We start from the raw sequence: 45,446 nt of genomic DNA, 5'->3' as shown, positions 1-45,446 counted from the left end.
GTTGGAATGATGATGGAGGTCGCCTCAATATCTTGGTCCAAAACCCCACAGGTCCCAAAGAGCACTAGTTTTTCCATCCCAAATTGAATCAAATCCTCTATAATCCCTACACAGGAAGCAGCCCCAACTGGTGCATTAAAGACAGCAATCTGTTGGTCTTCAATCGTAATCCCATAGACTAAGACTTCAAAGTTGGAAATGGAAGTTCTTGTAATGACCTCATGTTCATAATTTTCAAGGAGACGCGCAAAAGTTACTCTTGAAAAGCAAGAGATGACTACTTTGGGAAATCCTTCAATTGGTTCGTGTCGGTCTTGTGGGTTGATAATCGCCTGTCGATTGGCATCAAATTCTTCTAACAGCATCTCTGACTTCTCTTTCATTCATTCTACTTCTAGTCCTCTATTATACCACAAAATCGGCCTCTTTCCTTCTAACAAAGGGGAAAGCAAGCTCACTTGTTCGCCTTTTGTAGTAGAAAATGATACCGAATCTCTCCAAAAGTAAAAGAAAATGGGCCGCTCAACCACTGCGTCTACCGTTGACCTCTTTTATGATGAAAATAGATAACTCTTACTAACTCCTACCTCGCTTTTTTATTTCTTGGCTCGGGAAAAGGGAGAGGGACAGAAATCGATTACCATTTAAAACGACGGTTTCGTCGTCCCTCCCCCGCAAAGTTGAGTAGGCCCGTCCAAGCGAGAATTAGAGCGTGGGAGGGGCCACTCAACCACTGCGTCGATCGTTAACCTCTTTCCTGATACAAAAATGAGAACTTCAATGATTCCCTCCTCGCTCTCTCGTTTCTTGGCTCGGGAAAAATTCGTTTACAAAACGAATTTTTTCTGCTATACTTCTTAGAAGCAAAGGTTTTTAATGTCATCCTGTGAGGTGACAAAGACACAGAATATGAATAATCTGAGGGCCCTTGCTATGCAAAAAATTCATGGGCTCTTTTTTGGTGCCCAAAAGTGAGGTTATTATGAAAGAAGAATCAACTGTTGATTTGCTCCTGGATGTCGATCAAAGTCCGGCACCCCTAAAAGGAATCTTATTAAGTTTCCAACACGTTTTCGCCATGTTTGGGGCAACCATCCTGGTACCACTCATCTTGGGCATGCCCGTATCCGTTGCCCTCTTTGCATCAGGGGTTGGGACACTGATCTATATGACTTGTACCGGCTTTAAAGTCCCTGTCTACCTCGGCTCTTCCTTCGCCTTCATCACAGCCATGGCTTTGGCAATGAAGGAAATGGGAGGAAAAGTCGATGCAGCCCAAACAGGGGTTATCCTGACCGGTCTGATCTACGTGCTAGTCGCTGCAGGGGTTAAAGTAGCAGGCACTCGCTGGATTGACAAATTGCTTCCTGCCGTTGTCATTGGACCTATGATTATCGTTATTGGTCTTGGACTTGCAGGATCAGCCGTTAAAAACGCTGGTTTTGTCGAAGGGGGAGATTGGAAAAATGCCCTTGTTGCTGTCGTGACCTTCCTGATTGCCGCCTTCATCAACACCAAAGGAAAAGGTTTCTTCAAAATCATTCCTTTCCTTTTCGCCATTATCGGTGGTTATGTCTTCGCAGTTTGCTTGGGCTTGGTGAACTTTGATCCGGTCCTCAAGGCTAACTGGTTTGAGATTCCTGGTTTCTATCTTCCTTTCAATACGGGTGGGGCCTTCAAACAATACAACTTGTATTTCGGTCCTGAAACCATCGCTATCTTGCCAATCGCTATCGTAACTATTTCAGAACACATCGGTGACCATACGGTGCTTAGTCAAATCTGTGGCCGTCAATTCTTGAAACAACCGGGACTTCATCGTACCCTTCTTGGTGACGGGATTGCTACATCTGTTTCGGCCTTTCTTGGTGGTCCAGCCAATACCACTTACGGTGAAAATACAGGCGTTATTGGGATGACTCGCATCGCTTCTGTTTCCGTTATCCGAAATGCAGCCTTGATTGCTATTTCCTTGAGCTTCCTTGGTAAATTTACTGCTCTCATCTCTACCATTCCAAACTCTGTTCTCGGTGGGATGTCCATCTTGCTCTATGGGGTTATCGCAAGTAATGGTTTGAAAGTCTTGATCAAAGAACGCGTTGACTTCAGCTTGATGCGCAACTTGATTATTGCAAGTGCCATGTTGGTTCTTGGACTTGGTGGAGCAATTCTGAAACTTGGTCCAGTGACCCTATCAGGAACAGCCCTCTCCGCTATGACAGGAATCATCCTTAACTTGATCTTGCCACATGAATCAAACTAAAAGAAAAAGTTCTCAACACTGAGAACTTTTTTTATTAGAGTTGGGCTAATTGCAACAAGCGTTCTTTGGACAATTTTTTAATTTCAATTTGATTAGCATCCAACAATTCAAATTCACTCGAGTCCAAAGCATCCAGTAGGGCTTCTAAATTCACAGCAGCCACCGGCTTATAACTCTCTGGCATATCAGGATTTCCAGTGATTTCCACTAGGTTCACTTTCCAGTCGATGACCTCATCCATATTGACCTTCTCTACAAACTCAGCAGGTACAAAAGGCACACGTGGCAAGACAGTATCCGTATCTTCTGTTAGACTGTAACTGCCAATAATGCCTCCCGTTTCGTTCTGACGGTAGAAACGAACTTGACTAAAGAAGGCGGAGCTGTATTGAACCTTTTTAACCACTTGACTGAACTCCTCTAAAGGTTGAGCGGAGTCTAAAATTTTACGAAGGAGCTCACGATCCAAGATCACAGAATGAGCAAATCCCTGAAGTTGATATTGATGAAGGTCTGGATCTTTTTCTAGATTCTGTAGATTCTTCAGCAAATAGTTCTCATAGTCAAAAGAGAAAATAGAATCTGCGTCATAGCTGGTTCCTAAATTATCGTGAATCTCATTTCCCAACTGGCGAGCTAGGGCACTGAGCCATTCCAAGATGAGTCGCCAATCTTCAAGGGTGGCAAAATCTGCAAGGATGAACTGATAAGCATGCTCTTGATCCAGATAACGAAGGATGATCGGCAAGCAACTCTTGCCATAGCGGATACACATCATGGCTGGAAAATCTTTGAGAGAGCGACCAAGCATGGCTTCCTCAAAACTGTAGGTAAGAACTCCCTCCACCAAATTCAATACATCTTTAGCTGGCATCACTTTTTGATAGCCAAACATACTCTTTTTATTTCGAATTGAAAACACAACTGACATTTGTTTTCTCCTTTTTGTAATCGCTTACCAAATTATAGCACAAATTTTCATGACTTTCCATAGAAAAAAACAGCCAAAAGGCTGCTTTTGAATGTAGACAAATTATTGTGCTACATTAAACAGCTAGATGACTTTCAAAACATGACTTTTATTTTTTAGTCATTAAAGAAGATGAAAAACTTTCCGCTGTGAGAAAAAGTGCTTGAACCAGTGTAGTTCAAGCACTCGGGAGTTTTGAAACCTTAGGTTCAAAACTAAGTCATGGAACTTCGTAGAAGTTCGCTGACGTCCGTACTCACCTAAGGGAAGTTTTTCAAAAGACTTTATCTTCAATCTGAAATAGCCAAAAGGCTGTTTTTAACTTATGCAAGAGTTCCATCAAGCGTCTCACCGATAACGGCCAAACGTTCAGCAACCTCTGCTTGTGACAAGTTGTATTCTTCGACATAACGATTGCGTGGATGAACACGACACTCATGGGAGCAGCCACGGAGGTACTTGTCTTCGTTCTCTTCTGAAGTCAAGATGCGACGGTTACAGAAAGGATTTCCACAGTTGACATAGCGTTCACATGGTGTTCCATCAAACCAGTCTTTTCCAACAACGCTTGGATCGACATGGTTGACATCGACAGCAATCCGCTCGTCAAAGACGTACATCTTCCCATCCCATAGTTCTCCTTGAACTTCTGGGTCTTTTCCGTAGGTTGCAATTCCGCCGTGCAATTGACCGACATCTTTGTAGCCTTCACGCACCATCCAACCTGAGAACTTCTCACAACGGACGCCACCTGTACAGTAAACTACGACACGCTTGTCCATGAATTTTTCCTTGTTATCACGGACCCATTGTGGCAACTCACGGAAATTGCGGATATCTGGACGAATAGCGCCGCGGAAGTGTCCAAGATCGTACTCATAGTCGTTACGAGTATCAAGGACAACTGTATCCTCGTCTAGAAGAGCTTCTTTAAATTCTTTTGGAGACAAGTAAGCACCTGTCGTTTCAAGGGGATTGATATCGTTATCGAAGTTATCATCCTCTAATCCAAGGTGGACAATCTCTTTCTTATATCGTACAAACATCTTCTTGAAAGCTTGCTCTTCTTCCTCATCAATCTTGAACCAGAGGTCTTCCATACCAGGAAGGCTGTGAACATAGTCCATGTATTTTTGCGTCGTTTCGTAATCACCAGAAACGGTTCCGTTGATTCCTTCATCAGCAACTAGGATACGTCCCTTGAGCCCGATTGATTTACAGAAAGCCAAATGATCAGCCGCAAATTGTTCTGCGTTTTCGATGGGAACATATTTATAGTAAAGTAAAACACGAATAGGTTTTGCCATAAGATTCTCTTTTCTAAGATTAAATTATCAGAATTTTTCATTCAACTATACCAGTATACTCTCCCGAGAAAACGAATGCAATTTATTTGACTGAAAAATAAAAGCCTGGGGTTCCAGACTTTTACACGACGAAAATAAGACTCCGACTACCTACTCTTCCTTTTCCAACTGGTCTAGATAGGCTTCATAGCGTTTTTTCTCTACTTTTGCAAGGAGCATCACAAGGGAATTCATCCCCCATACAATCGGAAGATTCAGGAGAAATGTGATAGGAAGCACCAGCAAAAATTTTGAATGAAAGGGATTATTGTGATAGATTGCTTGGTTTAATTGAAAATTTTGAGCCCAGATGAATAAGGAGAGAACACAAGTTACAGTAATAATCCCCATTAGATTGAGGTAACTATAGCTGATAAACCGTACACCCAATCGTTGACAACGAACCGAATAATACAATCCTGAAACAATGAGTAAGGTTACGACCATGATTGGACTCAGTCCAGGATTGGTCGTAAACATAGATCCCACACTAAAAACTGCTAAGGCGAGGAATAGAAAACTAGCCGTTTCAGCACCAGCCTTATTGGCCAGTCCTTCTTCTCGTTCATCTATAATTTGTTTGTTCAACAATTGTAATCTCATTTATTCCTCCTCTAACTCTGCCTCGATCTTCTTTTGTTTTTTCCGATTGATAAGAGCAAGTGGTTTCTCTAACAGATAAGTCAAAAGGGCAAAGACTAAAATAGCAAGGACGATTTTGAGCAGATACTTGGGACTGAACATAAAGCTCATCGTTTCGCGCTTCCCAATCACATCCGTTGCGATCACAAATAAGGAAAATAAGACGCCTGCCCCGATGCGGCTGAACCAGCTATCTTTTTCTAACATATCTCGAATGTCGATCCCTGAGCTGATCCTTCTCACAAAGGCATAAACTCCCATGACAATCAAGAGAATAAGTTCGGGAATATAGGCTACTAGCTCTAAGTCCAGAATACTAGCTTTCACAAAGGCTGATAAGGCGATAAAGCAGGTCATTCCTAGAACAAGTTCCCCCGCAATTTTTCCATCAAGCAGCATGGTCCGTTCATCTTTTACAATTGGTTCTTTCTTTTGTTTCATATGTTTCCTCTTTCTATTGTTAAAACTGTTACTCCCAGAACAGTTGATCCAGCGTCTTATCCAAGGTCTTACAAATGGCTAGGCAGAGGCTGAGGGTTGGATTGTACTTCCCTGCCTCGATCAGGCCAATGGTCTGACGTGTCACCCCGATGGCATCTGCAAGATCCCCCTGGGTCATATCATGCTCGACCCGGGCCATTTTTAATTTGAGATTTTTCGTCACATGCTTTTCCTTTCTTGTTTTTATAACTCTATTATACACTATATTTTCTATTTTGCAACATATATTTTACATTTTGTAAAAAATATTTTTGGTAAACAAAAAAAGCCTGGTTTCCCAGACTTTATCTTCTTATTTATGATTAGTCTTTAGACAAACTTCCATCTTTTGTTTGAGTCCGTGCATAAGCAATCAAGAGAAGAGAACCTGCAATAGCTACAACTAAAGCATTGACAGAACCTGCTACAACACCTTGTAGGAAGACCTTGTTTGCACTTTCTTTGTAGATCATCACATCCCCAATCGGAGCAATCAATCCCCAAATAAGCAAGTTGGCAATGACTTGTACGACGTTAAAGACGATCAATTCTTTCTTGGTCACTTCTCCTTTTAGGTTACCGATTTGCTTGCGGAAGATACCAACAAAGAGTCCAAACAAGCCACTAGAAATGATCCAAGTCCACCAGAGGCCATAAGTCATCGCATCTTTAATGGCATGTCCGATAAAGTCCATTAAGAAACCAACAATCGGACCAAAGATCACACTAAAGAGGGCTTGAAGAGCGTATTGCAATTGAATGTTGGTATTTGGAGCTGGCGCTGGAATTGGGATCATCGCAATGACCACAAAGAGGGCCGCTCCAACCCCGATGGCTACAACATCCTTAATTGTAAAAGCTTGTTTTTGTTTCATATTTTATCTCCTATTAATTTTCCATTTTTCTAATTTCGATATGCCAAGAAGCCCCAACTCCTACATTATAGGCCTTGGCAAAGGATCCCTGGTTGATAGCAAGACCAACACGGTAGAGGGAATTGATATAAAGGATTGGCTGTCCAATCCGCACGTCAGCGAAAGACTTGCCGTAGGTTACTTGGTTTTGGTAAACCAGCATGTCATTGTTATAGATGGTCACTTCAAAGCGTTCCCCAAATTCAGGTTCCAAATGATTGAACTCTTCTCGAGTAATCGAAGTCCAGAGAGAACCAAAGCGTACATCCAAGATGTCAACTGCTCCTTTGACAAGATTGTCCTCCATAACAGTTTCCACCACAGGGATTTCTACAATGTGTTCGACACTGAGTTCTGGTCCCACTTCCTCAAAGCTGATATGGCCACTGGCTAACTTAGCTCCTGTATAGGCATAGACATCACGCCCATGGAAGGTATAAGAAAACTCTGTATTGGCCCGGCGGTTCTTCACCTCTGAAATCTCACGGATAGCAACAATCCCTACATGTTTTTTGATGAAAGAGAGGGTTCCATTATCTGGAGTAACAATGTATTGATTCTTCGCCGTTTTAGCTACCACACTCTTTCGTTTGGATCCAACACCTGGATCGACGACCGAAACAAAAGTTGTCCCTTCTGGCCAGTAGTCTATCGTCTGAAAGAGGCGGTAACTTCCTTCAAAGATATTGTAAGGGGTAATGTCATGGGTCAAGTGATGAATCTTAAGGGTGGGTGATTCCTCTAAAGCAACCCCGATCATAGCAGAGACAGCCCCATCCACCAGACCGAAGTCTGACTGAAGAACTAGTAAATTATTGTGCATATTTTTTCTCCATCATGTCATTTTCTATCTAGCTTTTGATAGACCAACTGTCCCAGAAGATAACCTAGTAGAGCTCCAAGAAGAAGGGTCAATAAAAACCAGCTCACCGTCTCCATATTTGACGGTACCATAACGCGTTCAATATAATCCATCGACTTCCCACGGGCTAGTAAAGAAGCACGGTAACTAGCTGGTTGGATCCACATCATGAGAATGGGGCCTGTCGTCGTAAAGGAAAAGAAGAGGAAGGAAAGCGCATTGCCTAACTTCGACTGGTAGTGGCCACGAGCTGCGACCAATTCAGCCAAAAGCCCCCCAACAAGAGCAGGAAGAAAGGCTCCAGCTCCATGACGAGTGAAAAGGAAAAAAGCACCAATCACAAGAGCAACTACTTGAATAGCTCCTGTCCGTTGAATTTTCTCAACATAGACGCGATAGATTCCTCCACCAACTAGGGCAGAGAAGGCTGGAGCATAAAACATATTCCCTCGATGGTCAACCAGACTTCCAAGCAGGACGCCTAAACCAATGGCAAGAAAATACAAGCCTGCAAAGGCTGCAACCTGCTTAAATTGATGTTTCTGTATCATGTTCATATACCTAACCCATCCTTACCGGTGACTAATTTTCTTGGTCAAGAAATCACCGATAAACTGAATAAAGAAGATCAAAAGCAGAATCAAGAAGGTTGCTAGCAAGGTGACATCATTATTAAAGCGTTGGTAACCATAGGAAATAGCCACGTTTCCGAGACCACCGGCTCCAATCGCACCCGCCATGGCTGTTTCACCAACCAAGGAAATAAGAGTAACAGTTGTGACACGAATCAAATCTGGAAGACCTTCACGAAGATAGACACCTACAATATCCCAGAAGGTCGCTCCACTTGCCTGTGCTGCTTCAATCACACCTCGGTCAAGCTCAGATAAAACGACTTGAACTTGGCGGGCAAAGAAAGGAAAGACGGCTAAGGATAGGGGAACTAAGGCTGCTGTAGGACCGATCCCAGTTCCGACAATCATACGAGTGAAGGGATTGATCAAGGCTAGCAAGATGATAAATGGAATGGCACGGAAGATGGAAGTGATTTTATCCAAGATATGGAAAACCAATTTATTCTCGATAATCCCGCCTGGTGCTGTCAAGACTAATAATAAGCCTGCAATGAGTCCCAACAAACCACCAATCACAAAAGAGATAAAGGTCATGTAAAGGGTCAGATAAATCGCTGTTCCCCATCCAGCTTGGCCACTCCAGCCCATACGGTAAACATTTGGTAGATAGGTTTGAATAAAGTCAATCATGCATTACTCCCTTCTTTTAAGACACGAACAGAAACACCTGCCGCTTGTAAATCCCGTTGGGCAGCAGATAGATTCGCTGCTTCTCCAGTCAGGATAACAACCAACTCTCCAACAGGGGTATGATCCAAAATTTCAATATTCCCGTGTAGAATATTTGCAGACACTTGGTACTGTTTATAAATATCGTTGATAATCGCCGTGTCTGTCACCGAACCAGAATATTTCAAATGGGCCAAAACAGAATCCGCTGGCAATTGCTTAACAATTTGTTGCTGGTTGATTTTCACCATAGCTTCATCGATTCCTGTTGCTGTTGTGATGAAGTCTTGCGTTAATTCATTCTTAGGATTTGAGAAGATATCTAAAACAGAACCTTCTTCAATCAATTCACCATTTTGCATAACAGCAACCCGATTGGCAATGTCTTTGACAATTTGCATTTCGTGGGTAATCAAGACCACTGTCAAGCCCAACTTCTGATTCAGCTCTTGCAGAAGAGCAAGGATTTGTTTGGTCGTTTTTGGATCTAGGGCAGATGTTGATTCGTCAGAAATCAAAATCTTTGGATCGTTGGCGAGCGCACGCGCAATCGCCACCCGTTGTTTTTGACCACCTGACAACTGAGCAGGATAGTTGTCCGCCCGATCTGACAGTCCTACTAGTTCCAACAACTTAGCTACTTTTTCAGCCTTTTGCTCTTTAGACAAATTTGAATGCTTAAGGGCAAAGGCCACATTTTCAGCAGCGGTCATTTGGGCCATTAGATTGAAGTGTTGGAAAATCATACCAATGTCTCGGCGTTTTTGGCGTAAAGCCGCAGCATTCAAGGTCACCTGATCTTGATAGATGACATCACCATCTACGGTGATAGTACCTGCTGACGGTACTTGCAAGAGATTGATGACCCGTACAAGCGTTGATTTCCCTGCACCAGAATATCCAACAATCCCGTAAATATCCCCTTCATTGATATGAATGGTCACATCCTTCACGGCTGCAATTTCACGTTTTTTCTGATGAAAGGTAACATCGATATGGTCCAGTTTGATAATTTCTTTACTCATAACTTGTGATTAACTCCTTAATTAATTCAATATGGGTATAGTAGTCTGCAATTTTCACATTTTCATCCCCACCATGATCTCGACTATTGGCATTTCCGATACCAAAGGCAGCCATTGGAACTTGCAAGGCCTCAAAGACCGTATGCATGGGACCAGTGCCTGCAGTTGTCGGAAGAACACAGACCCCTTCTGGATAAAAGCGTTTGGCCAGATCAATCACATTGAGAATGGACGGCGCACTCATATCACTCCGATAGCTCATTTCCCCTAGTGTGAAAACAAGTTCAATCTTCTCAAAGCCATTCTGATCCAATTGTTTACGAATCAACTCCAAGACTTGTTTAGGCTCCAAGCCTGGCACCAACCGAACTTCCATCTTGGCTCGAGCTTCTGCAGGGAGAATCGTCTTGACTCCTTGTCCCTGATACCCTGTTCCCAAGCCTTCAATGTTCATAGCTGGCTCAAAATAAAAACGTTTTAAAAACTCAATTCGTTCTTCTTTCAAGATAGGCAATTGGAGATTGTAGATTTCTGTCACATCGTCCGCCGTTTTATTAGCATAACGATCAATCAGGGCCAGTTCCCGCTCGTTAGGCTCCTCAATCAAGTCGTAGAGTCCATCCACCAAGATGCGACCGTCTTTATCTCGAAGACTGGACAAACCATTGAGCAGATACCAAGATGCTGATTCCACCACTCCACCATAGCTGGAATGGATATCCACATCTGCACTTTTGACCACCATGTCAAAGGTAACAATCCCCTTGTTGCCACCGGAGATTTCCAGTTCCCCTTGTTGGTTACGAGTCCCTTGTTCCCAGACTAAGAGATCTGCCCCACGCAAGTGTTTTTTGTGTTTGGCTAGATACTTATCCAGGTCGGTCGAAGCAGATTCTTCTGCTCCTTCGATGATAAAGGTAATGTTGACTGGCAGGTCGCCATTCTCACGGATATATTTGCGAATAGCCGTTAACCGTGCTGTAATATGCCCCTTGTCATCATCTACCCCTCGACCATACATGGTCCCGTAATGGACCGACAGCGTAAAGGGATCACTTGTCCAAGGTTGGTCGCCATCTGCTGGAACAGTATCGTAATGGTTGTAGAAAATGATGGTCTTGGCATCCGGATTGGGTGAAACAAATTTAGCAATGACAAATGGCGCTGTGTAACTGTCATCCACAGTTACCTTAGCTCCTGCAGCTGTGAAAATTTCTCCCAAATAGGTCGCTACTTCCTTTAAGCCAATCTGCTGGGCAAAAATGGAGCGTTTGGAAATGAGGGTCCTCAGGACTTCAAAATAATGTTGAGCCACCTCATCATTTTCAAATTTGCGTATTTGTTCTGTCTCTCTTGGATTGGACATCATTTCCTCCTACTATACACGATAAGAGGTAGAGAAAACCTTCTCCACCTCTCTATTCATCCTATCAATTACCAAATTGGTTGGTCCATACCGTCTGAAGATTCTTCGATGACTTTCTTCACGTTGTCAGTATGGTAGGCTTTAATAATGGCTTCGATTGCTTTTGCTTTATCAGATGATTTCCAATCTTTCTTAGCTGCAATCAAGTTGTACCATTGTTTAGAGTTGCTGTTTGCTTTTTCTACAAAGAGAGCTTTCTTGTAATCAATACCTGCTTCACGAACAAAGGTGTTATTGATGATTGCTGCATCAACTGATGGAAGTGAAGAAGCTGTTTGAGAAGCGTCCAACTCAGAAATTGTCAAGTTCTTTGGATTGTCTTTGATGTTGCTGATGGTAGCCAATTCCCCATCTTTTGTATCCAACTTGATCAAACCAGCTGATTCCAATACATACAAAGCACGGCTTTCGTTTGTTGGGTCATTTGGTACTGCAATGGTTCCTTTTTCAGGAATGTCTTTCACATCAGTGTATTTGTTCTTCCCATCTTTAGTACCAGAGTAAAGACGGATTGGCGCAATGTAAGTATCTGCTACAGAAACTAGGTCTGCGCTGTTTTCTTTGTTCCAGTTTTCAAGGTAGTTGTAATGTTGGAAAGCGTTGATATCCACATCTCCATCACGAACAGCTTGGTTTGGTTGTGAGTAGTCTGTAAACTGAGTGAATTCCAATTTGATGTTTGCTTTTGCATCATCTAAGTTCTTTTGCACTTCTTCCCAACGTGCTTCTTCTGTATCACTTAAGTTCATCACCCCAACTTTAACAGTTGTCACACCATCTTTATCAGATGATTTTGAAGAGTTTGATGAGTTTGAAGAACCGCATGCTGCTAAGGCAAAGGTTGCAACGGTAGCAAGAGCTGCTACACCAAAAAGTTTTGTTAATTTCATTTTCTTTCTCCTTATGATGTTTTTAAATAACCTTATTTAATATCAGAAGCTTCTGGAAGGAAGGTTCCACCAAAGTACTTCTTAGACAATTTTTCCAGTGTCCCATCTTCGTACAACTCTTTGATCCGTTTGTTGACGAAGGTTTCCAATTCTTTTTCACCTTTGGCAAGGATTGGGTATACGTATGGTTGTTGATCGCTTGGAAGTTCAATCACTTCCAAATTATCCAACCCTTGGTCCTTGATTAAGGCTTCAACTGTCAAACGTTCAAAAATCTTATAATCTGAACGGCCATCGCTCAAATTAGCAAGAATAGATTGAATCGTTCCATCTGTATATTTGAGCTCAGTTGGATTATCCTTGTGCTCTTCATTGTATGCTTCCAATTGTTTCGCTGTAGAAGTTCCTTGGATGACCTCTGTAGACTTGCCACCGATATCATCCAGTGACTTGATCCCTGAATCTTTGCGAACCACTAAGACCACTGGGTTCTTTGCGTATGGATTTGGGTACAAGTATTTTTCCGCACGTTTTTTATCGTAGCTAAGGTTGCTGACACCGATTTGGTAACGATCACCATCTAAGCCAGCAAAGATAGAAGACCACTCTGTCTTATTAAAGTTGACTTCATACTTATCTGAACCTTTGAAGATTTCACGCATGACTTCGATTTCATAACCAGTCAATTCCCCGTCCTTATCATAGGTGAAGGGTTTGGTTGTTCCAACTGTTGCAACTTCAATGGTCCGTTTTCCACTTGATTTACTTGACGACTTGGATGAGCAGGCTACCAAAGTCCCAACTGCTGCTAAGCCCACAAGGCTCAAACCAACATATTTGATGAATTTATTCAATTTCATTTGTTCTCCTTTTTCACTAAAATTGTTTATTCCTCTTTAAAAAAACAGCTTTTTCCATCATATCAAAATTCCTGACTCTTGGGTATTATATTTTCTTTATGGCGGTGATAGGTTTTATCTATCACGTCTCATTTGGTTGAAAATTTTTCCAGTAAAGCGAGGGCATTTTCAACATAATATGGAACTGATACTGCAAAAGCAGCATCATCTATGACCATGCTATCATGGTGGAGATCCGGTGCATCCGCTGCACCATTCGATCCGATAAAAGCAAAGACTCCTGGGATTTTCTCTTGATAGAAGGCAAAATCTTCACCCGCTGTCGATGGCTGGGCCTCGACAACTTCTGCAAAAGACTTGGACCAGCGAATGACTTTTTTAGCCAGGGCCTTATCATTATGGGTAACTGGTGGTGTCTTGCCCCAATCAAACTGGACCATGACTCCCGTGCTGTTAGAGATCTGTTCGATAACACGAATGAAATCCGCCTTGAGGCGTCTCTGGAGATCCGGATTAAAGGTTCGAATGGTTCCTTCAAAGTAACCAGACTTGGGAAGAACATTCCAGGTTGAACCAGCTTCGATATGGGTCACCGATAGGACAGCTGTCTCAAATGGCGAAACCGTACGCGAGACCAAGGTCTGCAATTGCTGGACCATACTAGTGATTGCTACAACCGTATCCAAACCGAGATCCGGTCGAGCCGCATGACTGCTCACCCCAGTGACAGTCACCTTGAACTTTTCAACTCCCGCCATCATGGCGCCTGGACGCAGGGCCAACTGACCCGCAGGCAATGACGGCATGTTGTGAAATCCAAGGATAGCCTGTACATCCTCTAGGAGCCCGGTCGCTAATACCGCAGATGCTCCTTCAGAAGTCTCCTCAGCCGGCTGAAAAATCAACCGAACCGTTCCATTTAAGTCTGTTTCCATACCTTTTAGGACTTCTGCAGCCCCTAATAGGCTGACCTGATGGAAATCATGGCCACAGGCATGCATGATACCAGGGTTTTGACTTTGGTAGTCGAGACCTGTGTTCTCCTGAATTGGAAGGGCATCAATATCTGCGCGAAGGGCAATAACTGGTTTACCGCTTCCGATTTCAGCAATCAGACCGGTCTTTAATCCACTGTTTAAAATGCGTACACCTAGCTTTTCCAAATAGGCTTTGAGATAAGCTGTAGTTTGGTATTCTTGTCCAGATAACTCTGGATGCTGATGCACATAATGCCGAATGGGCACTAGATGTTCATAGGAAAATGATACCATTTCTCGTCCCCTTTCTAGCATAGTTCTATTCTATCACTGCCTCCCCTATTCGTCTAATTCCTATTTTTTTCTCTCAGTTATAGCCAGGGACTATATCATTATTTTTGTGTCCTCTGCTTTCCTTCCTAAAAATGCCAAACCTCAAGAAAAAAACCTTTGAAGAAATTATCTTCAAAGGTCTATTTCTATTAGAATCCATCTACGTTAGTGTAGATCTTTTGCACGTCCTCATCATCTTCAAGAACGCTGTAAAGTTTTTCAAATGTTTCCAAATCTTCACCTGATAACTCAACTTCTGATTGAGGAATCATTTCCAATTCGGTTACTTGGAATTCTTCGATACCAGATTCACGCAAAGCAACGATCGCTTTGTGAAGGTCAGTTGGAGCAGTGTAAACAGTAATTGTTCCTTCTTCTGCTTCAACATCATCTACATCCACATCTGCTTCCAATAAAAGCTCAAAGATGGCATCCGCATCATCACCCGCAAAGACGATGACCCCCTTGTTGTCAAAGAGGTAAGATACAGAACCAGAAGCTCCCATGTTTCCACCGTTTTTACCGAAGGCAGCCCGGACATTCGCAGCTGTACGGTTAACATTTGATGTCAAGGTATCAACGATCAACATGGAACCATTTGGTCCAAATCCTTCGTAACGTCCTTCTGTAAAGGTTTCGTCTGTATTCCCTTTTGCCTTATCGATCGCTTTATCAATTACGTGTTTTGGCACTTGCGCTTGTTTAGCACGGTCGATAACGAATTTCAAAGCAGTATTCAATTCTGGATCTGGCTCACCTTTTTTAGCGGCTACATAGATTTCTACTCCGAATTTCGCATATACTTTTGAGTTAGCGCCATCTTTGGCAGTTTTCTTTGCCACAATATTGGCCCATTTACGTCCCATTGGAGGTTCTCCTTTTAATAGTTTACATTTTAATCTTCATTATTATAACACAGTAACCATGAAAAATCACTAAGAAAAATAGTAGAATTCGTTCTCTTCTATATCTTTTCTTTAACAGAAAAGAAGATGTTTACTTGTAGATCCTAATCTTACATTTCCTATTGACTGGTATCTTATGAACTTTGCCTTTGGAAATAGCGAAGCTCAACATAGCAACTTATTGTTCATTCTTCTCGTCAGTGATAGTTGGAATGTCTTCCTTTTCAACCAAGTTCCAGTCTGAGTATGTCGTTTCACTCTTGATCGTCAGTAATCCTTTATTACTTAAAGTAGATACTGTCATCTTGAATTCTTTAAGGAATTTAGTTTTTTTGTCAATCTTTACGATCAAATCATTCTTGTATTTTGAATCAGGGAATTGTGATAAGTTAAACTGGAACTCGTCTTCATAAATGCTTATTAAGTCAGCATCCTTATTTTTCAACTTGAAGACATAAGCGTCATCCGTTTCTTCTAGAGCTAAATCTTCTGTTAGTTCATTCAAACCCTTTAAGAGCTGGAAATAATCCGGGTTAACAATATATTTACCGTCTTTTCCATAAATCTCCTTATCCCATTCCCCACTTTTATTATAACGGGTATACATTGGAGTCATTTCACCACCCGGCATCAAGAGTTCTTTAAAATTTTCTTCTCCATTCTCCAAAGTCTTAACACTAATGTATGCCATCTCTACTTCTTGCTTTTCAGTCTTATAGATAACTTGTGAAGTCATTTTTTGTTTTTTTTGAATAGTTTCTTCTTTTGTATTTAATGAACCACTTATATCCGTTTTCTGACGAACACTAGTCATTTTTTTATTAGTGGTCTCGATTTCTTCTAAAAGACTTGTTATATCCTCGGTTTTACGTGAACTTTGACTTGTTTTTTTCTGAGCACTATTTCCTTGATGGTTAATGCTCGAGCAAGCACCTAGGCCGAGGGCAATTATAGCCAAGAGGGAAAGTAAGATTGATTTTTTCGTTCTCATAAAAGAAGATTCCTTTTTCTGTTTTTATATGCTTCTACTTCTATCTTTTTAGTTTAGATAAAAGTTTTCTTTACAAAACAATCACTGGGACGCGTCCAAAATTTTGTTCCTTAAGTGCAGGATGGCCTAGTTGATACACCTGATCAGCTTGTTGGGTCAAAGCATCCCAAGGTTCCTTACCGATTCGGGTCACGATTTCTACTGATTTTTTCAAGCCTTTGAGATGAGCTTGTCCCTTTGCGGAAAAACCTAAGACACGAATGGCGTCGGGAAGAGCCTGATCCATCGCCCCTACCAAGATGTAGGTAAAGATGCGGCGCACGCGCGCTTTGGTATAGCGCTTGGTTGCGACTTTCTCAACTAAGTCCTCCACAGAGCTAGCACTTCGAACGGCCTCCTTTATCCGGTTGGCCAGTTCCTCATTGACCTGAAAGATCTGTGTCAGATCTGGATGGGTTAGGATTTGATAACGGAGCAGTTGGTCATAATCCTCCCAAGATACCTGTGGAGCCGACTGAAAGAGTTGACTATTGGGCATGAATTTAGCGACAAAGTCCTGATCTTCCTTGTGTAGGCGTAGACTAGTCGCAGAAGCATAGGCCACTTCTTTTTCTTCTGAATGGTAGCCTGCTCCCTGGCGCTGGACGGACTTGAGCGCAATTCCCTTCCCAGCACAAGCCTTGGCATAGGCCAAACCCAGGATATGATTGGGAGTCTCTCCTGTGAACTCCACTCCAGCAAAGGTTTCCCACATTTTTTGGGTCTTTTGTGGATAGGATAAATCGTCAGGAAGGCTTCGCAAGAAAGCTTCCATTTCCGCCTCATTCTCCGAGTAGACTGTCGCAATCGCTTGGTAATCTATGACTTCTTCTGTCCCAAAGGCCAATTGGTCGATTCCTAGACGGGATAAGATTTCTACCGCTCCCTTGGCAAAATGATCCGCCGATTGAACAGCCACGAGAAAGGGGAGCTCGACCACCAGGTCTGCTCCATTTTCCAAAGCCATCTGAGCCCGTGTCCACTTGTCTACAATGGCAGGCTCGCCACGTTGAACAAAATTTCCAGACATGGCGACGATTTTCACCCCTTCTGCCTGTTCCAGCAGGTACTTGTGTCCATTGTGAAAGGGATTAAATTCAGCAATAATACCTGTAACTATCATGCCGTCCTACTTCTGCGCTACGAAGAACCAACGTTTGCTGGTCTTTGTTGGCTCCTTATCTTCAAAGTCTGCGTACAATTTGAAAGATTTAAAGCCAGCCTGCTCCAATAAGATGTCATAGGTTAAAACTTCATAGGTGCGTTCCTCATGAACTTCATCGTGCCGACTAAAGGAGCCATCTTCTTCTTGGACAAAAAAGGTCAGCTCATGGACGATGGAGTGGGGGGCTTCATCCTCATAGGTATCCCAGAGCATTGCAAAATCTTCCGCATTTTCGTGGTAAGAATAGCCTGGGAAGACCTCATCTGTCTGGTAGGTCGAATGGACATCAAAGATAAAGACTCCGTCCTCATTGAGGGCATTATAGACTTCTCTGAAGACATCCCCTACTTCTACCTCGTCCTGCATATAGCAGATAGAATCCGAGTAGCAGGTCACGAAATCATAAGTGCCTGCTTGCGACAGGTCCAGCATATTGCCCTCGATAAAATCAATCTTCTGCTTAGCTGAAACAGCTCTTTTTTCAGCAATTTTCAGCATGTCAGCACTCAGGTCTAACCCTGTCACATCAAATCCAGCTTGAGAAAAGCGAACAGACTGAATCCCTGTCCCACAAGCTAATTCCAGTAATTTTTTCTTATCTTTTGTCTTTGGGAGATGGCGGAGTGAAAAATCCGTCCACAAATCATACAGACTGTCATCCATGACCGTATCATAGACCGCCGCAAAGGTTTCATAAGTCGCCATAAATCGAGATACAAAGAGCGTTAAAAGCAAAGAGAAAATAGGAAACTTTCTGCGTATCGTCAGATACAAAGGAAGTTACTCTTTTTCTCACAGCTTTTAGCTCGTGTTCAGTTAGAAACCTAACCAAGCACAAGGCTCCATCCTTTCTTTCCATAGAATTTTCAATTTAACCAACAAAACTCAGTTGCTACCAACTGAGTTTACCTGCTTATGCTAGGGCTGCTGAAAGATCGACAGCACTTGCTTCGTGCCATAGCTTTTCTAGGTTATAGTGGGCACGCATTTCTTCTGAGAAGACATGAACCACTACACCACCTAAGTCAAGGAGGACCCAACCTCCAGCTGAGTCACCCTCGACGTGGCTGGCATTGCCACCAGCTTCAACGACTTTCTCACGAATATTCTCTGCGATCGCTTCCAACTGACGGCTATTCATAGAGCTTGCGATGACAAAGTAATCTGTCACACTGGTTAAGCTTTGAACATCCAAAGCCACAATGTCTTCTGCACGTTTTTCATCGGCAGCTTTAACAACAAGTTCAAGTAATTCTTTTTCTTTCATTTAGTCCTCTTTCCTTAAAAAATTGATTTGTAATCTAAGACATCCGCAAAACGTTCTGCCCAAATATTTTCATAAAATTCATTAAGCGTTTCTGCCGGAATATCCTCTCCATCAAAGGTTGTGACAGCTCCTTCTGGAATGACCAGCTTGTAGCCGTATTCAAACCCCACTTTGACGGATGTATCGACACAATATTCTGTCTGCATGCCACACAGGACCAGTTGTTGAATTCCTTGTTGATCCAAGTATTCTTTTAATCCTGTCTCCTTAAACATGCTATTGTATCGCTTCTGAAATACCTTTTCATTCTCCTGTCTTTTCAACAGAGGAGATAATTGCCAATCTTCCGAGGTTAAAGCCTCTGGCGTTTCAATATGCTGCATGTAGATGATTTCAATCTGCTGTTTTCTAGCCTGATCTTGCAAATAAGCGATCTTCTCTAGGAGCTTTTCTGTCTCAAAACTTGTTTCCACTAAGATATTTTGTACATCAATAATGATAAAAGCTGTTTTCAATCACTGCTCCTCTTTCAAATACTTCACAAATGCGTTATAGGTTTCAAGGGTTTGGGGATAAATGGGCAATCCTTGGTGGGCCAGGTGTTCGACTGTGCGAGCCGTCTCATAGGCCACGGCACGATCCAAGGAGACTTGGGCGATGTCACGTGCTTGCTCTACCCCCGGAAAGGCCCGGTTGTGTTCAATATAATCTGCCACATAGACAATCTTATCTAAGGTTGACATCTGTCCACTCCCCACGGTGTGAATCTCAATACTACGAAGAATGGCTGGATCTGTCAGTCCGAGATCTTCCTGAATCTTATAAATGCCGACCATTCCATGCCAGACGTTATTGCCCCAGTTTTTTAATTCTGGATCAAGACTATAGCGATCAATCAAGTCTAGAAATTCCTGATCCGATAATTTCTTGGCATAGTCATGCAAGAGACCTGCTAGTCCAGCCTGTTCTTCATCTGCTTCATAGCGTTTGGCCAAGTCACGCGCAGCTTTCTCAACCCCTAAACAGTGGGTTAGGCGTTTTTCTGGCAAGATTTGACCCATTTTTTCAAGCAAGACTTCACGAGAAAAGCCGAGATAGTTTTCATAGGTCATTGATACAAACCTTCTTTCTTGATGTAGTCCAAGACTGGCTTTGGCAACATAAAATTCGGCGTCCGACCTTGGGCGATAAACTCTCGCACCATGCTAGAAGAGATGTCCATAAGAGGAACATCGACCCAAATCACAGGATAGGAGGTTCCTGCCTTGTAACGGGGACGTTGAACACCGACAAACTGCACCATCTCCACTAATTCGTCAATCCGATACCATTTTAGCAGGTAGTCCACCATATCCGCTCCAATGATGAAGTAATAGTCTGTATCTGGGTCTCGCTCATTGAGCAACTTCATCGTATCGTAGGTATAAGAGATCCCTTTACGCTCTAGTTCAATCGTCTCGATTCCTAGCCCTTCAATACCCTCAATGGCTAGTTCCAGCATTTTCAAGCGATGGCCTTCATCAATGGTTTCTTTTTTATCCACATGCGGAGGCTCATATTCTGGCATGAGAAGGACCTTGTCCAAACCTAATTGCTGGCGGACTTGGTCAGCAACTACAAGATGGGCATTATGGACGGGATTGAAATTCCCTCCGAGGATTCCCACTTGTTTGCGTTTCTTATCTTTAATCTCTGGCTCTAACTCCACCTTGGTAAAGGGGGTTAATAGTTCAATGGCCATATACTTGCTCTCCTGTGTCTCTTAGATTTCTTTTACTTTGACTGAAATCTTCCGGTTTTCTTTTTTGCTTGATTGCTTGTATAAGATAAGGATGCGTCCAATTTTTTGAACCGTATCCACACCAATTTCTTCTTCCAAGATTTCCGCTACTTCATGGATATTCTCATCCGTATTTTGAAGGAGGGTCACCTTGATCAGTTCGCGCGCATCTAGCGCTTGGCGCACACTGGTTTTGATTTGGTCATTGAGCCCGTTTTTCCCGATTTGGATAATGGGTTTGAGGCTGTGGGCTTGGCTGTTGAGGAAAGCCCGTTGTTTAGATGTTAATGTCATGCTTTTTCAATATTTCTTTTTTGATACTTTTCTGATGTGGTGGCGGTCGTCAGCGACCTCCTAGCGGAGTTCCATGACTTAAATTTGAGCCTAAAGTCTTAAATTTTCCGCGCCTAAGTAGTAAAATATCTACTTAGGCTTTCACCACAACGAAAAGTATCCTTTCTAGGCTCGTTGCACTCGCCCAGTCTATAAAGAAACTATTTCCTTTCAAATTTTTAAATAATAGCTTTGCGGGTGACGACGGCAACGCCTTCTGGTGCCCAGACGGCTACTTTGGCTTCCCCATTGACGCGGATCCAGCCGAGTCCAGAGATGACGAGGTCTGTCTTGTCCTTGATGGTAAACTCATGAGAAACCAAGGGTGGGAACTCTTCTTTTTCTTTGCTATTAGGTGGAGTTAGCAAGCCACCAACATGCTTGTCATAAAAAGCGGTCGCTCCTTCTAGCTTGGTTCGATGAAGCTTGAGTTCGTTATCAAAGAAGGCAGTAAAACCTTGCTTTTCCCCCTTGATAAAGTCAAAGCGTCCCAAGCCACCCAAGAAGAGAGTCTGCTCTGGATTGAGCTGATAAGTCTTGGGTTTGATTTCCTTTTTAGGGCTGACATACTTGAGGTTTTTCGCAGTCAAGTAGTGAGCCATCTGGTGGCGATGAATAATCCCCGGTGTATCGTAGATGTAGGATCCATCGTCCAATGGGATTTCAATCTTGTCCAGTGTCGTTCCTGGGAAGCGAGAGGTCGTGATGATATCCTTGTCACCAGTGATTTCCTGGATAATCGCATTGATGAGGGTCGATTTCCCTACATTGGTTACCCCCACCACATAGACATCACGACCCTTACGGTACTGTTCAATCTTTTCCATCAAATCCTTGATGGCACTCTTGTTTTGGGCAGAGGTGAGGACCACATCGACAGGACGCATGCCTTCTTCGTGGGCCCGCTCCATCAACCAATGCGTCACTTTGCTATCCTTGACAGACTTGGGCAAGATGTCTTTTTTATTTCCGACTAAAAGGACATCATTACCTGCTACAAAGCGCGGTAAGCCAGGAATGACAGAGCCATTAAAGTCAAAAATATCGACTACATTGACCACGAGAGCATCACTATCTCCTACTTCGTGAAGGAGTTTTAGGAAATCATCATCTGTCAGATGCACATCTGTGATTTCATTGTAGTGACGTAGACGGAAACAGCGTTGGCAATAGACTTCGCCTGTTTCCAAGCCCTTTTCAAGAGCTGATTGGGGAGTATAGCCTATCCCCTCTTTGTTTTCTGTCTGAATGGGCGCTCCACAGCCAATACAGAATAATTCTTCCATTCTTAAATTCCTTTTTTGTATACAATCGGACCATATTTTTCGGCCATTTGCTTCATGACACGGCGTTCACGCGCCCGGTTGATCTGGGTCTTGATGGAGTCATGCTCAACCAAAGGCTTGACCAAAATCGAGCGAATGCCTGCACGATGGGCAGCCCGGATATCCGTCATCAGTTGATCCCCGACCATGACCACTTCATTTTTCTCATAGTGGAAACGTTTGAGGGCACGATCAATCCCAAAGGTAAAGGGCTTGAGCGACCAGGCTTCATAGTCAATATCAAATTTTTCTACCGCACGCTTGACCCGTTTGGGACTATTATTGGACACCACGATAACCCGAATCCCGCCATCACGAAGGTCGTGCAACCACTGGCGCATCTCAGGAGTCCCATCCGGATTATTCCAAGCAATCAAGGTATTATCCAAATCCACAAGGACCGCCTTAATGCCTTGTTTTTTCAAGTCTGCAACGGTGAGATCATAGGCTGCTTCCACCGCAAAATCTGGTTTGTAATTTTCGATTGACACGTTTTTCTCCATTTTTTATATTCTCTTCATTGTAGCATAAATAGACGTATTTTGCACTTGCTTCGTTGTCTCCCCTTTGTAAGAGGACCCATTCTATCTCTTTGATATTCCCTAAAATAGACAAAATCGTTACAAAGTTCCAAAAACGTGGTATAGTAGAAGAAAAAAAATACGCGGAAGAGTTATGATAACAAAAGAAAAAAAATTGAGGGAGGTCTCCCCTCTCCTACAAAAAATCATCAATTGGTCCTCCATCATTGGAGCCCTGGCAACCCTTGCTTTCTGTATCTGGGCCTACTTTGCTGGCATTCTCCAATCCAAAGAAACTTTGTCGGCTTTTATTCTCCAAGCAGGTATCTTCGGGCCACCTCTCTTTATCTTTCTTCAGATCCTTCAAACAGTGGTGCCTATTATCCCCGGTGCCTTAACATCTGTCGCTGGTGTCTTTATCTATGGCCACATCATTGGGACCATCTACAACTACATCGGAATTGTCATTGGCTGTGCCATCATCTTCCATCTCGCGAGAATGTACGGGCCTAAATTTGTCCAGTCTATGGTCAGCCAGAAGACTTACGACAAGTATATTAACTGGCTCAACGAAGGCAAGCGGTTTGATCGTTTCTTCATCTTCATGATGATCTGGCCTATCAGTCCAGCGGACTTTCTCTGCATGCTAGCTGGATTAACCAATATGACCTTTAAGCGCTACATGACCATTATTATTCTCTGTAAACCGATTACTCTGGTCATCTACACTTATGGTCTCACCTATATCATCGACTATTTCTGGCAAATGATTTAAAAAAGATGTTGGGAAAACACCCAGCATCTTTTTTTATAGAATTCCTTTTTCTTTTTGAATAATGAAGTCCTTTAGAGTGATCAGGAGGACCGCTAACAGAATCATGCCCATACCCAAGAAGTCAATCATAAAGAAATGCTCCTTCATAATGATAAAGGCAAAGAAAACTGCCGAAATTGGCTCAATAGAGGCTAATAAGCTTCCCTTTACAGCTCCGACCAAAGAGGTCCCTTTAAGAAAGGCTGTGTAGGCAAAAATCGTTCCAATAACAACCAAACCAAAAAGAGCCATCAAGGTATCCAGTCTGTAGTTTCCAGAAAAAGAAAGAAGACCACTAAAAGGAATCATCAGAATTCCTGGAATGACCATCCCAACTCCAATCACCAGCATACTTCCCCATTTTTTAATTAAATTAAGAGGAAGGACAATATACAGAGCATAAGCAAAGGCTGAAACCACTCCCCAAGCCAGACCTTTAGGATTAATGGCCAGTTGGTTGACTTGACCGTGTGTTGCAATTAAGAAAGTGCCACCAATCGCTAACAGCATGGAAGCTACTTCCGCAAGAGTAGGAGCTACTCTATCCTTGATACAGGTATAGGATAAAATCCCCACTGGACAGAGATACTGCAAAACGGTGGCAGTCCCAGCATTGGTTTCTGCAATCGCCTCTAAATAGGTCAATTGAGTTAGTAACAATCCTAAAAATGAAAAAACGAGAAGGGGAAGGTAGGAAGATTTATCTTTAGCAAAGGCTAATACCTTCTCTTTATCCGCTACGTAAGATAATATAATAAGGACAATGCCTGAAAAAAGTAGACGAAAATTAGTTAACCCTATAGCTGAAAAACCATGTGCCATCAAATATTGCCCGCTAACACCAGAAAGCCCCCAAGCAATTCCAGCAATCACAGTCATCAAGGTTCCTTTGAAAGATGTAGACATGTTGCCTCCACAAATATTATTTACATCCTAATTGTAACATAAAAACCAGCCCAAATGGACTGGTTTTATTCATAAAATATACTAATTTACGGCTCAACCAAAATCTTGATTTGCGATTTATCTTGCGTTAATTCGATAAAGCCATCTTGAACAATATTTTCCAATTTGATTTTCTTAGTAACTAATTTCTCAGCAGAGAAGTAGCCTTGTTCCATCAATTCCAATACTTTAGGGAAGATGTGGCGATAAGCGATAATCCCTTTAAGAGTCTTTTCTTGAATGGCGAATTCATTTGGATTGATGCTCGCTTCGCGTTCCCAAATAGAAACAACCATACACTCACCAGCCTTATGAACTGCTGCAAGAGCTTGTCCAAGAACAACAGGAACCCCTGTTACTTCATAAGACACATCCGCTCCACCATCCGTCAAGCGATGAATGGCTTCAACGATTGATTCACCTTCTTCTGGACGAACTACAATGGCACCTAGCTCTTCTGCTTTTGCTTGACGTTCAGGAGACAATTCAACTGCATAGATTTTTGATGCTCCTGCTGCACGAAGGGCTTCAACAATCAAAAGACCGATTGGACCCAAGCCAAAGATAACGGCTGTATCCCCAGTTTTCAATGCAGATTGACGAACGGCATAAACAGCAACAGCTGCAGGTTCTGTAAGAGCCGCTTGCTCGTAGCTCAAGCTATCTGGAATCACATGCACAAGATCACCATCAAGCACACAATACTTCGCAAAACCACCATCTGCTGCTAAACCAACAAAGTTCAAGTTTGGATCAAGGTTGTAGTCACCGATTAGGTTATGTTTTGCCAAAATTGGTTCAATCGTCACACGATCCCCAACTTTGACACGAGTCACATCGCTTCCAACCTCAACAATTTCTCCAGCAAACTCGTGACCAAGGGTAACGGGTGCTTTTTGACCAGAATAAACATGCTCTTCTGTTGGAATGAAGATTGGCCCATCCAAGTATTCATGCAAGTCTGTTCCACAGATTCCCGTGAATTTGACCGCAACCTTTACTTGATGAGGTTCTACTTTAGGGACTTCCACTTCCTCGATACGAACGTCCTTCTTGCCATGCCAGCGAGCAGCTTTCATTGTTTCCATATGTTTCTCCTATTTTTCCATGAATTGCAATTCCCTTTCAGGAAACCCGACAACTATATTGTAAGCCTTTTCACAAACTTTGTCAAGAAGAAACAGACGGTTAATATCTTAATTATCAATCCGAGATGACTCTAATTTCCAACCGACAATCCAGCCCAGAACAAGAAGATAATTTTCAAAAGCTCCAATAACATTTACTGGCAAATGATAGTTGAGATAAGCAAATAAATGATTGGTCCCAATCCCAAGCCCACCAATGATCAAGGCCAATAGTACCGTTCGAAGATAGAACCAATCATATTTGAGATTGACAGCAATGAGAATCACAAGAACTGCCACATTCCAAATCCCAATCTCCCGCTGCCAACCGACAGAAACACCATATCCCGAATGACTTCCCATATAGGATGGAAAGAAGAGCTGAAAAATAATGGCTCCAGACATGGCGATGATAACTAGGACAAATAAGGCTCTTAAAAATTTGTTCATGTAACTTCTCCTAATGCTAGTTGATATGTAATGGTCTTTCCTATTCTAACACAATTTTATGGATAGTAAAAACCAACCTCTCGGCTGGTTTTTTTCTCTATTACTCTTCTTTCAACTTCGCCAATTCTTGGGCAAGTAGTTTGAGGGCTACTTGTGGGTTGGCTTGGCCTTTGGTTGCTTTCATGAGGAAGCCTGTGAAGGCCTTGTCCGCATTCCGTTTCCCTGACTTGAAGTCGGCTACGGCTGCTTCATTGTCTGCGAAGACTTGGTGGATGATTGGAATCAAGACTTCAGGGTCTGAAATCTGTACCAATCCAGCTTTTTCGACGTATTCACGCGCACCGCCACCATTTTTCGCCAAATGAACGAAGACTTTCTTGGCAATCTTAGAAGAGATGGTTCCATCTTCAATGATGGCAATCATTTCGACCAAGTTTTCTGGTGTCAATTGGATTTCTTCAAGCGTTTTACCTTCGGCGTTCAAGAATTGTGCGACTTCACCTTGCAGCCAGTTAGACACTTGCTTGGCATCTCCACCAAGGGCTACCGCTGCTTCAAAGAAGTCAGAAGTAACTTTCGTAGCTGTCAATTGGTTGGCATCATAGTCAGACAAGCCAAGCTCTGCCACATAGCGAGCACGACGATCTTTTGGAAACTCTGGCAATTCTGTGCGCATTTCCTCAATCCACTCATCTGAGATTTCATACAATGGAAGGTCTGGTTCTGGGAAGTAACGGTAATCCGCTGCTCCTTCTTTGACACGCATAAGGATAGTGCTCTTGTTGGCTTCATCATAACGGCGTGTTTCTTGACGAATAACACCACCTGAGCGCAAGATTTTCGCTTGGCGTTGCACTTCGTATTCAAGACCTTTACGGACGTTTGAGAATGAGTTCAAGTTTTTCAACTCCGTCTTGGTACCAAATTCCTCTTGACCGTATGGGCGAAGGGAAATGTTGGCATCCACACGCATCGATCCTTCTTCCATCTTGACGTCTGAAATACCAGTATATTGGATGACTTCTTTCAAAGCTGTCAAATAGGCGTAGGCTTCTTCTGGAGAACGCATATCTGCTTCAGATACGATTTCGATCAATGGAACTCCTTGACGGTTGAGGTCTACATAAGAGAAACCGTCTGTTCCGTGCGTGTTCTTACCGGCATCTTCTTCCAAGTGGGCCCGTTCAATCCCGATTTTCTTAGTTGAACCATCTTCCAATTGCACTTCAATCCAACCGTTATAACCGATTGGCTCGTCAAATTGCGAAATTTGGTAAGCCTTTGGATTATCAGGGTAGAAGTAGTTCTTACGATCAAAGTGCATGTGCTGATGGATATCCATATTCAGTGCCAAAGCAGCCTTGATACCAGCATCCACAACACCCTTGTTCAAGACAGGAAGCACACCTGGGAAAGACCAGTCAATCACATTGGTGTTGGCATTTTGCTCATTCCCAAAGTGGGCAGAGGTTGGTGAGAAAATTTTTGAGTTTGTATTCAATTCAACGTGGACTTCAAGTCCGATGACTGTTTCAAAGTTCATTAATTGTCACCTCCGAAAATAAGGGGTTGTTGCTTGTGGTAATCCGTCGTAGCTTCAAAGGCCGCTGCAGCCTGGTAGATGGTTTCTTCAGAATACTTAGGACCAATCAACTGCAAACCAACTGGAAGACCTTGAGCAAAACCTGCAGGAATCGAAATCCCTGGGAGACCTGCCAAGTTGACTGGAATGGTCAAGAGGTCAGCCAAGTACATGGCAACCGGGTCGTGGTTGAGCGAATCCAAATCAAAGGCTACGCTTGGAGCTGTTGGACCAAGAATGAGGTCGTAATCCGCAAAGACTTTTTCGAAGTCTTGGATAATGAGGGTACGAACTTGACCAGCTTTCTTGTAGTAGGCATCGTAGTAACCAGATGACAAACTAAAGGTACCCAGCATGATCCGGCGTTTGACCTCATCACCAAAGCCTTGACTACGAGTATTCACGTAGATGTCATCCAAGTTTTTAGCATCTTCCGCACGGAAACCATAGCGAATCCCGTCGAAACGTTGCAAGTTTGAAGAAGCTTCAGATGAAGCGATGATGTAGTAAACGGCAACCCCGTATTTAGAATGAGGCAGGCTAACTTCTTCGACAGTTGCTCCCAATTTTTCAAAGTGTTTGGCCGCATTAAGGATGGTTTCTTTGACTTCTGGGTCAATCCCTTCACCGAGGTATTCCTTAGGAAGGGCAATCTTCATGCCTTTAATGTCTTGACCAATCTTAGAAGTAAAGTCTGCTACACGAACAGGCGCAGATGTTGAATCTTTGACATCTTCACTGGCAATGACATTGAGCAAGAGGGCATTTTCCTTGACCGTTGGTGCAAATGGTCCAATTTGGTCTAGTGAGCTACCAAAGGCAATGAGACCAAAACGTGAAACTGTTCCATAAGTTGGTTTGAGACCAACAATCCCGTTGAAGGCAGCTGGTTGGCGGATAGAACCACCAGTATCTGAACCAAGGGACAAACGGACTTGACCTGAAGCTACAGCAGCTGCTGAACCACTAGAAGATCCACCAGGCACCTTACTGTGGTCCCATGCATTCTTGGTTGGTCCATAATATGAAGTTTCACCAGATCCACCCATGGCAAATTCATCCATGTTGGTCTTCCCGATGACAATCATATCTTTAGCTTTGGCATTGGCAACAGCTGTCGCATCAAAGATTGGCTCGTAGTTATAGAGCATTTTTGATGCCGCAGTCGTCAAGATACCATCTGTTGAGATATTGTCTTTGACCGCGAGCGGAATCCCTGATAGGAGGTTGTCTGCATCGATTCCTTTTTCATCAATAGTCTTGGCTTGTGCAAGGGCAGCTTCTTCGGCCACCGTTACAAAGGCATTGATTGCTTCTTCACGCGCCTTGATATCATCAAGCGTCGCTTGGGTCAATTCGGTTGCTGAAATTTCCTTAGAGACAAGGAGGTCGTGCAACTCTTCAATGGTTTTATGGTTGAATGACATTAGGCATCTCCTCCATCTTCTAGGATAGCTGGTACCTTGATGTAGTAATTATCTTTTTCAGGTACATTTTTAAACAAACGGTCACGGTCCGTCCCTTTTTCAGCAACATCCGGACGCAATACGGTCTTACGATCCGCCATGGTTGTTGTTGGAGCCACACCGTTTGTGTCCACTTCTTCCAACAATTCCACCATGTCGACAATCTTAGACAAGGTTGTCGCAAACTCAGCTGTCTCTTCTGGAGAGAATTTCAATTTTGAAAGATTGGCAACGTGGGTTACCTCTTCTTGCGTAATTTTCATCTTGCTTCCTTTCGTGAAATGATGATTTCTCAATACCCTCTATTTTACCATATTTTTAGTATTTATGCGGTAGTTTGGCAAGAAAATAGAGTCCGAGGAAGGCTAGGCATTAGGCCATTCTCCTCGAACTCTAATCTTACAATTCTTCTAATTGTTCATTCACCACTTTTGCTCCCAAAACATGTTTGAAATGATTTAAAGCAAACTGGTGGTTTTCAGGAGTGAGCGACGCCACAGCAGGCGCGACCACTTCGATCTGATAGCCCAGATTATAGGCATCTACTGCTGTATGGAGGACACAAATGTCCGTTAAGACTCCCGTCAAAATAACCGTATCTACGCCACGTTCCCGGAGGCGGATATCCAGATCAGTTCCTGAAAAAGCAGAATAATGACGCTTGTCCATCCAAAAGACGCGTGGATCCGCTTTGTGCTCCCGATAAAAATCAGCTAAGGGACCATACAAATCCCGTCCACTAGTCCCAATGATATTATGAGGTGGGAAGAGCTTGCTTTCTGGATGAAAGGGATCGTCTACATCATGAGCATCAATCGCAAAAAAGACATAGGCCCCTTGGTCAAAGGCTAACTGGGTCACCTGGGCAATGCTCTCAGAAATAGCTTGTGCAGGAGCTCCTGCCGTTAGCTTACCTTCATCTGCTACAAAATCAACGGTGTAGTCAATCGAAATTAACGCTTTAGTCATTAGTAATCTCTTTTCTTTATTTCTTCAAAAATATCTGGGATCAAGACTTTGAGGTAGGTTCCCTTCATCCCAAGAGAGCGGCTTTCAATAATACCGGCTGACTCCAGTTTCCGCAGCGCATTGACAATCACAGAGCGGGTAATACCAATCCGATCCGCAATCACGGAAGCAGTTAACTGCCCTTCATTTCCCTTCAATTCACTAAGGATAGCGGAAACTGCCCGCAATTCTGAATAGGACAAGGTATTGACAGCCATATTGACCGCAGTCCGGCGACGAATATTTTTCTCATCTTCCTCTCGTTGGAAGTTCAACATTTGAATCCCAACTACGGTACTAGCAATCTCAACCAAAATCAAATCATCATCCGCAAATTCCTTATCATTGCGCCAAATAATCAAAGACCCCAAACGAATCCCAGATACATGGATGGGAGCAATCGTTGTCAACCCATCAGGAAAATCAGACTTTGTCTCTACTGGAAAGATACTTAAATCGTGATCTACATCTAAATTCGCCTCTGTATCATAGACTAAACTGGCCGCTTTAGCATAATCTTCAGGTAATTTTTTATTGTCAAAAAAAGCCTCAACCCGATCATTATTGGTTTTGTAGCGCATGAAATAACCTAGAAGAGTTCCCTTGCTATTAATAATACAAGCGTTACAATGAATGATGTCAGCCAGTTGACGGGCAATTGCATTATAAGGCATTTCATCTTGCAACTGTTCTTCAGAACGTTTCAAGATAGATGTAATTTTTCTCGTTTTTTCTAATAATTTAGCCATAATAAACCTCGCATATAGTCAGCTAAAGTATATCATATAAGTGGGGGAATTTCAATCAAATTATCTGAAAATTATTTATTTTTTCTACAATTCTATTCAATTCAGAAAAATTAGCCTTATGTAACAAAATATTCGCTGGATTCATTCAAAAAAAAGAAACCGCCTATTAGCGATTTCTCTTACACTTATCGTTTGTATTGTTTTAAGAAACGGGTCATCTTCTCTTGAATTTGAGCCAATTCTTCTACTCGAGGAAGGTAAACAATCCGGAAATGATCTGGCTCTTTCCAGTTAAATCCACGTCCGTGAACCAAGAGAACCTTTTCTTGTTTTAAGAAATTCAAGACAAACTGCTCATCATCATCTACCCGGTACATTTCACGATCAATCTTAGGGAAGATATAGAGACCAGCTTTTGGTTTGACAGCTGAGAGTCCTGGAATATCATTGATAGCCTTGTAGATAAAGTTCCGTTGTTCGTAGATTCGACCGCCTGGAAGCAAGAGTTCGTCCACTGACTGGTAGCCTCCCAAAGAAGTCTGGACCACTTGTTGGGCCAAGACGTTTGAACACAGACGCATATTGGAGAGCATATTCAAACCTTCGATATAGCCCTTCACGTGGTGTTTTGGTCCAGATAAGACCATCCAGCCCACACGGAAGCCCGCTATGCGGTGTGATTTGGACAAACCGTTCATGCTGACACAGAACAAATCTGGCGCGAGACTAGCAATGGCTGTGTGTTTGGCACCATCCATGACCAAGCGATCATAAATTTCATCTGCAAAGATAATCAAGCCATGTTGACGAGCAATTTCGACAATTTCCAACAAAATCTCATCTGGATAGAGAGCTCCGGTTGGGTTATTGGGGTTAATCACGACGATAGCCTTGGTGTTTGAAGTGATTTTCGACTTGATATCATCAATATCAGGATACCACTCAGCCTCTTCATCACAAACATAGTGTACTGCATTTCCACCTGCTAGGCTGACCGCTGCTGTCCAAAGAGGATAGTCTGGCATTGGCACAAGTACTTCATCGCCATTATCCAGCAAGCCTTGCATGGACATCACAATCAACTCACTGACACCATTTCCGATATAGATATCATCAATCTCAACATTCGGAATCTTTTTCAATTGGCTATACTGCATAATGGCCTTACGGGCAGAAAAAATTCCTTTTGAATCCGAATACCCTTCACTATCCCGAGCATTCATAATCAAATCATGAATGACTTCGTCGGGAGCTGTAAACCCAAATTCTGCTGGATTTCCTGTATTTAAGCGAAGGATTTTCTCCCCGTTGGCCCGCATGCGCATCGCTTCTTCTAAGACTGGACCACGAATATCGTAAGCAACGTGCTCTAGCTTGACGGACTTATTGTATTCTTTCATGATTTTTTCCTCACTTTATCAAACTGCTTCCATTATACCACTAGTTAATCTGGAGTACAACTGAGCAACCTCTTTCATTCTCAATGAAATCCTATAGATATCTGATTTGACCTTTACTTTCTATGGTAAAAGGTTTAAAATATAATTATAGGTAACATAAATGGGTTCTTCCATTTCTTTTCACGTTTTCAAGCAGTAAAGGAGGACGGAACATGTCTCAAAAATACGAAAACATCATGGTTGCAGTTGATGGATCTCGCGAAGCTGAACTTGCTTTTGAGAAAGGGGTCAATGTTGCGTTGCGAAACGGATCTAAACTTACCCTTGCTCATGTCGTTGATACACGTGCCTTACAAAGTGTCTCTAGTTTTGATGCTGAGGTGTATGAAGGATTCCAAACAGAAGCTAATGAACTATTAGAAGGGTATATCAAGCGTGCTAAAGAAGCCGGTGTCCAAAACATTGCTTCGGTGATTGAAATGGGGAATCCAAAAGTCCTCTTAGCGACTGATATCCCTGATGCAGAGGGAGTTGATCTCATCATGGTTGGGGCAACTGGTCTAAATGCTTTTGAACGTTTACTAGTTGGGTCTTCCTCTGAATACATTCTCCGCCATGCCAAAGTCGATTTGTTAGTGGTTCGTGAGACAGAAAAGACCTTATAAACTTTATAAAAACCAAAAGGTGTGAAGGAAAACGAATTTCCTCACACCTTTTTATTTTCTTCCGATTCTGCTGTTTTTTCAGAGTAGTGTTTTTGATAAGCTTTGATTTGCCGTTCCAACTCTTTTTGAATGGCTGGCTCAGGTGCATACTTTTCTTCCCAGTCGTTCGGTTTTAAAATTTTATGCGTGACTTCATCAAAGTGAGCCTGACCATCTGGGAAAATCTTCCCCATGTTTGCACGGTGAACAATCTCAAAGACCTCTTCCGGATCGACCCCCATTAGAACAAAACTACCATAAGTCAGATAGAGCGTATCAATCAAGGCATCGACCTGCCCCACCATGGAGATCTCAGCTGGATGCTTGCTACGAACCTTATTGGCTGCCTCATCTAGGGCTTGATGCAAGCTTTCGATTGAACGATCAAAGGTTGCTTCATCCTTGCTCGCTGCCCGAATAAATTCAACCAATTCCTCCTGCTTAAACACGGTTCGGTAAAGAGCCTCTTGATTGTCCCAGGCCTTTGGTTCTTCCTGAGTTTGACCATCCATGAGTTGATGGAAGGCTTTGACCTTATTAAAGTGATCGTCGCGACTAACAAACAGTGACTGATCCGTGATAATGCCAAAATGTTCCAGCGCTTTTTGGATCCCGTCTTTGGTATTACTGGTCGTCGTATGCTGAGCTACTTCTTTGACCCTGCTGGTTCCATTGCCCATCGCAATCGATAAGCCAACACCCGAGAGCATTTCCAAGTCATTATCTGAATCTCCAAAGGCCATCACCTGGTCCATTGAAAATCCAAATTCTTCTCCTACGATCCGAATCCCTTCCAATTTTGAGTTGTCTGGATTGATAACGTCCGCCGCAAAGGGGCTGGAACGCGTAAATTTTAATTCAGGAAAAGCTTGCTCAACTTTTTGAGTGTCTTTAGGACTAGCTAATAAGAGAACCTGATAAACCGGTCCTTGGGCAATTTGTTGCAGTTGCTTTTGATCCTGAGGGACAGCCTTGCTAACCACCTTGTTGAAGCCCTGACTAACTGCCTTCGAAAAGCCTTTTGGTACAAAACGTGCAGACCATAGAGAAATAGGACTCAGACCAAAACTCATAATGCGAGAACCTTCAACTCCATCTTCTGTTCCTAAGGCGATCTCAATGCGATGGTTTTTTGCGTAGTCAATCAAGTCATGCAGATTCTTCTTATCAATTGGAGAAGCAGATAAGACCTTGTCCTTGGTAAAAATATACTGACCATTATAGGTGACCGCAAAATCAAAGTCATAGCGCTCGATAAAAGGACGGACAAAGAAGGGTCCTCGCCCTGTTGCCAAACCAACAAAAATTCCTTGTTCCTTTAAGGCGCGAATGGCTTTTTCAGTTGACTTCAAGACCATTCGACTATCATTGACCAAGGTTCCGTCAATGTCAAAAAAGACCGCTTTTATTTCCATGATGACTGCTTTCTTTCCGTTTTATGATACAATAAATTATAACACACATTCCAAGGAGACACACATGATTAAGAAAATTTTGGCCCTTCATACAGGAGGGACCATCTCCATGCAGGCGGATGACTCTGGAGCTGTCGTGACCAATTCATCCAACCCCATGAACCATATTGATCTGTCACTGGCAGGGGTTGAGCTTACTTCAGAAGATTTTTTAAATTTACCCAGCCCTCATGTAACTCCTCAGCACATGTTACAACTCTATCATAAGATTCAGAAAGAGGCTTCCCAGTATGATGGGATTGTCATTACCCATGGTACCGATACTCTTGAAGAAACAGCCTACTTCTTAGATACCATGGACTTGCCAACTATTTCAGTAGTCTTAACAGGAGCCATGAGAAGCTCCAATGAATTAGGAAGCGACGGCGTCTATAACTATCTGACCGCCATCCGAGTAGCAGCAGATCCCAAATCACAAGACAAGGGTGTCTTGGTCGTGATGAATGATGAAGTCCATGCAGCCAAGTACGTGACCAAAACACATACCACCAATGTCAGCACCTTCCAGACCCCCACACATGGCCCTCTAGGCTTGGTCATGAAAAAAGAAGTTCTTTTCTTCAAAACAGCTGAACCCCGTGTGCGTTTTGATTTGCAAGAAATCAAGGGAGTTGTCCCCATCATTTCAGCCTATGCTGGCATGAAAACAGAACTCCTTGACCTACTAGATGTCCAACAAATGGATGGTTTGATCATTGAAGCCTTTGGTGCAGGAAATCTTCCTAAGGAAGTAGCTGAGAAACTCTTTGAATTTCAAGAGGCTGGCCTTCCTATTGCCTTGGTTTCCCGTTGCTTCAATGGAATTGCGGAACCTGTCTATGCTTACGATGGAGGTGGAGTCAAACTTCACGAGCACGGCATCTTCTTTGTCAAAGAGCTCAATGCAGCTAAGGCCCGGCTGAAGCTCCTTATTGCTCTCAATGCCGGATTAAAAGGCGATGAATTAAGAGACTATATAGAAGGTTAAAATAACAATAGAAGGTGTGATGGTGGATACATCCGCCTTTTAAATTTAAAAATAGCTTTGATGGACTGAGATAATGATTGACAAGATGAATTTCAACATGGTTCGCATAGCTAGGACCTCTTTTCTATTTTTTACGATTATAGGTCCACAAACTTAAAATAAGATAAAAAGCTAAGAAAATCTTAGCTTTTTAAATATAGTCAAACTATTATTTTACATAAAACGGCTAGTTACTCTTCAAAAATGACTTATTTTGCCATTTAAGAAGATTAAAAACTTTCCGCCGTAAGAAAAGTGCCTGAAACACAATAGTTTCAGGCACTCGGGAGTTTTGAGACCTTAGGCTCAAAACTAAGTCATGGAACTTCTTCGAAGTTCGCTGACGTCCACACTCACCTAAGGGAAGTTTTTCAGAAGACTTTATCTTCAATCTTAAAACTAAGAAAATCTTAGCTTTTTTTATTCTTTCTTAATCTAAGTGTTCTTTCTGTTCCAAATGTAGAGACAGACAGTGCCAATCTGGATGCTCTCGCCAATTAGGAGTTGTGACCACCTGAACAGCTACCTTTCGTGCCTCCTCTAAGATTGGATAATCTTCAATGAGGTTGGCCACTTGAAATTCTGGTATACCTGATTGACGCGTTCCAAAGATTTCCCCAGAGCCTCGTAGCTTGAGGTCTTCTTCTGCCAAGACAAACCCATTGGTGGTTTCGGTCATGATTTTCATCCGACGCTTACCAGATTCTGTTTTGGGATTGGCAACTAATACTGCGTAAGACTGCTTATCACCACGCCCTACCCGACCTCTCAACTGGTGCAATTGGCTCAAACCAAAGCGGTCTGCATCCATGATAATCATGACGGTAGCATTGGGAACATTGACGCCGACCTCGATTACAGTTGTAGAAACTAGTAAGTCAATTTCTCCCTGCTTAAAGGCCTGCATAATGGCCTCTTTTTCTTCCCCCTTCATCTTACCATGAAGGAGAGAAATACGGGCTCGGTCTCCAAAATAAGCAATCAATTCTTCCTCTAGAGCAATAGCATTTTTGAGGTCCAAGGCTTCCGACTCTTCAATCAAGGGAGAAATGACGTAGGCTTGGGAGCCTTTTTGAATTTCTTTGACCAGCCAATCAAAGACTAAATTTAACTGTTGATGCTTGACCCAGCGGGTGATAATCTCTTTTCGACCTGCTGGCATTTGGTCGATAATCGAAACATCCATATCTCCAAAAGCAGTGATTGCCAGAGTTCGGGGAATTGGGGTCGCTGTCATCATCAAGACATCCGGATTTTGGCCCTTTTCACGCAGGATCCGTCTTTGGGCTACACCGAAACGGTGCTGCTCATCAATAATGACCAATCCGAGATCATGAAAACGAACCCCCTCCTGAATCAAGGCATGGGTTCCCACAATAAGGTCCACTTGCCCTGTCTGAACAAATTCCAAGCGTTCTCGTCTCTCCGCAGCTTTTAGACTGCCTGTCAAAAGAAGAATTCTAAGACTAGGAAAGAGAGAGGTCAAACTTTGTAAATGTTGCTCGGCTAGGATTTCGGTCGGTACCATCAAGGCCGCTTGCTTGCCAGCTGTTACAGCAGCATACATGGCCAGTCCAGCAACGACGGTCTTCCCGCTTCCGACATCTCCTTGCAAGAGACGATTCATGTGGTAAGGAGAACGCATATCTGCTAGAATTTCGTTCAGACTTCGCTCCTGAGCTTCTGTCAACGTAAAAGGAAGCTTAGCTTGAAGAGCTTTTAGCTTCTTCTTATCCCAATCCAAGACGATTCCCTGTCCGACGGAACGATTTTCTTCCTTCAAGACCTGCAGTTGCAATTGGAAAAAGAGCAATTCTTCAAATTTCACTCGTCTCAAGGCCTGCTTATATTCTTCAAGATCCTTGGGAAAATGCATGGCCCTGACTGATTGTCTGCGAGAAAGCAAGTGGTACTTGTCCATTAAGATTTGAGGGAGATTTTCTTCCAATAGCTGATCCAAGCCTGCTTCAAAAGCCGTCTTGATAACCTTTACTAAAGCTGACTGGCTCACCCCTTGAGATAAGCGGTAGACCGGTTGAAGGTCATCTTCGACTTGGGCTAACAGCTTCATCCCTGTCAAAGCTCCCTTGGCCTTATCCCATTTACCAAATACAGCTACTGTTTGCCCTAGTTCAATCTTGTCCGCTAGATAGGGCTGGTTAAAGAAACTAACTGCTAGGACCAGCTCCCCTTGTTTAATGGTAAAGCGAAGACGGTTACGCTTGTAACCATAATACTGGACATTGGCTGGGGTGGCAACAATTCCAGAAACAACTGCTTTTTCTCCATCTTCCAGATCTAAAACATTTTTTGATTTAAAATCTTCATACCGAAATGGGAAGTAGAGCAAGAGGTCCTCAACCGTTTCGATTCCCAATTTCTTGTATTTTTCTGCTGATTTCGGTCCAATTCCTGGCAGGACAGAAAGCGGTTGGTGTAAGTTCATTCTTTCCTCCTAGATAAGAAAGGAGGCTGGGACCACCGTCATCAACCTCTTTCATCTCGAACTTTTTATAAAAGGAAGCTGGGAAAAGACAAACAACTTACTTCCCACTGTCTTCCTTTGTTGGACGATAAACTCTTGGTACGCGATCACTCAAGACACAAACAACCTCATAGTTGATCGTGCCTCGATAGACTGCTACATCCGTTGTCGTTATAGCTAGATCACCATCCCTTCCGATCAATACTACCTTAGTCCCAATCGGGTAGGCCTTCGGTAGGCGAATGGTAATTTGGTCCATGGATACGCGACCGACAATCGGGCAGAATTGCCCATCAACAAGGACATGAAAACCTTGCATATCTCTGGTCCAGCCATCTGCATAGCCAATTGGAATGGTCCCAATCCACTCTTCCTCACTAGTCTGATAGGTCGCTCCATAGCCAACTGTCTGCCCCACTTCTAGTGGTTTGATATGGACCAATTCTGTTTCCAGACTCAGAGCAGGACGGATGCTATAGGGAAGCTCTAACTCTCTTCCACTTGGATTGAGACCATACATGACATCGCCCAGTCGGACAGCATTAAAAATGGTATCAGCATGCCATAAAGTTGTTGCTGAATTGCTGGCATGAACGATTTTCGGAGTATAGGGCAAGAGCTCCAACAAGCTCTTAAATCGTTGCAACTGGCCTTGGAAATGCCGGTCATCTTTCTCATCAGCTGTAGCAAAATGAGTAAAGATCCCTTCCACTTCTGCTCCATGGTCTCTTAATAAGATCATAGCTTCCTGCAAGTCTTCTGCCGAACGAAAACCAATTCGTCCCATTCCTGAATCCACTTTAATATGAACCTTCAACCCAGTCAAATCAGACTTTTCAGCCAACAATGCTTTCAACCACTCGAGACTAGCCACTGTATAACGAATTTCCTCTTTGATGGCAATCGCAACGTGTTCTACTGGTGCAACGCCCAAAATTAAGATCGGCTTTTCACCTGCTACTTGGCGAACTTCCAAGGCTTCATCTAGGTTGGAGACACAAAAAGCATCTACTAGTGGCAATAAACGTTCTACCACTGGCTCAACCCCATGGCCGTATGCATTTGCCTTGACAACTGCAAAGGTCAAGGTCTCTTTCGGAATATGGGCTTGTATTTGTTGAACATTATAGGCAATAGCCTCTACATCCACATATGCTCGCGTTGGTCTATGTATACTAGCTTTCATTTCTTTCCTCCAAAATGACACTGGTCGAAACTAAATCGCCTGAGTGACTAATCGATACCCAAATCTTTCCACTAAAAGGAGCTTTTGAAAAATAGGGAGCTCCTTTTTGATTGGTTAGAATTTCCAGATCCTGAAATCCTACTGGACCAATTCCTGTTCCCCAAGCCTTGGAAAAGGCTTCTTTGGCAGACCATCGACCTGCCAGGTATTCCATTTTTCTTTTTCCAGATAATTGGTCGAACCGTTCTCGTTCCGTCTCTGTCAATACCTTGGAAGCAAATCTCGGATGTCTCTGGTAGGCTTGTTCAATGGATTGGATCGATTCGATATCTATCCCATGTCCAACAATCATATCTTTTCCTCTTTAATGATTTTCTATCAGCAACTCTATTTAAGAAGGAAAGGGCTGAGAATATTTTCTCCAGCCCTCTCCTTTTATTCAGCTACATACTGATAAATTTCTCGTACTAAGCTTTCTGTCTTTTCCCAACCCAAGCATGGGTCTGTGATCGATTGACCAAATACTTCTGGTTGATCTTGACGACCGTCCTCTAGATAAGATTCAATCATAAATCCACGGACTACATCATGGATAATTGGATTCCAGCTACGATTTGTAAGGGTTTCTCTGACAATGCGAATCTGCTCAGCAAATTTCTTCCCAGAATTATCATGATTGGTATCAACCAGGATAAATGGATGTTGCAAGCCCAAGGCCTGGTAACGATGCGCAGCTTCTAGCAGATCTTCATAGTGGTAGTTTGGAATGTTTTTCCCATTCGCGTCTAAAGCTCCACGCAGAATAGCATGTCCGAATGGATTTCCACTTGTCTCCACAGAACGACCATTATAGAAGAAATGGTGCCCATGTTGTGCAGCATAAATTGCATTAAACATAACCGACAGATTTCCAGACGTTGGATTTTTCAATCCAGTTGGGACTGAGATGCCACTCGCCACAAATCGATGGCCTTGATCTTCTACAGAACGTGCCCCAATAGCAACATAAGAAAGGAGATCCTCAACAAATGGGTAAGTCTCTGGATACAACAGTTCATCTGCTGTTGTCAAACCAGTTTCGGTAATCACTCGATGATGCAGGCGACGAACCGCCTTTAAGCCAGCTACAAAACTAGGTTCTGAAGCAGTATCCGGCTGATGCATCAAGCCTTTATAGCCATCTCCATTGGTCCGAGGTTTAGCAGTGTAGACCCGCATCACAATGAAGACCCGATCTTGAACTTCTTCTTGAAGGGCTGCAAGGCGACGAGCATATTCCATCACTGCTTCCTCATTATCTGATGAACATGGTCCCATCACAAGCAAAATCCGCTTGTCTTCCCCCTTCAAAATAGAGGCTAGTTCACGGTCACGCGCTTCTTTGCGAGCTAAATGTTTACCTTCTAAGCAATAAAGAGAGGTTACTGCTGTTTCATCAATGATTGGGCTAGTAACTGTAAAAGACATAGGCTGATCCTTTCATCCGATTAGAGTTTTTTACCGTGGCAGTTTTTAAATTTCTTACCAGATCCACATGGACAGATGTCATTGCGTTTAATTTGACTCAAATCAAGATCTTCTGGTAAATCAGTTTTTTGAGCGGCAATATTACGAGTCGCTGTCGTTGAAATACTGTGTTCTGTACGTGGACGCTCTTGTTCATGGATTTGAGCTTTCATCATCAAACGAGTCACATCAAACTCGATGGAGCCAATCATATCGTTGAACATACGGAATCCTTCTGATTGGTATTCAACCACAGGATTGTTTTGTGCATAACCACGGAGACCAACAGCATTACGCAATTGATCCAAGGCATCGATGTGATCGGTCCATTTGCTATCCACAACACGAAGGATCAAGACTTTTTGGAATTCTCTGACTGCTTCTTCATCGCGTAATTTCGCTACTTGGTTTTCATAAACCTCTTCAGCACGTTTGTACAAGTAATCAATCACATCTTTATCAGATTTGCCTTCAATATCGCTCTCAGAAATAGTATCTTCAGGGACCAAATTGTATTTGGCAAAGTTCAGAATAGCTTCGATCCGTTCTTCCTTGCTTGAGTGGCTAGCTCCTTCAACGATCCGTTTAATGGTCCGTTTGATCATGGCCTTGATTTCTGGCGCCAAATCACGATCCGCTGTAATGACATCATAGCGTTGAGAGTAGATAATCTCGCGTTGTTCCCGCATAACATCATCATACTGAAGGACTTGCTTACGAGTGTCATAGTTGTTCCCTTCCACTCGTTTTTGAGCTGCTTCAACTTGGCGTGTAAACATGTTAGATCTGATGACAGATTCTTCTTCGCTTAGTTTGAAGCGGTCTAGCAAGGCTTTGATGCGCTCTGAACCGAAACGACGCATCAACTCATCTTCAAGAGAAAGGTAGAATTGAGATTCACCTGGATCCCCTTGACGTCCAGAACGTCCACGCAACTGGTTATCAATACGACGGCTTTCATGACGCTCTGTACCAATCACACAAAGTCCACCGAGTTCACGAACCCCTTCACCGAGCTTGATATCGGTACCACGTCCGGCCATGTTGGTCGCGATGGTAACGGCACCACGTTGACCAGCGTTCATGATGATTTGCGCTTCTTTGTAGTGGTTTTTCGCATTCAAGACTTCGTGAGGAACGCCTGCTTCAACCAAGAGGCGGGATAGGTAGTCACTGGTTTCAACTGCAACGGTACCCACCAAGACTGGTTGTCCTTTTTCATAGCGAGCTTTTACATCTTCTACTACAGCTTTAAACTTCGATTTCAAGCTTGGGTAGAGAAGGTCCGGATGGTCAATACGAGCAATCGGACGATTAGTTGGAATTGGAATAACGCGAATGTTGTAGATTTCACGGAATTCTTCTTCTTCTGTTTTACCAGTACCTGTCATCCCTGAAAGTTTCTTGTACATCCGGAAGAGGTTTTGGTAAGTAATAGAAGCGGATGTTTTGGTTTCTTCTTGGACTGGTACACCTTCTTTAGCCTCAATCGCTTGGTGCAAGCCGTCAGAATAACGACGACCTTCCATGGTACGACCTGTAAATTGGTCGACGATCAAGATTTCTTGATCTTCACTGACTACATAGTCGATATCCAAAATCATGATGTAGTTAGCACGGAGGGCATTGTCGATGTAGTGTGTTAAGGCAACATTTTCAATGTCGTACAAGTTTTCAAGATTAAAGTAACTTTCAGCCTTATCAATTCCAGAATCTGACAAACCAATCGTTTTTGAAGGGACATCAATAATATAGTCTTCTTTTTCCAAAGATTTTACATAGGTATCCGCCATGTGATAGAGTTGACTAGTTTCTGTAGAAGTCTGACCTGAAACAATCAATGGCGTACGGGCTTCATCAATTAAGATGGAGTCTACCTCATCAACCAAGGCATAATACAAAGGACGTTGTACCATATTTTCGGCACGAACAACCATGTTGTCACGCAAGTAGTCAAAACCTATTTCCGCGTTGGTTGAATAAGTGATGTCACAAGCATAAGCTTCTTGTTTTTCAGACGGTGATTTTGCAGCCAAGTTGATCCCAACTGAAAGACCTAGCCATGAGTACAACTCACCCATCTCAGTCGCATCACGTTCTGTCAGGTATTCATTGACAGTGACAACGTGAACTCCTTGGCCAGATAGGGCATTCAAATATACCGGCATGGTCGCAGTCAAGGTTTTTCCTTCCCCTGTACGCATTTCTGGAACGTCACCATGGTGAAGAACAATACCCCCCATGACCTGTACTTTATAAGGGAACAAGCCCAAGACACGCTTGGCACCTTCGCGAACTACCGCAAAAGCTTCATACAGAAGGTCATCCAATGATTCACCATCTTGGTAGCGTTGCTTGAACTCTTCTGTTTTCGCTTTCAGTTCATCATCTGACAAGGCAGCCATTTGATCTTCGTATGAGAAGACCTTGTCTGCCATCTTTTCCAATCGTCTTAATTCACCTTTATCATTTTCGATAATTGTTTTTAATAAATTAGCCATTAGTTTCCTTACTTTTCAAATTTCTTAAATTTTAAACGTTCTCTTTATTGTAGCATTTTTTAAACATTTTTTCAAGATTAAGGCTGTATCTTACAAGACTTTCGAGTGGTTTTTTCGTGTGAGAAAATCCAAAAAGATGGCTGCTCAAGCAGACATCTGAAAGTGAAGACAAACTGTTCATTGATACAAATCTAATAAATTCTATAAAAATTATACTCGTTAGAATTATTCAATCATCTACTAAAACTTTGTTTTTAATCCGAATCACCTCTATAGTAGACATCTCTTCTTTATGCGATAGTTATTCAGACAAATGGTAAGAATAGCTTGCCACAACCACTTCTTCATGCCAACGAAGCGCATACTTCAATTTCAAACTCATTTGGTTGTGGAGAATATTTTGCCAATGTTTTTTAGGGATGAATTGAGGAACTAAGACTGTGACGGTGTTCCCTTTTTCCTTGGCCTCCTCAGCTACTTTTGAGACAAATTCAACTGTTGGTTGGATAATATCCCGGTAACTTGTCATAACATTTTCAAAGCGAATATGAGGGAAATAATGTTTGAATTCTTCTGCTACCTCTGCATCCTTGACCTTGGTTTCTTCCGTTGAGACGTGCATGGCTATGACATCGTTTCCTAGGCTATTTGCATAACTCATAGCTCCCACACTTACCTGAGTGACATTCCCAACAAGGACAATGACAGTATTGCCCGCGTAATTTGTCTTTTCGATCTTCCTTCCCAAACGCAATTGAGCCGCAACTTTATCATAGTGATTGCGAATACTTAAGAACATCCAAAGTAAAAGACCGATTATAGGGAAGAAAGGCCAAATCTCACTCAGACGGAACAACAAGAGGATCAAGACAATCCCATAACAGATAGCAGCCCCGAGGATATTAGCCAGCGAATACTTGAGAAATCCTTTTTGATATTGGCGTTTCCAATGAATGACCATCCCTGTTTGAGAAAGGGCAAAAGGAATGAAGACCCCAATGGTATACAGCGGAATCAAGCTTTCTGTTTGTCCATCAAAGATCAAGAGCAAGACGATGGCACCAATCGCCAAGGTCAAAATCCCATTGGAATAGCCCAGACGATCTCCTTTTTCCATATACATGTGTGGCATGTATTTGTTTTTAGCCATGTTAAAGGCCAACATTGGAAAGGCTGAGAAACCAGTATTCGCAGCTACTGCCAGGATCAAGGCTGTTGATAATTGAAAGACGTAAAAGAAGGCTTGACCGACTGGGGAATTCCCTAAGATGGCTTGGGCCATTTGGGCTAGAGTTGTTACCCCTTTTGCCGGAACAACACCCACCCAGTAATTAAGGAAGGTAATCCCTGCAAACATGATCCCCAAAATCAAAGCCATAATGGTCAAAGTAGAGGCAGCATTCTTTGCTTTTGGTTTCTTAAAGAAGGGAACCGAATTGGAGATGGCTTCAACCCCTGTTAGGGAAGCTGATCCACTCGTAAAGGCTCGCAACAAGAGAATAATGCTAACCCCTGAAATAGTTTGGCCAACATGCGCAGTCGCGTTATAGGCCAAATGCCCTGTCAAAATTTGGATTACGCCATAGCCGATTAAGGCAATGGTACTGACGATGAACAGGTAGACCGGAATCATCAAGGATGTGGCCGATTCGCGCAGTCCCCGAAGGTTCATCAGCATCAAAAGCAAGACCAACAAAATGGAAATGTGAAGATTATAAGGATGAAGAGAGGGAATCGCTGACGTGATGGCATCTGCACCGGAAGAAACAGATACCGCTACTGTCAGCATGTAGTCAACCAATAGACTTCCACCAGCTATCAACCCCGCTTTGGGAGACAGGTTCTCCGAAGTCACCATATAGGCTCCTCCCCCTTGAGGGTAGGCATGAATGACCTGACGATAAGAAATCGTTAAACTGGCTAGAAGAACCAGGACCACAATCCCAATTGGAATGGACCACCAAATGGCTCCTGCTGATACGGTCATCAAGACCAGGATAACTTGCTCTGGACCATAGGCAATAGAAGAAAGTGCGTCACTAGAGAGCATAGCCAAGGCCTGCATTTTCCCTAGCAATCCTCCTTCACCTTCTGCACCAGATTTCAACGGACGGCCAATAAACCATTTTTTCAATGTTGAAAACATAAAAAACTCCTTGAAAAAAGATCATGAGGCCGGGAATTCCCTGCCTCTTTTTCATAAAACAGGGGTTATTCTACTCCTTTTTTTCAAGACTGTCAACTTAAATTATGAAATTTTCATAAAGTTTTCATTGTCTTCATTCATTCGAGCTCTCTTAGATCTGCCCGCTTCTTTTCAAATTGATCCAAGCAAAAAACGAGGCTGGGACAAAAATCCTAGCCTCTCAATTATTTTTGGATTGTCGAGCAAGACGCAGTGGTTGAGTGGGCTCTACTACGCTG

General features: G+C 42.9%; 45 protein-coding genes and 2 pseudogenes. 5 read left to right on the top strand and 42 right to left on the bottom strand.

From position 1 onward, the window contains the following. A pseudogene (locus tag ADF75_RS08680) lies at positions 1–365 on the bottom strand (phosphorylase); the annotation flags it as partial. A gap of 617 nt (positions 366–982) precedes the next feature. On the opposite strand from ADF75_RS08680, the gene ADF75_RS08675 reads away from it, so the two are divergent. After that, a complete protein-coding gene (locus ADF75_RS08675; RefSeq protein ID WP_009731544.1) occupies positions 983–2,263 on the top strand; it encodes a uracil-xanthine permease family protein in 1,281 nt (426 codons plus the stop codon). A 34-nt stretch (positions 2,264–2,297) separates the two neighbouring features. Here the strand turns inward: ADF75_RS08675 and ADF75_RS08670 are convergent, their stop codons facing one another. The 25 genes from ADF75_RS08670 to ADF75_RS08550 all read right to left on the bottom strand — a co-directional run bounded on the left by ADF75_RS08670 (position 2,298) and on the right by ADF75_RS08550 (position 22,588). Continuing rightward, on the bottom strand, positions 2,298–3,194 hold the full coding sequence (locus ADF75_RS08670) for a DUF4299 family protein (protein WP_048789840.1): 897 nt from the start codon (positions 3,192–3,194) through the stop codon (positions 2,298–2,300). A gap of 362 nt (positions 3,195–3,556) precedes the next feature. Then, on the bottom strand, positions 3,557–4,540 hold the full coding sequence (locus ADF75_RS08665; protein WP_048789839.1) for a rhodanese-related sulfurtransferase: 984 nt from the start codon (positions 4,538–4,540) through the stop codon (positions 3,557–3,559). Positions 4,541–4,690: 150 nt separating this feature from the next. After that, positions 4,691–5,182 carry a DUF6773 family protein gene (locus ADF75_RS08660; protein WP_048789838.1) on the bottom strand — a complete coding sequence of 164 codons (492 nt, stop codon included), beginning with the start codon at positions 5,180–5,182 and terminating at the stop codon, positions 4,691–4,693. Then, positions 5,183–5,662: a DUF6773 family protein gene (locus ADF75_RS08655; RefSeq protein WP_048789837.1), complete on the bottom strand. Its 480-nt coding sequence runs from the start codon at positions 5,660–5,662 to the stop codon at positions 5,183–5,185. It lies immediately after the preceding gene. Between the two features lie 28 nt (positions 5,663–5,690). Continuing rightward, a complete protein-coding gene (locus ADF75_RS08650) occupies positions 5,691–5,885 on the bottom strand; it encodes a helix-turn-helix transcriptional regulator (protein ID WP_048691669.1) in 195 nt (64 codons plus the stop codon). Positions 5,886–6,024: 139 nt separating this feature from the next. Then, entirely contained in the window at positions 6,025–6,576 is a 552-nt protein-coding gene (locus ADF75_RS08645; protein ID WP_048789836.1) for an ECF-type riboflavin transporter substrate-binding protein, read from the bottom strand. 13 nt (positions 6,577–6,589) lie between these two features. Next, complete coding sequence (locus ADF75_RS08640) at positions 6,590–7,438, bottom strand: SAM hydrolase/SAM-dependent halogenase family protein (RefSeq protein WP_048789835.1); 849 nt, start codon at positions 7,436–7,438, stop codon at positions 6,590–6,592. A gap of 17 nt (positions 7,439–7,455) precedes the next feature. Then, positions 7,456–8,034 carry an MptD family putative ECF transporter S component gene (locus ADF75_RS08635; RefSeq protein WP_048789834.1) on the bottom strand — a complete coding sequence of 193 codons (579 nt, stop codon included), beginning with the start codon at positions 8,032–8,034 and terminating at the stop codon, positions 7,456–7,458. A gap of 15 nt (positions 8,035–8,049) precedes the next feature. Further along, positions 8,050–8,742 (bottom strand): methionine ABC transporter permease, encoded by a 693-nt coding sequence (locus ADF75_RS08630; RefSeq protein WP_006595735.1) that lies wholly within the window; start codon positions 8,740–8,742, stop codon positions 8,050–8,052. Beyond that, the gene (locus ADF75_RS08625) at positions 8,739–9,806 is read right to left on the bottom strand and encodes a methionine ABC transporter ATP-binding protein (protein ID WP_048789833.1); all 1,068 of its coding nucleotides are present in this window, start codon (positions 9,804–9,806) and stop codon (positions 8,739–8,741) included. The genes ADF75_RS08630 and ADF75_RS08625 overlap by 4 nt, the downstream gene beginning before the upstream one ends. Continuing rightward, positions 9,799–11,172, bottom strand: a complete 1,374-nt coding sequence (locus tag ADF75_RS08620; protein WP_048789832.1) for a M20/M25/M40 family metallo-hydrolase — start codon at positions 11,170–11,172, stop codon at positions 9,799–9,801. The genes ADF75_RS08625 and ADF75_RS08620 overlap by 8 nt, the downstream gene beginning before the upstream one ends. A gap of 68 nt (positions 11,173–11,240) precedes the next feature. After that, a complete protein-coding gene (locus ADF75_RS08615) occupies positions 11,241–12,122 on the bottom strand; it encodes a MetQ/NlpA family ABC transporter substrate-binding protein (protein ID WP_048789831.1) in 882 nt (293 codons plus the stop codon). A 32-nt stretch (positions 12,123–12,154) separates the two neighbouring features. Continuing rightward, positions 12,155–12,982 (bottom strand): amino acid ABC transporter substrate-binding protein, encoded by an 828-nt coding sequence (locus tag ADF75_RS08610; RefSeq protein ID WP_048789830.1) that lies wholly within the window; start codon positions 12,980–12,982, stop codon positions 12,155–12,157. A gap of 128 nt (positions 12,983–13,110) precedes the next feature. Beyond that, on the bottom strand, positions 13,111–14,253 hold the full coding sequence (locus ADF75_RS08605; RefSeq protein WP_048789829.1) for an amidohydrolase: 1,143 nt from the start codon (positions 14,251–14,253) through the stop codon (positions 13,111–13,113). A 188-nt stretch (positions 14,254–14,441) separates the two neighbouring features. Continuing rightward, entirely contained in the window at positions 14,442–15,158 is a 717-nt protein-coding gene (locus ADF75_RS08600) for a YebC/PmpR family DNA-binding transcriptional regulator (protein WP_006146163.1), read from the bottom strand. A gap of 217 nt (positions 15,159–15,375) precedes the next feature. After that, positions 15,376–16,188: a hypothetical protein gene (locus ADF75_RS08595; protein ID WP_048789828.1), complete on the bottom strand. Its 813-nt coding sequence runs from the start codon at positions 16,186–16,188 to the stop codon at positions 15,376–15,378. A 70-nt stretch (positions 16,189–16,258) separates the two neighbouring features. Beyond that, a complete protein-coding gene (locus tag ADF75_RS08590; protein ID WP_048789827.1) occupies positions 16,259–17,350 on the bottom strand; it encodes a nucleotidyltransferase in 1,092 nt (363 codons plus the stop codon). 6 nt (positions 17,351–17,356) lie between these two features. Continuing rightward, positions 17,357–18,097 carry a class I SAM-dependent DNA methyltransferase gene (locus ADF75_RS08585; protein ID WP_048789843.1) on the bottom strand — a complete coding sequence of 247 codons (741 nt, stop codon included), beginning with the start codon at positions 18,095–18,097 and terminating at the stop codon, positions 17,357–17,359. 208 nt (positions 18,098–18,305) lie between these two features. Further along, the gene (gene rsfS, locus ADF75_RS08580) at positions 18,306–18,659 is read right to left on the bottom strand and encodes a ribosome silencing factor (protein WP_003014310.1); all 354 of its coding nucleotides are present in this window, start codon (positions 18,657–18,659) and stop codon (positions 18,306–18,308) included. A 14-nt stretch (positions 18,660–18,673) separates the two neighbouring features. Beyond that, positions 18,674–19,174: a cysteine hydrolase family protein gene (locus tag ADF75_RS08575; RefSeq protein ID WP_048789826.1), complete on the bottom strand. Its 501-nt coding sequence runs from the start codon at positions 19,172–19,174 to the stop codon at positions 18,674–18,676. Further along, positions 19,175–19,771 (bottom strand): bis(5'-nucleosyl)-tetraphosphatase (symmetrical) YqeK, encoded by a 597-nt coding sequence (gene yqeK, locus ADF75_RS08570; RefSeq protein WP_048789825.1) that lies wholly within the window; start codon positions 19,769–19,771, stop codon positions 19,175–19,177. It lies immediately after the preceding gene. After that, the gene (locus ADF75_RS08565) at positions 19,768–20,400 is read right to left on the bottom strand and encodes a nicotinate-nucleotide adenylyltransferase (protein WP_048789824.1); all 633 of its coding nucleotides are present in this window, start codon (positions 20,398–20,400) and stop codon (positions 19,768–19,770) included. Before ADF75_RS08565 ends, yqeK begins: the two co-directional genes overlap by 4 nt. Positions 20,401–20,421: 21 nt before the next feature. Further along, complete coding sequence (gene yhbY, locus ADF75_RS08560; RefSeq protein ID WP_006595720.1) at positions 20,422–20,733, bottom strand: ribosome assembly RNA-binding protein YhbY; 312 nt, start codon at positions 20,731–20,733, stop codon at positions 20,422–20,424. Positions 20,734–20,951: 218 nt separating this feature from the next. Continuing rightward, positions 20,952–22,058 carry a ribosome biogenesis GTPase YqeH gene (gene yqeH, locus ADF75_RS08555; protein WP_048789823.1) on the bottom strand — a complete coding sequence of 369 codons (1,107 nt, stop codon included), beginning with the start codon at positions 22,056–22,058 and terminating at the stop codon, positions 20,952–20,954. 2 nt (positions 22,059–22,060) lie between these two features. Beyond that, on the bottom strand, positions 22,061–22,588 hold the full coding sequence (locus ADF75_RS08550) for a YqeG family HAD IIIA-type phosphatase (RefSeq protein WP_045759146.1): 528 nt from the start codon (positions 22,586–22,588) through the stop codon (positions 22,061–22,063). 184 nt (positions 22,589–22,772) lie between these two features. On the opposite strand from ADF75_RS08550, the gene ADF75_RS08545 reads away from it, so the two are divergent. Continuing rightward, positions 22,773–23,393 carry a TVP38/TMEM64 family protein gene (locus tag ADF75_RS08545; RefSeq protein ID WP_048789822.1) on the top strand — a complete coding sequence of 207 codons (621 nt, stop codon included), beginning with the start codon at positions 22,773–22,775 and terminating at the stop codon, positions 23,391–23,393. Between the two features lie 33 nt (positions 23,394–23,426). Here ADF75_RS08545 and ADF75_RS08540 read toward each other — a convergent pair whose 3' ends face one another. From ADF75_RS08540 to ADF75_RS08500, 9 genes are all read right to left on the bottom strand, one after another. Then, entirely contained in the window at positions 23,427–24,338 is a 912-nt protein-coding gene (locus tag ADF75_RS08540; RefSeq protein WP_048789821.1) for a DMT family transporter, read from the bottom strand. Positions 24,339–24,424: 86 nt separating this feature from the next. Beyond that, positions 24,425–25,465 carry a 2,3-butanediol dehydrogenase gene (locus ADF75_RS08535; RefSeq protein ID WP_048789820.1) on the bottom strand — a complete coding sequence of 347 codons (1,041 nt, stop codon included), beginning with the start codon at positions 25,463–25,465 and terminating at the stop codon, positions 24,425–24,427. A 108-nt stretch (positions 25,466–25,573) separates the two neighbouring features. After that, positions 25,574–25,954, bottom strand: coding sequence for a hypothetical protein (locus ADF75_RS08530; RefSeq protein WP_048789819.1), 381 nt, complete (start codon positions 25,952–25,954; stop codon positions 25,574–25,576). A gap of 100 nt (positions 25,955–26,054) precedes the next feature. Then, positions 26,055–27,497, bottom strand: a complete 1,443-nt coding sequence (gene gatB, locus ADF75_RS08525; protein WP_048789818.1) for an Asp-tRNA(Asn)/Glu-tRNA(Gln) amidotransferase subunit GatB — start codon at positions 27,495–27,497, stop codon at positions 26,055–26,057. Beyond that, complete coding sequence (gene gatA, locus ADF75_RS08520) at positions 27,497–28,963, bottom strand: Asp-tRNA(Asn)/Glu-tRNA(Gln) amidotransferase subunit GatA (RefSeq protein ID WP_048789817.1); 1,467 nt, start codon at positions 28,961–28,963, stop codon at positions 27,497–27,499. Before gatA ends, gatB begins: the two co-directional genes overlap by 1 nt. Further along, a complete protein-coding gene (gatC, locus tag ADF75_RS08515; RefSeq protein ID WP_048789816.1) occupies positions 28,963–29,265 on the bottom strand; it encodes an Asp-tRNA(Asn)/Glu-tRNA(Gln) amidotransferase subunit GatC in 303 nt (100 codons plus the stop codon). The genes gatA and gatC overlap by 1 nt, the downstream gene beginning before the upstream one ends. 136 nt (positions 29,266–29,401) lie before the next feature. Next, positions 29,402–29,971 (bottom strand): cysteine hydrolase family protein, encoded by a 570-nt coding sequence (locus ADF75_RS08510; RefSeq protein ID WP_048789815.1) that lies wholly within the window; start codon positions 29,969–29,971, stop codon positions 29,402–29,404. Beyond that, positions 29,971–30,759, bottom strand: coding sequence for a GTP-sensing pleiotropic transcriptional regulator CodY (gene codY, locus ADF75_RS08505; RefSeq protein ID WP_048691732.1), 789 nt, complete (start codon positions 30,757–30,759; stop codon positions 29,971–29,973). Before codY ends, ADF75_RS08510 begins: the two co-directional genes overlap by 1 nt. 185 nt (positions 30,760–30,944) lie before the next feature. Next, a complete protein-coding gene (locus ADF75_RS08500) occupies positions 30,945–32,159 on the bottom strand; it encodes a pyridoxal phosphate-dependent aminotransferase (RefSeq protein WP_023024219.1) in 1,215 nt (404 codons plus the stop codon). Between the two features lie 212 nt (positions 32,160–32,371). Between ADF75_RS08500 and ADF75_RS08495 the strand changes: the two genes are divergently transcribed. Then, positions 32,372–32,824: a universal stress protein gene (locus ADF75_RS08495; RefSeq protein ID WP_048789814.1), complete on the top strand. Its 453-nt coding sequence runs from the start codon at positions 32,372–32,374 to the stop codon at positions 32,822–32,824. A gap of 41 nt (positions 32,825–32,865) precedes the next feature. Here the strand turns inward: ADF75_RS08495 and ADF75_RS08490 are convergent, their stop codons facing one another. Beyond that, positions 32,866–34,278 (bottom strand): Cof-type HAD-IIB family hydrolase, encoded by a 1,413-nt coding sequence (locus tag ADF75_RS08490; RefSeq protein ID WP_048789813.1) that lies wholly within the window; start codon positions 34,276–34,278, stop codon positions 32,866–32,868. A 64-nt stretch (positions 34,279–34,342) separates the two neighbouring features. Between ADF75_RS08490 and ADF75_RS08485 the strand changes: the two genes are divergently transcribed. Further along, the gene (locus tag ADF75_RS08485; RefSeq protein ID WP_048789812.1) at positions 34,343–35,305 is read left to right on the top strand and encodes an asparaginase; all 963 of its coding nucleotides are present in this window, start codon (positions 34,343–34,345) and stop codon (positions 35,303–35,305) included. 469 nt (positions 35,306–35,774) lie between these two features. Here the strand turns inward: ADF75_RS08485 and recG are convergent, their stop codons facing one another. The 6 genes from recG to ADF75_RS08455 form a co-directional block, all read right to left on the bottom strand. Next, positions 35,775–37,790, bottom strand: coding sequence for an ATP-dependent DNA helicase RecG (gene recG, locus ADF75_RS08480; RefSeq protein WP_048789811.1), 2,016 nt, complete (start codon positions 37,788–37,790; stop codon positions 35,775–35,777). Positions 37,791–37,887: 97 nt separating this feature from the next. Further along, positions 37,888–39,015 carry an alanine racemase gene (gene alr, locus ADF75_RS08475; protein WP_048789810.1) on the bottom strand — a complete coding sequence of 376 codons (1,128 nt, stop codon included), beginning with the start codon at positions 39,013–39,015 and terminating at the stop codon, positions 37,888–37,890. Further along, complete coding sequence (gene acpS, locus ADF75_RS08470) at positions 39,005–39,367, bottom strand: holo-ACP synthase (RefSeq protein ID WP_006595699.1); 363 nt, start codon at positions 39,365–39,367, stop codon at positions 39,005–39,007. The genes alr and acpS overlap by 11 nt, the downstream gene beginning before the upstream one ends. An 83-nt stretch (positions 39,368–39,450) precedes the next feature. After that, positions 39,451–40,482: a 3-deoxy-7-phosphoheptulonate synthase gene (locus ADF75_RS08465; protein WP_048789809.1), complete on the bottom strand. Its 1,032-nt coding sequence runs from the start codon at positions 40,480–40,482 to the stop codon at positions 39,451–39,453. 20 nt (positions 40,483–40,502) lie between these two features. After that, on the bottom strand, positions 40,503–43,022 hold the full coding sequence (secA, locus tag ADF75_RS08460; protein WP_048789808.1) for a preprotein translocase subunit SecA: 2,520 nt from the start codon (positions 43,020–43,022) through the stop codon (positions 40,503–40,505). 301 nt (positions 43,023–43,323) lie between these two features. After that, positions 43,324–45,168 carry an APC family permease gene (locus tag ADF75_RS08455; protein WP_048789807.1) on the bottom strand — a complete coding sequence of 615 codons (1,845 nt, stop codon included), beginning with the start codon at positions 45,166–45,168 and terminating at the stop codon, positions 43,324–43,326. Positions 45,169–45,178: 10 nt separating this feature from the next. Here ADF75_RS08455 and ADF75_RS10740 point away from each other — a divergent pair. Continuing rightward, positions 45,179–45,446: pseudogene (locus ADF75_RS10740) on the top strand (hypothetical protein); the annotation flags it as partial.

Origin of the sequence: Streptococcus sp. 1171_SSPC, from assembly GCF_001069335.1 — a bacterium.
Lineage (GTDB): Bacteria > Bacillota > Bacilli > Lactobacillales > Streptococcaceae > Streptococcus > Streptococcus xiaochunlingii.
The sequence above is the reverse complement of the archived record's forward strand: the minus strand, read 5'-3'. Positions and strand labels throughout refer to the sequence as shown.

Bases quoted from the DNA above. Each gene is read 5' to 3' on its own strand.
- ADF75_RS08675 (WP_009731544.1), top strand. From the start codon at position 983: ATGAAAGAAGAATCAACTGTTGATTTGCTCCTGGATGTCGATCAAAGT.
- ADF75_RS08670 (WP_048789840.1), bottom strand. From the start codon at position 3,194: ATGTCAGTTGTGTTTTCAATTCGAAATAAAAAGAGTATGTTTGGCTAT.
- ADF75_RS08665 (WP_048789839.1), bottom strand. From the start codon at position 4,540: ATGGCAAAACCTATTCGTGTTTTACTTTACTATAAATATGTTCCCATC.
- ADF75_RS08660 (WP_048789838.1), bottom strand. From the start codon at position 5,182: ATGAGATTACAATTGTTGAACAAACAAATTATAGATGAACGAGAAGAA.
- ADF75_RS08655 (WP_048789837.1), bottom strand. From the start codon at position 5,662: ATGAAACAAAAGAAAGAACCAATTGTAAAAGATGAACGGACCATGCTG.
- ADF75_RS08645 (WP_048789836.1), bottom strand. From the start codon at position 6,576: ATGAAACAAAAACAAGCTTTTACAATTAAGGATGTTGTAGCCATCGGG.
- ADF75_RS08640 (WP_048789835.1), bottom strand. From the start codon at position 7,438: ATGCACAATAATTTACTAGTTCTTCAGTCAGACTTCGGTCTGGTGGAT.
- ADF75_RS08635 (WP_048789834.1), bottom strand. From the start codon at position 8,034: ATGAACATGATACAGAAACATCAATTTAAGCAGGTTGCAGCCTTTGCA.
- ADF75_RS08630 (WP_006595735.1), bottom strand. From the start codon at position 8,742: ATGATTGACTTTATTCAAACCTATCTACCAAATGTTTACCGTATGGGC.
- ADF75_RS08625 (WP_048789833.1), bottom strand. From the start codon at position 9,806: ATGAGTAAAGAAATTATCAAACTGGACCATATCGATGTTACCTTTCAT.
- ADF75_RS08620 (WP_048789832.1), bottom strand. From the start codon at position 11,172: ATGTCCAATCCAAGAGAGACAGAACAAATACGCAAATTTGAAAATGAT.
- ADF75_RS08615 (WP_048789831.1), bottom strand. From the start codon at position 12,122: ATGAAATTAACAAAACTTTTTGGTGTAGCAGCTCTTGCTACCGTTGCA.
- ADF75_RS08610 (WP_048789830.1), bottom strand. From the start codon at position 12,982: ATGAAATTGAATAAATTCATCAAATATGTTGGTTTGAGCCTTGTGGGC.
- ADF75_RS08605 (WP_048789829.1), bottom strand. From the start codon at position 14,253: ATGGTATCATTTTCCTATGAACATCTAGTGCCCATTCGGCATTATGTG.
- ADF75_RS08600 (WP_006146163.1), bottom strand. From the start codon at position 15,158: ATGGGACGTAAATGGGCCAATATTGTGGCAAAGAAAACTGCCAAAGAT.
- ADF75_RS08595 (WP_048789828.1), bottom strand. From the start codon at position 16,188: ATGAGAACGAAAAAATCAATCTTACTTTCCCTCTTGGCTATAATTGCC.
- ADF75_RS08590 (WP_048789827.1), bottom strand. From the start codon at position 17,350: ATGATAGTTACAGGTATTATTGCTGAATTTAATCCCTTTCACAATGGA.
- ADF75_RS08585 (WP_048789843.1), bottom strand. From the start codon at position 18,097: ATGGCGACTTATGAAACCTTTGCGGCGGTCTATGATACGGTCATGGAT.
- rsfS (WP_003014310.1), bottom strand. From the start codon at position 18,659: ATGAAAGAAAAAGAATTACTTGAACTTGTTGTTAAAGCTGCCGATGAA.
- yqeK (WP_048789825.1), bottom strand. From the start codon at position 19,771: ATGACCTATGAAAACTATCTCGGCTTTTCTCGTGAAGTCTTGCTTGAA.
- ADF75_RS08565 (WP_048789824.1), bottom strand. From the start codon at position 20,400: ATGGCCATTGAACTATTAACCCCCTTTACCAAGGTGGAGTTAGAGCCA.
- yhbY (WP_006595720.1), bottom strand. From the start codon at position 20,733: ATGACATTAACATCTAAACAACGGGCTTTCCTCAACAGCCAAGCCCAC.
- yqeH (WP_048789823.1), bottom strand. From the start codon at position 22,058: ATGGAAGAATTATTCTGTATTGGCTGTGGAGCGCCCATTCAGACAGAA.
- ADF75_RS08545 (WP_048789822.1), top strand. From the start codon at position 22,773: ATGATAACAAAAGAAAAAAAATTGAGGGAGGTCTCCCCTCTCCTACAA.
- ADF75_RS08540 (WP_048789821.1), bottom strand. From the start codon at position 24,338: ATGTCTACATCTTTCAAAGGAACCTTGATGACTGTGATTGCTGGAATT.
- ADF75_RS08535 (WP_048789820.1), bottom strand. From the start codon at position 25,465: ATGGAAACAATGAAAGCTGCTCGCTGGCATGGCAAGAAGGACGTTCGT.
- ADF75_RS08530 (WP_048789819.1), bottom strand. From the start codon at position 25,954: ATGAACAAATTTTTAAGAGCCTTATTTGTCCTAGTTATCATCGCCATG.
- gatB (WP_048789818.1), bottom strand. From the start codon at position 27,497: ATGAACTTTGAAACAGTCATCGGACTTGAAGTCCACGTTGAATTGAAT.
- gatA (WP_048789817.1), bottom strand. From the start codon at position 28,963: ATGTCATTCAACCATAAAACCATTGAAGAGTTGCACGACCTCCTTGTC.
- gatC (WP_048789816.1), bottom strand. From the start codon at position 29,265: ATGAAAATTACGCAAGAAGAGGTAACCCACGTTGCCAATCTTTCAAAA.
- ADF75_RS08510 (WP_048789815.1), bottom strand. From the start codon at position 29,971: ATGACTAAAGCGTTAATTTCGATTGACTACACCGTTGATTTTGTAGCA.
- codY (WP_048691732.1), bottom strand. From the start codon at position 30,759: ATGGCTAAATTATTAGAAAAAACGAGAAAAATTACATCTATCTTGAAA.
- ADF75_RS08500 (WP_023024219.1), bottom strand. From the start codon at position 32,159: ATGAAAGAATACAATAAGTCCGTCAAGCTAGAGCACGTTGCTTACGAT.
- ADF75_RS08495 (WP_048789814.1), top strand. From the start codon at position 32,372: ATGTCTCAAAAATACGAAAACATCATGGTTGCAGTTGATGGATCTCGC.
- ADF75_RS08490 (WP_048789813.1), bottom strand. From the start codon at position 34,278: ATGGAAATAAAAGCGGTCTTTTTTGACATTGACGGAACCTTGGTCAAT.
- ADF75_RS08485 (WP_048789812.1), top strand. From the start codon at position 34,343: ATGATTAAGAAAATTTTGGCCCTTCATACAGGAGGGACCATCTCCATG.
- recG (WP_048789811.1), bottom strand. From the start codon at position 37,790: ATGAACTTACACCAACCGCTTTCTGTCCTGCCAGGAATTGGACCGAAA.
- alr (WP_048789810.1), bottom strand. From the start codon at position 39,015: ATGAAAGCTAGTATACATAGACCAACGCGAGCATATGTGGATGTAGAG.
- acpS (WP_006595699.1), bottom strand. From the start codon at position 39,367: ATGATTGTTGGACATGGGATAGATATCGAATCGATCCAATCCATTGAA.
- ADF75_RS08465 (WP_048789809.1), bottom strand. From the start codon at position 40,482: ATGTCTTTTACAGTTACTAGCCCAATCATTGATGAAACAGCAGTAACC.
- secA (WP_048789808.1), bottom strand. From the start codon at position 43,022: ATGGCTAATTTATTAAAAACAATTATCGAAAATGATAAAGGTGAATTA.
- ADF75_RS08455 (WP_048789807.1), bottom strand. From the start codon at position 45,168: ATGTTTTCAACATTGAAAAAATGGTTTATTGGCCGTCCGTTGAAATCT.